Consider the following 57,671-nt stretch of genomic DNA (forward strand, 5'->3'; position numbering starts at 1 on the left):
TTTATATTCACACTGAGGGCATACCTTCGCAGAACCTTCCGATTGCCAACGACCACAGGTAGGACATTGATGAAAATGCTCTTGCTGTAGTACAAATTCTTTCTTCGCTTGCTCCATGCGTGTTTGTAATACTTTTTGTCGAAGTTCCTCATGGCGAATTACACGAACAGAATCTTCTATACTTTGCACAATCTCAGAGGGCAATACAATTTGTTGAAAGTCTATGATTTCCTCATAAACAGGTGTCATATCTAAGGCATCCCCTGATACAAGCTGATCTTGTAAAGCACGTCGTGGGAGCTGTACTTTGATATCTGTAATAATAGATTCTCCATAATACTCACACAATGCTTCTAATAACTGTGGTTTGCGCATAGTCATCTCTTGCATCCATACAGTATGACCAATTTCAACTACGATAACAGGTGGCTTTATGTGCACTAATTTTGCTTGTCCATTCACCATAGGTCCTACGACAGATTCCCAATCATGATAGAGTTTCATAAGTCGATACATTTCATAAATGCCTAGTTCTTGTAACATAGCATCACGAAGATCCATTACTCCTGTAAAAGATTCTAGATTACTCTCCATGTATCATTTCCTCCGTCAAGTCTATATACTGCACCTTGTCTAAGTCCATTGTATCTGTTGTATCAGTAGTAGTAATAATTGTCTGTACACGTTTATGAATGAATTTGATTAAATTAGATCGACGTTCCTGATCTAATTCACTGAGTACATCATCTAATAGTAAAATAGGATATTCTCCTACTTCCGATTTAATATATTCTAATTCACTTAACTTAACTGATAAAATTGCTGTCCGTTGTTGTCCTTGTGATCCAAATCGTTTTAAATCCATAGAACCTGAATAAAAGATAATATCATCACGATGAGGTCCCACTGATGTTTGTAACCGTCGCCGATCCTCTGATAAATTTTCTTGTAAAGCCTGTAATAAAGCATCTTTTGTTACTAATAGTTGTTTCTCACTATAAGGTTGAGTATATTGCAATCGCAAATCTTCTTTACCATTGGTTAGTTTCCGATTCATTAAATCCATTAATTGATTTAATTTTTTTAAACTTTCCAATCGTTTTTGAATAATTTGTGAGCCTAATGTAGCTATTTGTTCATCCCAATCTTGTACTGGTACCTTACTCGTATGACTATATTCTTTAAGTATACGATTTCTCTGTTGTACAGCTCGCTGATACATCGTAAGCTGATGATAATATTGAGGACTAGTCTGACTAATTTCCATATTTAAAAAACGACGACGTAAGGAAGGAGTTCCCTTAATTAAATCTAAATCTTCTGGAGAAAAAATGACTGTATTCAAAGTGCCTACTAATTCTTTTTGCGATAAAGGATTATCATGCAAACGAATGACTTTTTTTCCTTGACGCCCCCATTTAATCTGCAACGTATGAGGTGTATCAGCTTTCATAAAGTGAACGATAATACTAGCCTCATCCTCATTCCAAGAAATGACATCTTTCATATCCGATGTACGATGACTATGTCCCATCGTGGCAATATAAGCAGATTCTAGGATATTTGTTTTCCCTTTTCCATTAGGACCATGGATGACAATGATTTCTGGTGTGAAAGTAATAGTTTTATGACGATGATTGCGAACATGTATGAGTTCCAATTCAGTCACATACACAATTAAGCCTCCTTCACCACAGTAATTCTTATTTCATTAGCAATGGTTACTACATCATTAGGATAGATTTTTTTACGTTTTTCTGTAACTACTACATCATTTAAAGTGATTTTATTTTCTTCTAATAACACTTTAACTTGACCACCTGTTGATAATACATTGGCATATTTTAACAGTTGATCTAATTGAATATACTCTGTATGAATGGATACAGTTTCTTGATTCATAATTACCTCTTTTCTCTTAATTATGTGTATGAACTGGTGTTACCACATATGTGTAATGGTCATTATTATCTTGACGAATTACCATAGCCCCTTGTTCTTGTAAGTACATATGAATTCTTTCACCTGTGCTATGTTTCAATAATTCATCTATATATTTACCATTAAAATTAATCGTGAAAGGATTTCCTTCAAAGGTACATAAAACAATATCTTTTACCATACCAATATCAGCACTTTGAGAACTTAATGTAACTTGATTCTCTTCCCAGTCATAGCGAATGGCAGAATAACTCATATCTTTCGCCATAAAATAGACACGATCTAAGGAACTAGCAAATTCACGACGATTTAAAATAGCACTAGCATCGAATTTAGCAGGAATAACACGTTTATAATCAGGATATGTACCTTCAATTAATCTTGAAATAATATATACAGTATCAAATACAATAGCTACTTGATTTCTATTCCAAATTAATTTAACCATAACAGGTTGATCCGATGGTAATACTCTGGATACTTCTTCTACAGTGCGTTTTGGAATAACAATACGCATTGGGTTTTCAAGAGCTGCATCTAAGGTTACTTTTTTAACAGCCATACGATGTGTATCAGTGCCTACCATAGTAAGCTCATTGCCTTCAATTTCCACTAAGGTACCACAGAAGATAGGCCGATCTGTATCCGTAGAAGTAGCATATACAGTTAAGTCGATTAATTGTTTTAGCTGTTCTCCATCAATCATAATACTATTATCATCTTGGATTTGTTCCACCAAGGAAAAATCTTCTACTTGCATAGTCACAAGTTTAAATTCAGAATGATCAGATTTAATCTGTAATTGATTAGAATTGTCTGGCTTATATAATTCTACTTGTTCACCTGGTAATTTTTTTAGAATTTCTTGAAAGTATTTAGAACCTACTACAATAGTACCAGGTTCAAGAATAGTAGCATCTACTTGGGATCTCATTCCAATTTCAAAATCGTTAGCTTGTAATTCTACGTAGTTATCTTTTGTAGAAATGTAAATAGATCCTGGTAAATTAGAGCTTGTTTTATTACTTGCTACACGTTGGAATAGTGACATGGCTTTCACTAATTCATGTTTGTTAAATTGAAGTTTCATTATTAACTCCTTATGACTAATATAACTATGTTAAAGTTTTTTTTATTTAAAGTAGTAGACGTAGTAGTAGGACGCGTGTATAAGTGGATAGGTCCATAAAACTTATAAATTTCAATGTTTTACACATGTTTACAACATTGGGATTAGAAAATTTTATATATCCACATAGTAACAGGTCTATAAATACCTTGTGTGTAAGTGTATGTTTGTTAACAATATAATCACAAAATGTAAACAAGTTAAACACATACTTATACACAAATTTAATATTACTTTGTTTCTTCTAATTCTTTGCGAATGCGATCGATAGTATGTCGTAAATCTTGGTCTTTTTCTATTTCTCTAGAAATTTTTTCATATGCATGTAATGCGGTAGTATGGTCTTTTTTACCAAAAGCAAAGGAAATTTGAGGGTAACTTTCATTGATTAATTCACGAGCTAAATACATAGCAATTTGGCGTGGATGAGCATATTGCTTATTTCGTTTTTGACTTACTAAATGTTCTAGCTTGATTTTAAAGTAATCTGCTATAAATTCTTGAATATACTTAATGGATAATACAATTTTTTCTGTATGGATGATAAAGTCTTTAATTGCCTTATTTGTAAATTCTACATCAATTGTTTCTAATCGATTTGTAATAGCCGCTTGTGTAATTAATGTTTCAAAGGCGCCTTTTAGTTCACGAATATTTCGCTTATTAAAATACTGTGCAAATAGGTGGATAACCTCTTTTGGAACATATAAGGTTGGGTATTCACTACGACGATGATCGATTTCCTCATGGATGATGGCTTCAATCATCTCAGGATTTGGTGCTTCAATTTCTACAGTAAGACCACTGTTGAATCGTGTGATTAAGCGTTCTTCCATTTCTTTATAATCTTTTGGTGGTTTATCGCTAGACAGGATAACCGCTTTATTGTGACTCAATAAATGATTGAAGGTATTAAAAAACTCTTCTTGCGTCGTTTTCTTATTTTTTTCTTCTAAGAATTGTACATCGTCAATGATGAGTACATCGATATCTCGGAAGTTACGACGGAATTGATCCGGTGTTTTTGTCCGTAATGATTCAATGAAACTATTCATAAAATCTTCACTGGTAATAGACATAATTTTAGCAGATGGATTGAGGGCTAAAATTTCATTGCCAATAGCATGCATTAAATGGGTTTTACCAAGACCAGATTGACCGTGAATATATAGTGGATTGTAACGAAGTCCTGGATTTTCAGCTACTGCTTTCGCAGCACTGAAAGCCATACGGTTAGAATTAGATTCGATGTAATTATCAAAAGTAAAAGCACGATTTAGATGTGATTTTGAAGAACTACTCATGTTTCTTTGTACAGGTGGTGCTGGTGGTATAGGAGAGGTTGTTTTAGAAGCAAATAAATCGGCAGGGACTGGTCTTTGAATGCCTTGTGAAGGAGAAGTATTTCTTTGAATGATGACAGGAGAATCATAACTAGGACGGCTTACTCCTTCTGGTAATACTTCATTATACTCTTCTGCATCCCAAGGAGGAGGGATGATAGGAGATGGAGAGCTTTCCATTGTTGTATCTTCAATAGAAGGCATATCGATAGGCGGCATAGGGGGAATCTCTGTAGGAGGTGTACTTATCTGTTCCGCAGGAGATGCATTTACCGTTGCCGTATCTGTTAAATAGTCGATGGTCTGCAAAGTAGGGAGTAAACTTTTTGCTGCCTCTACGATTTGGTTATGGACTAATGGGGTTTGAATATATTTTAGCTTGCTAGGATCCATAACAAATAAGGTCAAAATAGTAGATGTCATAGAATAGGGCATCAATGAATTAACAACCAAGGAATCCCACATTTGCTGGGGCATTTTCGTTTTTGTTTTTTGCATCACTTGGTCCCATAGGGAGTAAAGATCTAAGTCACTCATAATAAACCTTCCTGCATGTGTATAAGAATTATTTGTCCACATCATCATAATGTGGATAACTAAAAATTAGACAAAGAAAAAGAGTTCATAAACAAGATAATAAGTAGAATTGTTTCTATCCACAATAATGTGAATAAGTCAGTGGATAACATGTGAAAAATAAAAATACTTGTTTATAACCCTTCGTTGGTGTATATCATTATTATACCAAAAACTTTTTTGCTTTACTATGCATTCTCTGGGATTCATTTTTACTTTTCTATAGTTCTTCCCAAAAATCTTTACTTATTACTATAAAAGTTATAATGAAAGTAAAGAATTTAGCATAAGGAAATAAAGAGTATCATAAAAGATATGAGATATTTATAGATGTATATAGATATCTATTACAACAATATTACATATCGTTTATATATATGCTATTAAAAACAAGGTTTATATTGACAGAATTAGGGTTTATACATATAATTACTATGTTATGGTATACGAAAAAATAAACCTATCATGAGGAGGTGTTGTTGTAATGAAACGTACTTACCAACCAAATACACTTTGGAGAAAACGTACTCATGGTTTCCGTGAACGTATGAAAACCATCGGTGGCCGTCTAGTATTAAAACGTCGACGCGCTAAAGGCAGAAAACGCTTATCTGCATAATCAAATATACAGCTAGAGAACTTGGCCGTACAGCCAAGTTTTTCTGTATGTACGGTATTAAAGGATAACTATGAATAGTTTAACAAAAGATAGAAGAATACGGAAAAACAATGAATATCAATTAGTGTATAAGCACGGTCGCTATGAAGTGGGACGTCTTTGTGTGGTCTATCATATGCCAGTGGCAAAGCAAAAAAGTAAAATTGGTTTCGTCACAGGTAAAAAAGTAGGTGGCGCAGTACAGCGCAACAGAGCACGACGTTTGATGAAAGAAGTGTATCGTCTGCATCAACATGAATTGCGCGAAGGTCATCATATTGTAGTTGTAGGTCGAGGTTATTTAGCCAATGCTACGTATGAACAAGCAGAACGTGAAATGATGCGTCTATTCAAAAAATGTAAATTATTAAAGGATAGAAACTAATGGGTATTAGTAAACTTGTAAATTACTTGTTAATTGGATTAGTTCAGTTCTATCGATATGCTCTATCTCCTTTAAAGCCAAGTACTTGTCGTTTTTATCCCACCTGTTCGATGTACATGTTGCAAGCATTGCGACGGTATGGACCTTTAAAAGGTAGCTATTTAGGCATAAAACGGATTTTGAAATGCCATCCCTTTCATAAGGGTGGATATGATCCTTTGCCGTAGCACAGTTTTGGAAATACCTGAGTACCTGTATGGATGAAATATAGACCATACCATAACGTATATGGGTACACAAAGGTGTATACTACAGAGAACAAAAAAAGGAGTAGACATGGAAATCTTTCAATATTTAGTAGATTTTATGAGAAGCCTTGTGGAATATTCGTTTTTGGCAACAAAATCGATGGGCTTCCCAAGCTATGGTATCGCGATTATTTTGCTTACCATTGTTATTAAACTTATATTAGCACCGTTAACACAAAAACAAGTGCAGTCTATGAAAGGTATGGCTGATTTACAACCAAAAATGAAAGCCATCCAAGACAAATATAAGGACAATCCACAAAAAGCACAGCAAGAAATTATGAAAATGTACAAAGATTTGGGTATCAATCCATTAGCTGGTTGTTTACCACTTCTTGTACAAATGCCGTTCTTAATTGCTATTTTCTATGCATTGCAAGGATATCCATATGATCCTCAATATGCGCAATTCTTATGGTTACCAAATTTGAGTGATCCAGATCCAATCTATGTGTTACCAGTATTGTCTGCATTGTCTACTTATATCATGAGTAAACAAACATCTGCTAGCGGTGGTAATAATCAACAAGCAAAGATTATGAATATCTTTATGCCACTATTCATTGGCTATATTAGTTTAAACTTTGCTAGTGGATTGGTAATTTACTGGGTAGTTTCAAATCTATTCCAATTAGCACAACAAACATTAATTTATCGTAATAACAAATAGGAGGCTAGGCATGGATTACATTGAAGTGTCAGCAAAAACGATTGAAGAGGCAACTTCACAAGCAACAGCCCAAATTGAATCTCAAGGTCGTGTTGTTACGTCTGTGAAAGTGTTAGAAGAGCCATCAAAAGGTTTTTTAGGCTTTGGTAAAAAAGATGCTCTTGTTCGAGTATATTTTGAAGCAGCAGCGGTAACTCATACAGCTGTTACGGAAGAGCCAGTAGTACCGGTTGTAGAAATTGTAAGGGAAGTAGCGGTAGACACTGTGGAAACAGTGGAAACTGAAATTCCTGTGGTAGTCGAAGATGGTATTACAAAAGCAGAACAAGATTTCATTGCCGATACAGGTAAAGAATTTTTATTAGGCATGTTTGGAAAGATGGGTTTATCTGTACAGATTGAAAAATTGACTACTAAAGATAAGATCACATTCCAAGTACATGGAGAAGACTTAGGTATTTTGATTGGTAAACATGGTCAAACATTAGATGCCATTCAATATTTAACAAATCTTGTGGCTAATAAAGAAGTTCGCCGTCGTTGCCAAATTGTTGTGGACGTAGAAAATTATCGTTCCCGTCGTGAAGAAACTTTGATTCAATTGGCACATCGCTTAGGTGCTAAAGTACGACGTACACGTCAAAAAATTGCGTTAGAACCAATGAATGCATTTGAACGCAAAATCATTCACTTAGCTTTGCAAAACGAAAAAAATATCAAAACAGATAGCGAAGGACAAGAACCATATCGTCATATTGTAATTTATTACAAACGATAGACTTCTACTATATATCATCAACTTTTATATTGATGTATATGCATATCTGTAGAGATGACAATAGATGATTTGTGGCATATAGTAACAGATTATCTATAACTATGAAGAGGGCCCTTCGGGGTCCTTTTTCTTAGAAATATAGAAAAAAGCTATGAGTTGAATATATAAAATCAACTCATAGCTTTTTTAGTTTAAGGGGCTGTTTTGTTACAGCCCCTTTTTATATGGTGTATATATTAAAAAGAAATAATATAGTTATTAGGTTTTATATAGCTATTTAGTGGTTCAGTTATATCCACGGTTATTAATTTCCCATAGGGTGATACTGATATTGTCAAGATCAGTTCCTACTGTCTACAGACTCTTTACGGCTCGATGGGGAAATAATCCGCAGGGACGGGGGCAAGGATGCCAACAAAGACAAAGTCCTTCGTGCCTGTATTTTTCATCCCGTGGCACATGCCCTTCGCTGAGACGATGACATCGCCCTTCGCGATGGGGTGCTCCTCTCCGGGGGTAGGGTAAAAGACGCCCTCTCCCTCAATGCAAATCCATATATCATCTGCATTGGCGTGACCGTGCGGCTGAATCGTCTGCCCAGGCTTTATGACCCAGACGACACCGCTCGTTGACTCCGTGCTGTAGATTGGCGTGCGCGTTGCGACATTGCCCGCCTTTGCCACATTTGCCACGCGAAAACGTCGCGTTGCAAAATCGTTTGTGATTTCATTTACCATGATGTTTGCTCCTTTCAAAAATTCGTATTTTATATCGTTTTAGGGTGCTCAGTTAAAGTAATCATCGTCATATCCTTCGCTATTCAACTTCATTCTACAACAAACCAATCCTTATGACAACAATGGGATTTGATATTGTCAAGATCAGTTGACAAATTTTCTTTAGAAGAATACAAATGCTGTAACTCTTTATAGTCTAATTCCTTCAATACAGCATCGAGTAACCGCATAGGAGCTGTTTCTTTTATCATCAACATGCCATAATCCAATGGTAAAACTAGTTGGCGAGGCATTACTAGTTTAGTATAATTAAATTCATTGGTATATTATTTCTTCACATAAAAGGTGGCTTTCCCTTTTCCGTGTCGTTCAATGTACTTTTCTTCTACTAATTGTTTCAACATATTTTCTATGGTGGATTTACTTAGGATTGGAACTGCATTCAATACTTTGAATCTTTGCAATTTCCACTAGTGTATCTAGCACAGCAGGCTTTTGTTGTATGAATAGTTCCTGTTTTCCCTTGTGTTCATGGATCTGTGCTAATAAATTAATAATTTCACTATCCCATAGAGTACTTTCATAGAGTGAATAATTAAAAGTTTTCATTCGCCTACTCCTTTCTATATTCGCCTAATTATACCATATTTTTAGGCGATTAAATATTACAATAGGCGAATCAATAGCAAATTCTAGTAACTTTCAATACAACTCATATGGCACAACAGAATCGTTAAGCATACAAAAAAGCACGGCCTGAACCGTGCTCTTTTTTATCAGATTTAATTATACATTCATGTTAGCTGCTTTACGAACGTAGAACCAGTAACATACGAATACTGTTACGATATTGAAAGCTAGTAATACTGCGAATGCTGGGTGGATACTTCCAAATGTTGTGTACACATAACCAAAGATCTTTGGTGTAATGAACGCACCGTACGCAGCAACTGCCGCTACGAAACCAGCAATTAAGGAAGATTGTAATCCATCTGTGAAGATGTGAGGAATCATACGGAATGTAGATCCTGTTACGAAACCGCAGGATACGAACATTAATACAGTCATTCCAAAGAAAAAGTCGAAGTGATGCATATCCACGCCTACAGCGATTAATACAGTAGTGATACATAAACCAATCAAACCGATGAAAGTAATTTTTGTACCGCTATTGATTTTGTCAGCTAACCAACCACCTACTGGACGAAGGCTGGCAGATACTAAAGGTCCCACGAATGCGATGTGAGCAAATGGAATTTCAGGGAACTCTGTTTTAACAAGTAGACCAAGTGCTGCTGCATATCCAGAGAAGGCACCGAAGGAACATGTATATAACAATGTCATAGCCCATGTGTGTTTGTTGCTAAAAATTTGAGCCAGCGCTTTAGGATTAGGTTTTGCTAGTGGCAAGTTATCCATGTAACGAGTCATGCACGCTAAGATAATTACTAAAGGCACAATCCACATAAACGCCGCGTTGGCTAAGTATACTGCATTGCCTTTAACGATAGCTGGTGTGACACCGAAGATATTACCTAATGTAGCAGAACCCATAGCGAATGGAGCTAAGAAATAGATAACGGAGATCCCAAGGTTACCAATACCACCATTAATGCCAAGAGCGGTACCTTTTTCAGATTTAGGGAAGAAGTTACCGATGTAAGCCATGGAGGAGGAGAAGTTACCGCCGGCTAAACCGATCAAAGCTGTTAAGATCATGAATGTTTCATAAGATGTTGTTGTATCTTGTACAGCATAGCCTAACCATACTACAGGTACTAATAAAATAATTGTAGAAATAAAAGTCCAGTTTCTACCACCTATTAAAGCTGGCATGTAAGTATAAATAAAACGGAATGTAGCACCTACTAAACCTGGGAAGGCAGCCAGTGTAAATAACTGTTCTGTTGTGAAATGGAATCCAGCTCCATTTAATTGTGCTGCGATGGTTGACCATAAATACCATACGCAAAATGATAACGTTAATGCAATGGTAGAAACTACCAAGTTTTGTTTAGCAATTTTTTTGCCAAACTTTTCCCAAAATTCGGGATTTTCTGGTTGCCAGTTCGCAATAATTTCTTTGCGGCTCGCACCCACTTGAGGCATTTTCATCTCTGACATGAGAACACTCCTTTAATCCTTTCAACGTACAACTTGTGATACTTTTTGTATCACAGTAAATCGAAGACACAAATTAGTATAAAAAAATATTGACTTATGCCATACTTTCATTATAATATGTGCCTAAAATCACACACTTATTATATAAGATATAATATAATGTGAATGTGATAAAAAGCACAACTTATATAATTATTAATAAGTTATAATGGTAATGTACGCAAAATTTAAAATGTATGTGACGGATTGGTATGATGAAAGCAGTAAAACTTCATAAGTATCAATGTTACTGAAAGATGTATGGTGACAGTATGGAACAGGAGTTAATCAATCAATTGCTAGCATTGCCGGGTGAAGTAATTCATCTGAAAAAGGGAGAATTTTTATTTCACGAAGGCGATAAGGCAGAACACTTTTATATCGTTCAGAGAGGGCGTCTGAGTATTAAGAAATTTGAATCCACTGGACATACCTTTGCACTGCGTTTAGTAGGCAAAAATAATGTGCTTGGAGAAGTTCCTTTGTATGAGACGAATACGAGATCGTATGTATTTAATGCCATAGCAAGAGAAGATTGCTCGGTCTATTGCATACGGTATGATGTATTAGAACCTGCTATAGCTAAGGATCATTCATTAGCGATTACGATGATGAAGATTTATACACTTCATATGCGTCGACAACAAGCTAAGTATAGAGACTTATTATTATACGGTAAGAAAGGTGCATTTTATTCTACATTATTGCGTTTAGCTAATAGCTATGGTATCAAACGTGATGACGGTATTTATATCGATATTGCTTTGAGTAACCAAGAATTAGCTGAATTTACTGCCACATCACGGGAAGGTTTAAACCGCATGCTAAGTGAGTTACGAAAGTTAGGCTATGTAGCCTATGATAAACACCATCTGGTAATCTGTGACTTTGATGCATTAATCGATTTGCTAGATTTAGATATAGAAACTATCGATCCTAATATTAGCAATATCGAATGATTAAGGTTATCCCCCCTTGCTGTGAGCACTACGAAGGCAAGGGTTTTTTTGTATTTTTAAGGAGGACATGAGATGAGTCTTTTATCTCAAAAATTTAAGTTTCTTCGCAAGAAGGACGTATCTCCAACAGGCCATCAAATCACAGAAGAAGGTGGTCGTGAATGGGAAAATTTTTATCGTGACCGTTGGTCCTACGATAAAGTAGTCCGCACCACACATGGCGTAAACTGTACTGGTTCTTGTAGCTGGAATATTTACGTAAAAAATGGTGTTGTAGCGTGGGAAAATCAAGCAACTGATTATCCTAAAACACCAGATGATATGCCAGATTACGAACCACGTGGATGCCCTCGAGGATCTACTTTCTCTTGGTATTTATACAGCCCACTACGCGTAAAATATCCATATGTACGTGGTGAATTGATCGAGCTTTGGAGAGAAGCGAAGAAAACTGCTAAAAATCCTATCGAAGCATGGAAATCTATTGTTGAAGATCCTGAAAAAGCAAAACGTTATAAATCTGCTCGTGGTATGGGTGGCTTTGTACGTTCTACTTGGGATGAATCTACAGAAATCGTAGCAGCTTCCTTATTATATACAGCAAAAACATATGGTCCAGACCGCAACGCAGGATTCTCTGTAATTCCAGCTATGTCCATGTTGTCCTATGCAGGTGGTGCGCGTTTCTTGAACCTTATGGGTGGTACTCCACTTTCCTTCTATGACTGGTATGCTGATTTGCCGCCATCAAGCCCACAAGTTTGGGGTGAACAAACTGATACACCAGAATCTGGTGACTGGTACAATGCAGGTTACATCATTACATGGGGTTCCAATGTACCATTGACTCGTACACCGGATGCTCACTTCTTGGCAGAAGTACGTTATAAAGGTACAAAAGTAGTCTCTGTATCTCCTGACTATGCAGAATCTACTACATTCTCCGACACTTGGTTGAATGTAAAAGCAGGTACAGATGCAGCGATGGCAATGGCAATGGGTCATGTCATTCTGAAAGAATACTATGTAGATAAAGAAACTCCATATTTCAAAGAATATGCGAAAGAGTTTACTGACTTACCATTCTTAGTACGTGTAGAAGAAATCAATGGTGCTTTACAAGCGGGCCGTTTCTTGAACAATCAAGATTTAGGTAGCACAGAAGATGGCGCTGATTTCCACACTGTCGTTATCGATGAAATTACGAATACAGTAGTGGCACCAAATGGTACATTAGGTGATCGTCATACAAATCCTAAAAAATGGAATTTACGTCTTGAAAACCGTGCAACAGGAGAAAAAATATCTCCTCGTTTATCTGTCATCGACCAACGTGATTCCGTAGCATTAGTTAAATTACCATACTTCGGTGACGAAGCTCATGAAGGTATTATTGAACGTGCTATTCCTGTTATGACAGTACAAACTAAAGAAGGTCCTGTACAAGTAACAACAGTTTACGACTTGATTCTTGCTAACTATGGTATCGATCGTGGTTTAGGCGGTGAAGTGGCGACTAGCTATGAAGAAGACACTCCATATACACCAACATGGCAAGAAAAAATTACTGGCGTGAAAGCAGACGTAGTGATTCGTACAGCTCGTGAATTTGCAGACAACGCAGAACAAACAAAAGGTCGCTCCATGATCATCATGGGCGCTGGTATCAACCACTGGTATCATGCTGACATAATTTACCGTACGATCCTTAACTTGATCATGTTCTGTGGTACAGAAGGCGTTAACGGCGGTGGCTGGGCTCACTATGTAGGACAAGAAAAATTACGTCCTGTAGAAGGTTGGGCTGGCATTATGACAGCGAACGACTGGAGTAAAGCACCTCGTTTACAAAATGGTACATCTTGGTTCTACTTTGCTACAGAACAATATCGTTCTGACTGCATTGACCTAGCAGACCGTGTATCTAAATTAGCCACACCTCGTTACAGACACCCTGGTGACTATAATGTATTGGCTGCTCGTTTAGGTTGGTTGCCGTCCTACCCTACTTTCAACCGTAACTATCAAGATTTAATCAATGATGCTCGTGCGACAGGTGCAGGTACTGAAGCTGAAATTAACCAATACATCGTACAAGCATTGAAAAATAAAGAGTTGAAATTCTGCGTAGAAGATCCTTCTGCGAAAGAAAATCATCCACGCAACTTGTTCGTATGGCGTTCGAACTTGATTGGTTCCTCCTCTAAAGGTCATGAGTACTTCTTAAAATATTTATTAGGTACAAAAAATGGCGTATTAGAAGATGAAGATGCACCAGTACGTCCAGAAGAAATCAACTGGCGTGAAGCTCCTGAAACAGGTAAATTAGACTTGTTGATCGACATCGATTTCCGTATGGCTTCTACGGCGTTATATTCCGATATCGTATTCCCTGCAGCAACATGGTACGAAAAACAAGACTTATCTTCCACAGATATGCATCCATACGTGCACGTATTCCAAGCGGCTGTTGATTGCGCATGGGACACTAAATCTGACTGGGATACATTCCGTACTTTGGCAGAAACTGTATCTCGCGTAGCGAAAGAGTCTGGTTTCACTGAATACGAAGATATCGTAGCACAACCATTGGGTCATGACAGCCCAGGCGAAGTGGCTCAACCATTGGGTAAAGTATTAGACTGGAGCAAAGGCGAATGTGAACCAATTCCAGGTAAAACTATGCCAAATCTTGTACACGTAAAACGTGATTACAGTAAAATCTTTGAAAAATTCATCGGCTTAGGTCCTAATATTGAAAATAAAGTAGGCGCTCATGGTTTAGCATGGGATGTAACAGATGAATATCAATCCTTATATGAACAAAATGGAACGATCGACCAACCAGGTTTCGTATCTCATGGTCGTCCTAGCATCTACGAAGCACGTGAAGCTTGTAATGTTGTGTTAACCTTGTCCTCTTGTACGAATGGTAAATTAGCAGTTCGTTCTTGGCAGGCTATGGAAGAAAAAACAGGCTTAACAGATCTTCAAAAGAATGCAAAAGGTCGTGAAGAAGAACGTATTACCTTCGACGATATGGTACGTCAACCACGCTTTATCATTCCATCTGTGACAAGTACAGGTAAAAATAATAAAGACCGTCGTTATTCTCCATTTACAACATCTACTGAGGATAAAGTTCCATTCCGTACGGTTACGGGTCGTCAATCCTTCTATTGTGACCATGAAATGATGCGTGACTATGGTGAGGCTATGGCGCTTTACAAACCAGTCTTGTCCTACGCACCAGTGAAAGGTGATTATGCACAAGAGGGTGTTCCTCAAATCACATTGAAATACTTAACACCACATCATAAATGGTCTACACATAGTATGTACTTCGATAGCCAACAATTGTTAACATTGTTCCGCGGTGGACAAACAATTTGGTTAAACGAAGATGATGCGAAAGAAATCAATGTCCAAGATAATGATTGGGTAGAAGCTTTCAATAAAAATGGTATCGTTGCAGCCCGTGCTGTAGTATCCCCACGTATTCCTCGTGGTATTTCCTACATGCACCATGCCCAAGACCGTCACATCAACGTACCTGCTGCACAAATTAAAAAACAACGCGGTGGTACACACAATGCACCAACTCACATTCATTTGAAACCGACACATATGATTGGTGGTTATGGTCAATTAAGTTATGGATTCAATTATTATGGCCCAACTGGCAACCAACGGGATATGACTATTGTGGCTCGTAAAATGAAGGAGGTAGATTGGCTTGAAGATTAAGGCTCAAGTATCTATGGTCCTAAATTTAGACAAGTGTCTAGGCTGTCACACATGTTCTATCACTTGTAAAAATACATGGACAAACCGCGAAGGTGCGGAATATATGTACTTTAATAATGTGGAAACCCGCCCAGGTGTTGGCTACCCTCGTCATTGGGAAGACCAAGAAAAATGGAAAGGCGGCTGGACTGTTGGTAACGATGGAAAATTAGCATTGGCTACAGGTTCCAAAACAAATCGTCTGATGAAATTGTTCTATCATCCAGAACAACCTGAGTTGAAAGACTACTTTGAACCATGGACATATGACTATGAAACATTGATCCATTCTGGTCGTAAAAATAACCAACCAGTAGCACGTCCACGTTCGTTGGTAACAAAAGAAAAAATGGAAATCAAATGGGGTCCTAACTGGGATGACGATTTGGCTGGTGGTGAACACGCTCGCTCTGATGTTAACTTAGCTAAAATGGGCGAAGATATTGTGTTTGACTATGAAAAAGTATTCATGCGCTACTTACCTCGTCTATGTAATCACTGTTTGAATCCAGCATGTGTGGCAGCGTGCCCATCTGGTGCGATTTACAAACGTGATGAAGACGGTGTGGTTCTGGTATCTCAAGACGTATGTCGTGGCTGGCGCCATTGCGTACCATCTTGCCCATACAAAAAAATCTTCTATAACTGGGAAACAAATAAAGCTGAAAAATGTGTATTCTGTTACCCACGTTTGGAAAATGGTTTGCCTCAAATTTGTGCGGAAACTTGCGTAGGTAGAATGCGTTATGTAGGCGTTGTTTTCTATGATATGGATAAAGTAGAAGCTGCCGCAGCTACTAAAGATGATACAGATATCTACGAAAATACAGTGGATTTAATCTTAGATCCTCATGATCCAGAAGTAGTAAAAGCGGCTCGTGCAGAAGGTATTGGTGAAGCTTGGATTAAAGCAGCACAAAAATCTCCAGTTTACAAATTGATCAAGGAATGGAAAGTGGGCTTGCCACTACATCCAGAATATCGTACATTACCAATGGTTTGGTATGTGCCGCCATTGAGTCCAATCGTACAACGCATTACATCTGAAGTATACTTACCAGATGCAAACGAAATGCGCGTGCCTGTACAATATCTTGCGAATCTATTTACAGCAGGTAATGCAGATGCACTAGCTCGCGTATTACAACGTGTATTAGATATGCGGGAATATATGCGTCGTCGCGATGTAGGTGGAGAGGCTCCTGAGCATCCAATCGATTTAACAGAAGATCAAATGTACGAAATGTACAAATTATTAGCATTATCTAAATACAATGATCGTTTCGTGATTCCTACAGATATCAAAGCGTCCCGTGAAGGTCGTGCAGATATGCAACATAAACGTGGTTTTGCCTGTCCTACAGGGGGATGTCAATAATGAATGATGCTCAGAAAATAGCGCTTATCGCGTCATTTCTGCTTCGCTATCCCGATGCCACTTGGTATGATGAATTACAAGAATGGAAGGGGGACGCAACATCTGTTGCGCACCCTCAACTCCGTCAAGCCTTGGTAGAATTTTTCGACTATGTGGAAGAAACACCTCGTAAAGAGTTTGAAGATCAATATGTGCGTACCTTTGACTTTAGTCAAAATACGAATATGTATTTATCTACTTATGAATTACAAGGTACAGGGGAACAAGCAGAAGAACTTGTTAAATACAAAGCATTTTTCCTTGAAAATGGCTATGACTTACCAAAAGAAATGCCAGACTTTGTCCCAGCTATTCTTGAGTTATGTGCACTTATCGAAGAAGATAAAGCACAAGAAATTTATGAATACTGTAAACCAAAATTAGAATATATTCGGGAACGTTTCATCGAGGCGAAACTGCCGTATGCATTCTTATTTGATATTATTTTATCTGTTGCAAATGGATTGGAGGACGGTGTACGATGAATTTATTCTTATGGGGCGCGCTGCCTTATATCGCTTTCACCTTCTTTGTCGTAGGGACTCTTGTTCGTTTCTTTTACTTTGAAAGAAACTGGACTACTAAATCAAGTCAATTCTTAGAAAAGAAACAATTGCGTATTGCGAACCCATTGTTCCACTTTGGTTTGCTTTGCGTTATCGGCGGCCATGTGGTAGGGGTATTGATTCCTAAAACTTGGACTGCTATGATCGGTATTGATGACCATATGTATCACCAAGGCGCGTTATACATGGGTGCTGTAGCTGGTTTCCTATTTATCTTAGGATTCTTGATGCTCATGAAACGTCGTTTTACAACACCTGAATTACGCGCTAACACATCTAAAATGGATGTATGGTTGTACTTGTTCTTTACACTAGCTATCGTAAGTGGTATGGCTGGTACCTTATTGAATGCGTCTGGATTCTTTGACTATCGTGTATCTATTGGACCTTGGTTCCGTAGTGTATTGATGGCAATGCCAGATCCATCCTTAATGGAAAATGTACCTGGTATCTTTAAGTTCCATATGCTATCCTGGATGATTGTGGCTATTGTATTCCCATTCAGCCGTTTAGTACATTGCTTAAGCGTACCATTTAACTACTTAGCACGACCATTTATCGTGTATAGAAAAAGAGACCGTCGCTAGGTCGTCACTTGTTCCGCTATGTAGCCTGTGGCGTTTGTAACTGAATATGATAAAGGGAAGAGCACGGCATACCCCCTCTCAAACGGTATTTCATAATGTTTGTTCGGGGCACGCCGTGCTCTTCTTGTGTTTGTTCAATTTTGTCAGTAAGATCCGCCACAAAGGCTACTACGCCTAACGGCACTCCTCAGGGGATTCTGTGTTTATGTCATTTAGATAGTAAGGGAACGCCACAAGGATTTCTACGATAAAGGGGCGCTCCTTAGAGTTGTCACTTGTTCCACTATGTGGTCTGTGGCGTTTGTAACTGAATAGTGCAAAGGAAAGAGCACGGCATACCCCCTCTCAAACGGTATTTCATAATGTTTGTTCGGGGCACGCCGTGCTCTTCTTGTGTTTGTTCAATTTTGTCAGTAAGACCCGCCACAAAGGCTACTACGCCTAACGGCACTCCTCAGGGGTACTAATATGTAAATGATATGTCTTATCTAATATGAATGCGTAAAAGGTCTGTATATTATGAGAAATTCATACTCTTAGATTCTTTACAATGATAATTGATATTGTTATACTTTAACAGTATAAATTTTTATTTTGGTATTATTGGATAAGGAGTGTCATGTGACGATGGAAAGTTCAGGACAAAAACAGTTTAAGAGTAAGTGTCATATTTTAGTGTGGATTACTCTGTTAGCATTAGCTTTGATTGGTATGGTTGAATATGGTTATTTCTTGCAAAATAGACCTCCATTCAAATGGCAGATTTATTTAGGATTATTTCCATATGCAGCTTGGATAGTGTTGACCTATCTTGCAACAAAACCAAAATGGTTCACTGCACGTTATAATGTAGGTGAAATGTATAAAGTGCATCGCATTGTAGGTGTTGTGGCTACTGCCTTGGTAGGTGTTCATTGGTATGTATATTTTGGTAAAGCCTTAAAAAGTCCGTTAGGCTGGTGGGGAGGCTATACATCCTTAATTGCAATGTTTATTGCATTTGCGGTAGGTATTTTCTTCTTAACACCATGGTTTAAAAGTTTGGCTACTGCGATGCCTCGTAAAGCAGCTGTATGGATTCATAGATTGAATTTAGTGGCGTTAGTTGCTGTGGATATCCATGTACATGGATTTAAACGACTAGCAGCTATGGTTCCATTTATGCCAGTCTTTGATATCCTTACATATGGATTAGTGATCTATTATATCTATTGGATGTTCAAGAAAAGAAACTAAGTCGTCACTTGTTCCGCTATGCAGTCTGTGGCGTTCTTAACTGGATATAGCAAAAGGAAAGAGCACGGCATACCCCTCACAAACGGTATTTCATAATGTTTGTTCGGGGCACACCGTGCTCTTTTTATGTTTGTGTGATTCGAGTAGTTAAGGAACGCCACAAGGCTACTACTCGTAATGGCGTTCCTCAGGGAGTTTTCTCCTATCTATCATTGATGTTACTTTGGTTGCGTGATATAATTTATATAAGGCCACAAGGCCTTTTCTTTTTATGTGAAATGGTATTACTCGATGTCAGATATGTTTTTTAGGAGTATCATGAAAGTGTCATAATGATATGTTACTGATACTATGTATATATGGTATCCCTATAAAGGATATGTACTAGATATATCTTAAAACAACGGCATTGATGTAGACAGGAGATACTATGTTTTTAGATGACACGATTGCAGCGATTGCGACGGCTCCGGGGATTGGCGGTATTGGTATTATCCGCGTCAGTGGTCCTGAGGCTTGTGATGTTGTGAATCGTATCTTTCACAGTAAACAATCTATCCCACTGGGTGAGCGCCAGACGCGAACGATCCATTATGGACATATTGTTCACCCTAAGACGGGTAAAACCTTGGATGAGGTTATTGTAGTGTTGATGAAAGGCCCTCATTCCTATACGGCAGAGGATGTGGTAGAGATTCAATGTCATGGCGGTTTTGTGTCAGTCCGTGAAATACTGAAAGTCCTTCTTTCAGAGGGGGTACGTCAGGCAGAAGAAGGGGAGTTTACGAAGCGAGCGTTCTTGAATGGTCGCATTGATTTAACCCAAGCGGAAGCCATTATCGACATTATTGATGCGAAGACGGAGCAATCTTTGGAAGTGGCAGTGAATCAATTAGACGGCACCTTATCCAAGTATATTCGCACCTTACGAGATGAGTTAATCGCTATGATTGCCCACCTAGAGGTAACTATCGATTATCCAGAGGAAGATATTGAAGAGGTGTCAGCTCAAGAGGTGCGGACGGGGTTAGCCCCTATCCTTGAGAAGATGGATACTTTATTGGCGACGGCACAGCGTGGTAAATTATTGCGTGATGGTGTGATGGTGTCCATCATTGGTCGTCCTAATGCGGGTAAATCTAGTTTGATGAACGCTTTACTTCGTGAGGACCGTGCCATTGTGACGAACATTCCAGGCACGACCCGTGATAGTATTGAAGAATTTTTAACCATCCAAGGGATTCCCGTACGCTTAATTGATACTGCAGGGATTCGTGAGACCGAAGATATTGTGGAAAGTATGGGCGTTGAAAAAGCACGTCAGTACTTAGATAAAGCAGATGTGGTGGTCCTTGTTATTGATGGGTCTAAACCATTGGAGCCGGAAGAACAAGAGTTGCTACAGCTCATTACGAATCGTCCAAGTATTATCTTCTTGAATAAAGCAGACCAAGCGCAATGTGTTAGCAAAGAAGAGATTGCGGCACTGGGGACTTTCACAGAGATTGTCACCATCAGCGCGGCCCAAGGGGAAGGTATGGATGAGATGGCGAGGGTCATTACATCCTTGGTGCAAGGAGGTTCTGTGCAGGCTAGTCATGAGGCGATGCTCAGCAATGTGCGCCACATCACCTTGATGGAACAGGCGAAAGTTAGCTTGGACCAATCCATTCTTGCCATAGATAGCGGTATGCCTATCGATTTAATCGTCACGGACATTCGCGCTGCTTGGGAGCTACTGGGTGATATTACTGGTGAAAGTTTACGTGAATCCATGGTGGATGAATTATTTAAACGATTCTGTTTAGGAAAATAGGAGAATACATGTATTTAGTAGATACGTATGATGTGATCGTCATTGGCGGTGGTCATGCTGGTTGTGAAGCTGCGTTAGCCACAGCTCGCATGGGGCACCGTACCTTGATGGCTACATTGAATTTAGATAACATTGCTCTTATGCCATGTAACCCAGCCATTGGGGGACCTGGTAAAAGTCATCTAGTGTGCGAACTAGATGCATTGGGCGGTGAAATGGGCATTAATGCAGATGCGACAGCCATTCAAATGCGCATGCTCAATACGGGAAAAGGACCTGCGGTACATTCCTTGCGGGCCCAATCCGATAAAGTAGCCTACCAACGCCGTATGAAAGAAGTTTTAGAAAATACAGAGAACCTCAATGTGAAGCAAATCATGGTCAATGAGTTGCTCATTGAAGAGGGTGTTGTGAAAGGTATTGTGTCTGAATTAGGAGAAGTATACCAAGCAAAGGCAATCATCTTATGTACGGGTACGTACTTAAAAGGCAAGATTATTACTGGTGAATTGGCGTACACAGGTGGTCCTAATGGACAGCGAACAGCGGAATTGTTGTCTCAATCGTTATTGAACCATGGCATTAAGTTAATGCGATTCAAAACAGGTACACCAGCTCGTGTCGATAAACGAACCTTGCACACAGAGAATATGGAAATGCAACCTGGTGACTCTCACCATAGAGCCTTCTCCTTTATGTCTGATTGGATCGACCGCAATGAACAAGTATGTTGGTTGACTTTCACGAATCAAAATACACATGATATCATTCGTGGCAATTTACATCGTGCCCCTATGTACACGGGCGTCATTGAAGGGACAGGCCCAAGATATTGCCCATCCATCGAAGATAAAGTGGTTCGTTTTGAAGATAAACAACGCCATCAATTATTCGTGGAACCAGAAGGCAATCACACCAACGAAATGTACGTCCAAGGTATGAGCACAAGCTTACCAATCGATGTGCAATATGCGTTCCTACGAACTATCCCTGGTTTGGAAGATGTAGAAATCATGCGTCCAGCTTATGCTATCGAGTATGATTGCTTAGATCCATTGCAATTGACACCTGCTTTACAAGTGAAGCATATCCAAGGTTTGTATTCTGCAGGTCAAGCGAACGGTACATCTGGCTATGAAGAAGCGGCAGCACAAGGCTTGATGGCAGGTATCAATGCAGCCTTATGGTTAGAAGGAAAAGAGCCATTTATCTTATCTCGTTCCGAAGGCTACATCGGTGTGCTTATCGACGATTTGGTAACGAAAGGAACGAAAGAACCGTACCGCATGATGACGAGCCGCAGTGAATATCGCTTGTTACTTCGTCAAGACAATGCAGATATGCGCTTAACAGAAAAAGGCTATGAAATCGGACTTGTTAAGGAAGAACGATATAAAGCTTTCAAAGAGAAACAAGGTAAAATTGAAGCAGCCATTCAATTACTAGCGGATACACCTGTAAACCCTAGCGAAGAAACGCAACAAATCTTAGATTGTATTGGTACACCTCGCATAAAAACGGGCATCAAGGCTTACGATTTGGTGAAACGTAACGAACTATCCTATGGAGTAGTGGCAGAGGCATTCGGATTGCCTCGCTACGAAGCGCCAGTAGAAGAAGAAATCGATATTACCATTACTTACGATGGATATATAAAAAAACAAATGGAACAAGTAGAAAAGGTTCGCAAATTAGAGGCTAAGATTATTCCTCAAGATTGGGATTATACAGCGATGAAAGGTATATCTTTAGAAGCCATTCAAAAATTGAACGCTGTACGCCCCCATTCCATTGGTCAAGCAAGCCGTATTTCTGGGGTATCTCCTGCGGACATTTCCGTGCTCTTAGTGCAAATTGAGCAGTACTACCGTGAAAGAGGTTAATATGACATTTTCAAACTATGTGAAAGCCCACACCAATACCTATGGGTTGGACCTCACAGATGCACAAATTGACCAACTACAACGGTTTTACGAACAAGTGGTAACTACTAATGAGCACATGAACTTAACGGGTATTACAGAACCAGAAGAGTTTGCCTTAAAACATGTGGTAGACTCTCTATCTTGTTATGACCCTAAGTATTTTACAAAGGGTGCAAGGGTTATCGATTTAGGGACTGGTGCAGGTTTTCCAGGTGTTCCCTTGGGTATATACGATCCATCCTTGCAAATTACTTTATTTGACTCTTTACAAAAGCGACTCCGCTTTTTAGATGGTGTTATTGAGGACTTAGACTTACAAGGATTACAAACTTTACATGGTCGTGCAGAAGATTTGGCACATCAAGAGTACCGGGAATCTTTCAATCTTCTCACTAGCCGTGCGGTGGCTCGCTTATCCATCTTATTGGAATGGGGACTTCCCTATGTGAAAGTAGGGGGCTACATGGTGGCATTAAAAGGCTCTATTGTACAAGAAGAATTAGAGGAAAGTAAACGTGCTTTATCCATCTTGGGCGGTGAAATTGTAGAGGTCAAAGAAGTGACGTTACCGACTTTAGAGGATAAACGAGCTATTGTGTATATCAAAAAGGTAAAACCTACGGCTAAGAAATACCCTCGAAAACCAAAAGAGATTAAAATAAAACCTTTATAGCTATGCACTATAACTCATAATAAAATATAGAAAAATGCTTATAAGTTATATCTATGATATACTTAATGAGTACTCTTTACATGTGCGGTCACGTTGTGTTCGCACATGTTTTATATTTGCAATACAAGATTGAGGTGAGACAATGGCAATCTATAACGGACGATTACCAAAACTCAATGAAGATGAAATAAAACGATACTCCGGATTAAAACATGCGGAGGGATTTCCAGAGCAGTATGTGAAAGAAGCTGCCCTAGAAGTACAATTAGTGGCAGAACCTCGTGGCGTATACCAATGCTATGATTACGATGCGGAGACACATACAATCCTTAGTAACCCGCCTATGGTGCTGGATGCCACAGGCATCATTCGTCATTTAGGGAATGCTAAAAAAGTATATGTTCTCGCTGTCACAGTAGGAGAAGCTGTAGAAGAACGCAGTTCTGCTTTATTTAAAGAAGGCAAATCTACACTAGGTCTTCTCGTGGATGCAGCGGCTACAACCGCCGTAGAACAAGTGGCAGATCAGGTAAATGAACTCATCGACAGAGAGGCAAAAAAACAAGGCTTTAAAACGACATGGCGCTTTAGCCCAGGCTATGGCAACTGGCCTGTCACAGTACAGCAAGAATTTGCTAAGATCATTAAAACAGAAGAAATTGGGTTGACGGTGACAGACACAAGTATGTTATTTCCACGTAAATCGGTAACGGCTATCGTGGGCTGTCAAACAGTAGATGAAGAAGGACCAAAAACACAACGAGGCTGCACATCTTGTAGCCAAGTAGATTGTGCCTCTCGAAAGTTGCCAGAGAAGGGGACGACGTCGTGCATTTAAACAAATGTACCGTTTGTGATGGATAGTACTGAAAAGGTATCCTATGTGGGATATCCTTATGATAGTTATACTTTTTGCAATATAATTGATATTTGTGTAAGGTATAATAACTATTAGTAATACTATCATTGGTATATAGTGTTAATCAGTATAAGTTTTTATAGTAGTTGTATATGGCTTAGCTGCTGTAGAGGTACTTTATGTCATACTGATAACTGTAAGATGCTAACAAAGAAACTTTGATTAAGAATAATAATTAGATGTATAGATAAGTAATATGGTGTATGAGAACCTACAGGGAAGAGTAGATGCATACCCATGTGAAGTATATTGCCTTGGGCGAGCAATGTGCCTGATACATAAGTGAGGGACATATGGTATATATTATAGATGGTGGCATGGGTACCATGCTGCAGGCGGCAGGTCTTGGTGACGGGGCTTGTCCAGAATTATTTAACGTAGAACATCCGGACGTGGTGGAGCACATCCACGCAGAATATTTGCGTCACGGTAGTGATATTATTACGACTAATACCTTTGGTGGGACAGCTTTAAAACTGGATGAATACCAATTGGGTCATCGCATGGATGAAATCAATCGGGCTGCTGTGAAAGTAGCACAAGCGGCTCGTGATAAGATTAATCCGAATGCAAAAATCGCAGGTGATATGGGTCCTAGTGGTCGTTTTATGGCGCCATTAGGGGTGGCTCAATTTGATGAGATTTATGAGACTTTCAAAGGCCAAGCAAGAGCTCTTATCGATGCAGGGGTAGATTACCTGATTATTGAAACGATCATCGATATCCAAGAAATGCGTGCTGCCTTGTTGGGGGCTAAAGATGCTCGTGATGAGTTAGGAAAAACAAAAGACGATGTAAAAATTATCTGTCAGTTCTCTTTCAGCGAAGATGGACGTACTATTACAGGCACACCACCAGAAGCAGCAGCTATCTTGATGGATGCTATGGAAGCAGATATCGTAGGTATTAACTGTTCCTTAGGACCTGAACAATTATTGCCGCTCGTAGAACGCATGGCAGCAGTAACGAACTTGCCAATTAGTATTCAGCCGAATGCAGGTATGCCACAACTCGTAGGGAAAGAAACTATCTTCCCATTAGGACCAGAAGAGATGGGCGAATATGCACCTCGTTTCCTCGATGCAGGGGCAACGTATTTAGGTGCTTGTTGTGGTAGTACGCCAAAACATATTGAAGCTATTGCCAAAGCGGCACGAGCACATACACCGGCAGAACGACCACATGTAGAACCGTTTACGGCTTTCACAAGTCGTACTAGCGTAGTGAAAGTAGGTTTGCAAGAAAAACCAATCATCATCGGGGAACGCATTAATCCAACAGGCCGTAAAGTGTTGGCAGAAGAAATTCGCAAGGGTAGCTTCTTGATGGTGAAAAAAGATGCTTTAGCCCAAGTAGAAGCTGGGGCAGACGTGTTGGATGTTAACATGGGTGTCACAGGCGTTGATCCAGGGGAAACGATGAAACGAGCTATCGAAGAATTAACGATGCTTGTAGAGGTTCCTTTATCCATCGACACATTGGATCCAGTGGCGATGGAAGCTGGTTTGAAAGCTTACCCAGGTCGTCCATTGTTGAACTCTGTGAACGCAGAGCCAGAGCAATTGGAAGCAGTATTACCATTGGCAAAACGCTATGGTGCAGCGTTATTATGCTTGCCATTAGGTAAAAAAGAATTACCAGAAACGGCAGAAGAGCGTGTGTCTTTAGCAAAAGAAATTGTCTTAGAAGCGTACAACTATGGATTGCGATCAAATGACTTATTGCTTGACCCATTAGTATTGACCTTAGCAAGTAGCCAACATGCAGCAAGAGAAACATTAAAAACATTAAAACTTTATGCAGAAACATTTGGGTTCCCAACAGTGATGGGTTTATCTAATATATCCTTTGGCTTGCCACAGCGGGCGTACTTGAATGCACAATTCTTGACGATGGCATTGAGCAGTGGCTTGACTTGTCCTATTATGAACCCAATGAATGAGATCGTACGAAAAGCTTTCATTACAGGCCGTACCTTCATGGGATTTGACCCAGCAGCGGCGGACTTTATCGCTGAATACGGTGATGACGATGATAATGCAGTGGTGACGAAAAAGGTAAAAGCTACAGCAGAAGCCTTTCATAGTGATGATCCTATTGAATGCATTAAACATGCCGTAGAACAAGGGGAAAAAGAGGCGGTTGTGCCATTGGTAAAAGAAGCCTTAGCACAAGGCTTAGATCCACTAGAGGTGACTCGTAGAGGTTTATCCGATGCTATGGCAGTAGTTGGTGAAAAGTTCGGCTCTGGTAAAGCGTTCTTGCCACAAGTTATGCTAGCGGCAGAAACGATGCAAGCAGCTTTCACAACGATCAAAGAAGTGCTGCCAGAAGGAACAGCAGAGAAGAAAGCGACGATTATCTTAGCTACGGTAAAAGGTGATATCCATGATTTAGGTAAGAATATAGTATCTGCGTTGTTAGAAAACAATGGATACCAAATCGTGGACTTAGGAAAAGACGTATCTCCAGAAGAAATTGTATCAGCGGCAAAAGAGCATAATGCTCCGATTATTGGGATTGCCTCTTTGATGACTACAACGATGCCGATGATCAATGAAACCATCGCAGCCATCCGTGAATCAGGTGTGGATGCGAAGGTACTGGTAGGGGGAGCTGTATTGTCACAAGCCTACGCAGATGAAGCCGGGGCTGACTCCTATGCCAAAGATGGTATCTCTGCGGTGAATATAGTGAAAGGCTTATTAGGTGATGAATAGTTAGCATACTATAACACTTAGTAGGCAGAATTCCCAGAAGAGTTACTCCATGAGATGAGGTATCTAGAAGGATTAGATGGCTTAAAATCCTTTATAAAAAAATATATAAAAAGGAACATGGCAAAATCATGCCATGTTCCTTTTTATTTGTATGTAGATATGCGTTGAATACGGACTCCATCACACGTGTATTGTGATTAACCTGTAGGATGTTTCACGTGAAACATTACTGAGAAATACCGCTGAGTATTTTAATTCTTATGATAGAATTTCCATTTGTAATAAACTCGATTCCTTTTCTATAATCGTAAGTTGGCATATATACGCCATAAAAAAGAACGTGAACGCCTTCTTTATTATATACCATACTAGGTTGACCATATTTTGTATAAATGTCTGCTATACTATCTCCGACAGCGATACCTCTGGCAGTGACAGCATCTCGGTTGTCTATAGTTGTCATTGTTGTTTCCGGAAAGTGTTTGTTACTTACATGGAAGGTGATGCCTCCGTAAATTACTCTATTTGGTTTAAGAGCAGTAGGATCCCCCAAACTTTTATAAATAGCATCGGTAGTAGATCCTGCAGGGATACCTGCTACTACTAAGTCTGTTGCTGGTAGTTCATTTCCTTTTACATGCATCGCTTGCAATTGTGAAGTGGAAAGGAGAGAGAATAAAAAGGCGATAACAAGTATCCAAGGACGTAGTTGTTTCATCATGAGCCTATCCTTTCATAGTTACTATAAATCATATGAAAATCGTACTGTATATAAAACTATTTGTCAATGATTAAAAGTGTCTATATAGTGAGTCCATAGAGGGATTGTTTCACGTGAAACAATTAATTAGATAGAGGTTATAATGTTTCACGTGAAACATAAAAATATATAAAAAGATGAAGAAATACCCATAGCTTTCATATAAAATACGAAAATATATGTTATAATGTGATAAGACTATAAGAAAGAGGTGAAATAATGGCTAGAATTATTGCCGTAGCTAACCAAAAAGGTGGCGTTGGTAAAACGACAACTGCTGTAAATTTAAGCGCATCTTTAGCCGTAGAGGGAAAACGAGTACTCTTATTAGATTTAGATCCTCAAGGAAATGCTACAAGTGGATTAGGAATAGATAAAGAAAACATTGAACAAGGCGTATATGAAATGCTTGTAGATGATGTATCTATCACAGATATCATAGAATCTACAGTAATAGATACCTTGCAAATTGCGCCAACAACGATAGATCTAGCTGGGGCTGAGGTGGATTTGGTAGCTATGGAAGATAAAGGCTATACTTTGAAACAGTGCATAGCACCTATCGTAGAGGACTATGATTATATCCTTATAGACTGCCCACCATCTTTAGGTATGCTAACCATTAATGCCTTAACCGCTTCTAATAGCGTGTTAATTCCTATACAAACAGAGTTTTATGCTCTAGAAGGTGTTAGCCAATTAATCAAAACAATCGAACTTGTACAAGAAGAATTAAATGAAGATTTAGAACTAGAAGGTGTGGTTCTTACTATGTACAATGGACGTACCAAACTAGCTGTACAAGTGGCAGAAGAAGTAACAAATTACTTTGGAGAGTCTGTATACACAACAACAATACCACGAAATGTGAAATTAGGAGAGGCTCCTAGCCATGGTTTACCAGTTGTTATCTATGATAAACGATCCAAAGGAGCTGAAGTATATTGTGCTTTAGCGCGGGAGGTAATAGAACGTGGTGCTTAAAAAAACAAAAGGTGGACTTGGTAAAGGCCTAGGGTCTTTTGGATTGTCTGGTTCTTTTAAAGATGGACATAAAAGTGGCTATGAAATTGATATTACTAAAATAAAACCTAATCCCAATCAGCCTCGTAAACGCTTTTCAGAAGAAGATATGGAGACTTTAGTAGCTTCTATTCAGGCTCATGGATTGATTGCGCCTATTGCGGTTCGCAAGGTAGATGATTATTATGAAATTGTAGCTGGTGAAAGACGGTGGCGTGCCTGCCAGCAGGTGGGACTTACTAAAATTCCTGTGGTGGTGCGAGACTATACCACAGAAGAAGTGAGTGAAATTGCTTTAGTAGAAAATTTACAGAGACAGAACCTAAACCCTATCGAGGAAGCTTTTGGGTATCAATATTTAATGGATACTTTCAAAAAAACACAAGAAGAAATTGCTACTATTGTAGGTCGCAGTCGTTCCTATGTAGCCAATATTGTGCGACTATTACAATTACCGGAGTTTTTACAAGAAGAATTGGAAATAGGGACGCTAACAGTGGGGCAGGCTAGACCTTTATTGGCATTAGCTGAAGAACATTTGCAACTACAAGCGCTGGAACGCATTAAGGAAAAAGGCTTAAATGCTCGTCAAATAGAACAACTTGTGAAAGAACTACAATCTGGGAAGAAACGTTTAACATCTACACAACCAAAAGCAACGGCGGAGTTACGAAAGTTAATGCAGAGGCTCAAACATAGTTTAGGTGCTCCTGTAGATATTCGCTTAAAGAACACTAAAAAAGTGCAAGGTACTATTGAAGTTTCTTTTAAAAGTGAAGAAGAACTAATGCGTTTAATTAGCTATATTGAAGGTGAATAGAAAGGAAGTCTATGGTATTAGAAACAACTAAAGGGAATCGCTTGCACATAGGCTTTTTTGGGCGTTGCAATGCAGGTAAATCTACTCTGATTAACACGCTGACAGAGCAACAGATTTCCTTGGTATCTCCCATTGCGGGGACTACGACAGATCCAGTGTCTAAAGGGATGGAATTGTTGCCCTTGGGCCCAGTGATGATTGTAGATACAGCGGGTATTGATGATACATCGGAACTAGGTTTGTTACGGGTAGACAAAACGAAACAAGTATTATCAACGATGGATCTGGCAGTGTATATGATGCGTACTGATGTTGAACCGATTCCGGAAGATATAGAGTGGTTACAACAATTAGAAAGTAGACATATTCCTACCTTAGTAGTGATTAACGAAGTAAAAGGATGCAAGGGATCTGATTTTATTAAATCCCATGGGGAATTACAACCTTATACATCACAGGTCATAGTAGCAGACGTGAGTGATAGTACAAGTCGAATGGTGTTATTAGAGGCATTAAGTAAATTAAAACCAGTTGATGAAGAGGTACAATCTTTGTTAGGTGGTTACATTGAAGAAAAAGATGTATTTGTTTTAGTATGCCCTATTGATGAATCAGCTCCTAAAGGTCGTATTATTTTGCCACAAGTGCAAATGATTCGTGAAATTTTGGATCATCATGGTATGGCTATGGTGTGCCAAGTAGAGGAGCTGGCCACTACATTGCAGCAATTGCAGAAATCACCTAAATTGGTTATTACTGATTCCCAAGCCTTTGAGGCGGTGAGTCAAATTGTGCCAAAGGATATAGCTTTAACAAGCTTTTCTATTTTGATGGCACGATTTAAAGGAAAATTAAAAGATTTAGTGGCAGGTGTACATGCTATAGAGCAATTGCGAGCGGGTTCACATGTATTAATCAGTGAAGGCTGTACACACCGCCAACAATGTGAAGATATTGGAACAGTAAAAATTCCAAGATGGCTAACAGCAAAAGGCTACACAGACTTACAGTTAGAGTGGACCAGTGGTGGACATTTTCCTCATGATGTATCTAAGTATGATGTTATCATTCATTGTGGGGGTTGTATGTTGACACGTCGAGAGGTGTTACGACGTATTGATGTAGCCACTGTTCAAGGGGTGCCAATTGTTAATTATGGGGTTTTGATAGCCTCCTTACATGGCATCTTACAACGTGCTATACAGCCATTTGAACATGAATTAGAATAGAAAGGATTATTGTGTTAGAACAACTATTACCTTGGTTACCATGGATACTAGGAAGTATTGTTTTACTGTTAGTATTACATGCGTTCAGTTTACATATACGAGTAAGTCGCCTTACCAAACGGTATCGATATTTTATGGATGGAGAAAATGGACAAAGTATTGAGCGACGTCTTGCTATTGAAGTGAAAGAATTACGAGATATGGCAAGTACTTGGGAAACCATTTTATCAGAACAAAAAGTGATTCAATCTACACAAGCACAAACATTTCAGCATATTGGATTTGTGAAATATAATGCTTTTGAAAATATTGGCAATGAATTGTCCTTTTCCCTAACGTTATTAGATGGAAATTTCAATGGTATTGTCATCTCTAGTGTATATGGACGAAATGAATCACGTATTTTTACAAAACCAATTGTAAATGGTAAAAGTTTAGCCAGTCTTTCACAAGAAGAGTTAGCTAGCTTGCAATCTGCTATGGGACAACGAAGCAATGGAGATGTGTTAGCAAGTTCTTCTGTGTCAGCATAGAAAGGATGTTATATGCAAATACCTAAGTGGTTGCAGTCACATCTGAAACAAGATGGTAATGACTGGAATTTGCAGTTTACAAAACAACAAATAAAGACGATAGCCATTATATTAATTGCTATTTTAGTTATCTTTTTGGGGTTTGGTATCTGGGGGATAGCGCGACAAGTAGAAGTGTTGCAATTGCGCCAAGAAAATCAATTACAAAAAGAGCAATTACGATTATTAGACCAAAAAGTAGAAGTCTTGGATAAAAAAATGAAAACTCTTGATGAGCTAGATCAAAATATTAGAAATATGATCAAAGGCACAGAGTCTGGTACACTGCAGAAAGCAGATGGAAACACCCAAAATAAAGAAGAGAAAGAGGACCCTTCTCCCAAAAGCTCAAATAAGACTTTCACAACAACTCAACTATCTGCACGTATATCTAGCTTAGATCGTCAAGCACAACGTCGTATGGTATCTATGTATACCTTATATAATGTGCTAAGAGAAGGTGTAGGCAAAGATATTAGAGAATTACAATCTTTGCTAGCCATGGAAGGAGATGCTAGTGATGCTAATAGCCACATGCCATCAATCTGGCCGGCTAAAGGCGTCATCAGTTCTACCTTTGGGGCGCGACAAGATCCTGTTTATGGTGGTGGTGCCTTCCACGAGGGGTTAGATATTGCTAATGATACAGGAACAACAATAGTAGCTACGGCGGCAGGTACTGTAACTTATGCAGCCTATGCTGGAGGGTATGGCAATTTAATAGAAATTGATCATGGTAATGGATTTATTACAAAATATGGGCATAACTCAGCACTCTTAGTACAAGCGGGAATGACTGTGAAAAAAGGACAATCCATTGCACTTATGGGTAGCACTGGTAAAAGTACGGGTAGTCATGTTCACTACGAAGTGAGGGTGAATGGTGTGGCTACGGATCCATTATTATTTTTGCCCATTCAATAGGAGGCAATTATGAAATCCTATGTACAAGTTTATACAGGTGATGGCAAAGGGAAAACAACAGCAGCCATCGGTCTAGCAGTGCGTGCTGCAGGAGTAGGAAAGAAAGTGCTACTACTTCAATTTATGAAATCTAAGGTGTACTCAGAACATGCTGTATTAGATCAATTAGACCCTATCACAGTAGAAACAGTAGGAAAACCTTTTTTTATTATTCCTGAAGGCATGAAAAGCGATGAAGAGTTGCGTCGATGGGGAGATGATGTAGTCGTGTTTCCTAAGGGGCAGCCGCCACAAGAATATAAGGATTTGATTCACATAGGTCAAGAAAGAGCTCTACAGGCTGTGGCAACAGGCGATTTCGATATTGTTATCTTAGATGAATACAATATGGCTTTGTTTTTTGGATTAATTGAAGAAGAAGAGGGGCGTGAGCTCCTAGCAGCTCGAAATCCAAATGTAGAAGTGGTATTTACAGGCCGTGGTGCCCCACAATGGCTTCTTGACGAAGCGGATTTAGTCACTGTCATGGAGTCATATCGTCATTATTATGATCAAGGCGTAGAAGCACGTCTTGGTATTGAGCATTAAGGGTAAAGAATGTTATATTCTTAGAAATATGTATCATAAATGGCTTAAAAACAATGTTTTATGATATTTTCTATATTAGATTTGACCGATATTTGACCATTCCAGGAAAATAAAGTATCTATAAGTCATTAAGAAATATAAAAGCCTACGAGGGGTATCGTAGGCTTTTATGGTATCTAATTTAAAAGTTTCACAATAAGAAATATAGCTAGTATCGAATTGATTACTGAAGAGATTATGTAGAACCAGAAGAAAAGACGAACTGTTTTAAATGGATGTTTATATTGATTAAACAATGTTTTATAATTTTGATCCATTAATTTAATTAGCAACTGGTAGTTCTTATGGCCAACTTCCATAGTTTCTTTCATAGATTGATGGGCGGCTTTGATGGATGATTCAAGTTCAGATTGTAAGAATGAATTTAGTTCTTCAACAATATCTTGACGTAGTTTTTTTATAAAAGATTCTTTGAATGTCTTTGATAGTCCACTACTATGCTTATTTAAGTTATCAATTGCTTCTTGTAGTTCATTATCTTGTTTTTGTAAAAATGCATTATGCCTATCGAAACAAGTATTGATAGATTCATTTAGTTCTTTTAGTTGGTTTCCTTGTTCATCAAAGATATGTTTAACATAGTTCATCATACCAATGTTAAGTTCTTCATTCATTGGCTGTGGTGATGAAGTTTCTGGAGGTGTTGGTTTAGAAGGGCGAAGGGTCATATCACCGCTAGATTCATCATCAGTGGTTCCAGGTGTTTCATCATCTTTTGGTTGTGTACCTTGATCTAAATCAGTATCAGGTAAGGGTTCTTCTACAACTAATGTCATATATCCTCCTTTTATTTATTAGTCGATTTCTTTTTCTTGCCTTCTGCACTATAGTTAGTATGACATGAAGGGCAGTGGTAATAGTCACCATAAGGACCTTTACAAGCGGTTGTTACCACCTGGCAAGTATCACACAGGTGGATAACTGGACCTTTTGGCGAATCCTTATAGAATACTTTTTTTAAGGTAACTGGATGATGACAGTTTGGATTTGAGCAAATATAGAAAAATCTATTTTCATTTTTAGCTTTTTTCTTTAACAGTTGACCCTCTTTGCAAATAGGACAAGGGGTTAGTTTACCCTCCACATAATCTGTTGGAAATGGAAATGTTTGAGACTCTACCTTTTTAATTATAGAACTAATCATTTCTTTTAAAATATTGATGTATTCATTTAAAGAGTATTCACCAGACTCTACCTTAGCTAAGTACGATTCCATGATAGCAGTTGATAATGGAGTGGTTAGATCTGCATGCATAATCTTAATGTATTGCTCCCCCCAAGCGGTTGGTAATAATTCTTTTCCTTTTTTAGAAACTAAAGGAAGGCAAGGATTGCCATTACTATTAGTGGAAAGTAATTCAGCAATAATTGTATCTCTGGTAGCAGGTGTACCAATACCTTTTAATTCTTTTAATTTTTCACGCAAAGGTTCATCATTAGGGATGAATTGATAGATATTAGCCATGGCTTTGATTAAAGTACCTTCTGTAAACCGTTTAGGCGGTTTAGTTTTGGCTTCATTAACGCTAATTTTAGATACCTTAGGGGTATCACCTTCTTTGAGTGAAGGTAAAATGGAATTAGTTGAATCGGAATCTGTTTCATCTTCGTCTTGCTTTTTAGTTTTGGCCAAAACAACTTTAAACCCAGGAGATACGATTTCTTTACCAGATCCTTTAAATTCCTCATCAGCAATTCCAATAGTATATTCTACTTTATTCCACTTTTCTGGAGGCATAAACTGAATTAAGTATCTCAGAGCAATTAATTCATAGATATTTTTCTCTTCTGTAGATAAGGAATTAGGCAGAACAGATGTAGGAATAATGGCATGATGGGCTGTTACTTTTTTGTCATTAAATGCTTTGGATTGTTGACTACTATCTAATAAGGAATCAATAGAAGGTAATTCTATACTGTTTCTAATTGTACCTAAAATTTTACTAGCATCATCGTGCTGTGATGTAGGGATGTAGTTGCAATCTGAACGAGGATACGATACATAGGCTTTTTCATACAATGACTGTGTTAATTCTAACACTTGTTTTGGGCTATATCCGTATACGCTATTAGCTTCTACTTGCAATGTATCTAAGGAGTGGGGTAATGGTGGTTCAGTAACACCTTCAGAATAATTAACACTTTTTACAATGGCAGGTTGATCTTGTAATTTAAGAAGTAAACCGTCTAATAAAGCTCTATCAGTCAAATAGCCATTAGCATCATAAGATTGTTTTAAAGTTTCAGATAAGACATGTTTGGCATTAAATGATAGATGATTTTGCTCAAATGTTCCTTGTAAGGAGTAGTGTTTAATAGATGTAAAGTTTTTAATTTCATGTTCTCGTTGCACAATAAGTGCTAATGTAGGTGTTTTAACACGACCAACACGAAATGATTCTCGATGGCCAAACGATTTGCTTCGATGCGTATATAACCGAGTTAAGTTCATTCCGATCAACCAGTCGGCTTGAGAACGGCATAACCCAGATTGATATAAATTGTAGTATTTTTTATTGTCTTCCAAGTTATCAAAAGCACGTGCTAGACTATCATTATCTTTGGCGTTAGCAAGCACTCTTTTAATAGGGCCTTTATAATCACAGTAGGTTAGGATTTCATCAATTAGCAATTGTCCTTCACGATCAGGGTCGCCTCCGTGAATAACTTCATCTGCTGATTGTAGTAGCTCCTGGATGACTTTAAATTGTTTAACACAGTTGGCATCTACTTTCATTAGCCATTCACTAGGAAAGATGGGGTAGGCACTCCAGGATTTAAAGGCATCACCATAATCTCCAGGCATTGCATTTTTTAACATGTGGCCAAAGGCCCAGGTAATCGTTGTATCCCCTGAGATTAGGCAACCATTTCCTTTGGTGTAGTTATCTGAAAATAGATAGGATGCAAATGCTCGGGCCATATCAGGTTTTTCCGCAATAATAAGGCGCTTCATTTTAGAGTCTCCTTTTTAATTAATATATCAATAATGATATAAAATAATTGACAAATTTTTATATTTTTAATAAAATTTCAATATAAATAGCTTAGTTATTGGATTTTAAAATATATTATATTGTTATATGGTGAGGGTTAGATAATGGACGTAAAAGATACAATTGGTACACGTATTCGGCAAGTTCGGATTGCATTTAATATGAAGCAAAAAGACTTTGCGAAAGAATTTAATATGTTTCAACCAAATTTATCAGATGTAGAAGGAGGGCGCAGACCTCCTTCACTGGAACTGCTTGTTTCACTAGCTAAACTTGGCGTAGATATGAAGTGGTTATTGCTTGGTAATGCTGATACTTCCAGTATGATGGTGGATCAACGACCTATAAACACAATGTCACTACTAGAATTAAAACGTGTTCAAATTCAACAAATGTTAACAGAGTTTGAAATGGACGAATTGTTAGTATTAGAAAATTTACTCTCTTTAATCAATAAGAAAAAAGAGAGTAAGTAATTCTATAAATCTGGCATCCCAATTGCTTTAGTTTGAACGGGTAAATCTTTCTTGTGCATTTCTGTAAATTCATTAGGATGATATGGATCAGTAGTAATAGTTTGCATATGAACACTAGCTTTTTCATGCTCAAAACGTTCTGTTTGTCGTTCTAACTGATCTTTTTCTAGCTTTTGGATTAATTGAGCGGCTTTATACTGAATATATTCTCCTTTTTGAAAGCCTTGCAAGGCTTCTAATACATGTGCTTTTTGCCCCTCTCCTCGAATCCCAGGTGTATCGTTGGAGAGGGTTTTTGTCATTGCATCCTGTGAATAGGTAATGGATGAGTTAAGTCTTGTGGATAGATTAAATAGATTATTGTTATTTGTTTCTCTTTCACCAATAACAAGCCTTGGAAACATATTGTCATTCAGTACATCTGCACCATATGTATTATTAGCGCCGTATGATGTATATGTACCTGCTTTATCAGGGTTCCCCATGATTCCATCAAGATTAGGTAATTTAAACGTAGATAAAGAGGCAGTAAGATAACTAAGTTTTGCCCCCATATTTTTTAAATTAAGATTTTTGAGCTGTTCAACCATGTTTTTAAAGACTAATCCCTGTTGGATTGTTTCACGAATACTATCAGCGAAACGTTTGGCGTCGAAAACATGATCTCCAGGATGGATAGGCATATAATGACGATGCCATCTGGCATCAATGTTAGTAGGAAAGACGGTTAAGCCTAGTAGAGTAGTAATCATGAAAGCAGATAGATATTTCCTTCCTTTCATAATCAATCCCTCCTTTTATTTCGTATTGCGATTAAATGTGATTAATTCACGAGATACTGTATTCAAATCTTTTTTAAACGTATTTAATTGAGATACTACTTTAAAACAAAATACAGAACATGTGATAGTGCTTAACAATAGAACAATTAAAAAGATTAGGAATAATAAATCAAATAACATTTCAAATTCTCCTTTCATAAAGATATTTCATTTAATTCAAATAAACTCAAAAACCTATTAATATACTTAAAGTCTAAGAGTAAAACAATTTTACCAATTTCATAGTGATTATCAATGGGTCCTAAATAACGGCTATCAAATGAGCCAACAGGTGGATTGATATATAGTTTTGAACCTTCTGGTACAGTATAGGTTCCATTAGGAATATGAGGTAATGTAGGATTAGGGTTAATCACGTAAGAAATATACATCTTATAACTAGAATCCTTTTCTGAATCAAAAGGATGTAGTGAATATTTTTCAAACTGGACTGGATCCTTTTCGTGAATTTTAATTTCTGTAGGCTCAATTGTAAAAGTGTCACCTGGTAAAGCCCGAACCATCTTAATAAGTTGTTTTCCTTCTGGCTCGATACGTCCATTATCTAAATAAATGGAATGTGGTAATCGTACTACAGTATAATCTCCATACATTGCTTGACCAGGAACACGTATATAAACTCCATGAGGTGCGCTATCTGATACGTTAAAAAATAAGACTGGAAAGAAGCTAATCATAATAGCTATGACTAAAATACTTATTAGACCCAAAAAACCACCCATAATAGCCTTTTGATGCTCGTTTTGAGGTCTAGGTATCATAATATACTTAGGTCTAACTAAACGCTCCCAAAAGGTCCTTTTTTTTGATTTTTTGAAGGGTTTTAAAGTGGGGATAGTTTTATTTTTAAAATCAGGAAACTTACGGTAGTTCAATTTGACCTCCTAAGTGTTTCATTAGTTTTTCTGGAATTTTTAAAATCAATAATGCTAATGCAATTAAAATCGTACAGAAGGTTAAGAAGGTAACTAGCTGTTCTGTAGTAATTTTGTGAGGATTTTTATGGCCAGTACTACTGTATAATTTAGAGAAGTCACGTCCAGTGATTGCTGCATAGTTAGCAAGGACTTCAGAAGTATAAGATTCTGTTAAACTGCCATAATAATAGCCAATAGCTTTTATAGTATCTCCATCCGCAAAGTCTAGTTTTGATTTAAAAATAGCAATACCTGCCCGTATATTTTGGCGTGGATCTGATTGATAGCCAGGATAGGCTTCATCAATGTGAACTTGGTTGCCATTTTCATCAATTCCATCTTGTCCAGGCATTGTTTGCATAATACCTTGTGCACCAGATCCTTGCCAATTGGGAGTCATGTGGATACCATCAATGGTATCACCGCCAGACTCATGCATGGCAATGGCTAAAATAACCGCTGGATCTACACCAAATCTTGCAGCTTCTTCATAAATCATTCCCACATAACCACCACTTGACGTGTCTGTAGGAACCCCAGTAGTTGTTTCTGTAGCGCTAACTGTAGCGGAAAACATTTCAGTTACCGTTACATCTTTTACCGCAATAGTAGTTAAACCTACTAGTACTGAAATTAGCATCAGTTTGATAGTGCTAGAAGTTAAATGGCCAACGAATCCTTCTGGAATAAATTTAGACCAGTGTAGTATTCCAAATGGAACGGTAATGATACTAAGGGCACCACTAATATAGAACTCTAAGTAACAAATCATAATATATAATGCTACCAGGATGAATATCCCTATAACTAAGAAGGTTAGGATATAAATGGGTAAAATCGTACCGATATTACTAATAAAATCTCTAGCTCCAAAGGAGGCAATCTTATTGAGTGCGGGATTAAGTAGATTTACTGCTTTTTGTAATAACAATTGTGGTTGACTGACATCGTTTAAAAAGTTAGCATTAGTACCTGCATAAGATGTACCAACTAAGGTGATAAACCCTTTAAATATAGTGTTGACTATATCTTTCCAGTGATTAACTAAGAATATAAATATTCCTAGTTTGACTAATTTAGAAAGCATCGTCATCAGATCTAGCTCAAATCCAGATAAGATGATTAGAAATACTATATCTGTTGCGAATAGAATGATTAAAAGTGCAAGAGCATAGGTGTGGATATTATCATAGGCTTTAGAGGCAAAGCCCTGGAATTTTACCATAGTATCATTGATCGAATTGCCAATACCCATTAGGGCTTGCACGTTCCAAGGTATTCCTGTGTCATGTTCGCCTGAACCGTTGTAGTCCTTAGAATATACATTCCCAGAAAGATCCATTCCTAATGATTTTAAAAATTCACCAACGTACTCAGAACCGCCACCATATGTTTCACCATTAGGATGGTATTCAATATGAGCATGTGGGCCATCAGCAACTTTAGGATCAAATCCATGAACGACCCCAATAATATCGCCTTCTTTTACAGGGACCCGTTCACCAGTAAGACCACCATTCATATAGTTGGAATCATCGCCTAAATCACCGAATAGTAAGGATTGATTTTTGTAAGGTGTATTTTCACCAAACCAGAATATGATGTGGGCTTCACCAAATCCACCCCCTACGTCATGAAGGACATATCCATCAGCAGGTGCATGAATATATGTATCATCAATGCCAATATCTAAGCCATAGTGAAAATCACTTGCACCAACATCAATACTTCTGGGACCATATCCAGATGTGATTGGACCACCTTTAAAAGGAGGTGTGATAGCAAAAACAGATATGGACGAACATAAGAGAAGTAGACTTATGCACAACAATTTTAATAATTGTTTCATGCTAAGCACCCCCTTTCATAATTAATTAGATTTTGGCTTATCTGTTTCATTTGTTGTAGGTTTAGGCGGATTAGTTGGTGTAGATGAATATGTGCTAGTAGAAGAACTATACGGAGTAGAGGTTGGCATTTCATACTGTTTATCTTTTAAATTATCAAGTCTGGTGTTAACAGAAGTTTCTACATCATTGTATCGTTCCTGTGCTTTTTGTGATAACGGAACGTTTTGCGTATTAGTCATACCCATACCCATACCAGTGTTACGTTGTTCATCAGTTTGTCGTTTCCAAGTACCATTTTCGATGGCATTTCCAGCTCGTAATAACTCATTTGTTTTATCGGCTCCTCGTAGTACAGAGGCGCCAGCTTTTGCTTTGGCCATACCAAGCATATTCTTTCCAAACTGAGCTGAAGAAGACCTAAAGGTATCCCATTTATTAACGCCTTGTACTCGTGAAGCAGCAGCTATAGCAGCTACGCCACCAATTGCTGCACCAGTACTAGAAAGTGCTTTTCCTGGTGCTGATGCTACGGAACTAGCAACACCATTGCCACTCATAGAAGGTTGGCCATTTAGCATGCCAGAGATAATGGTAGGAACTTTATATACGATATATCCAAGTGCCAAATATACCATTGATTGAACTAACATGCCCGATAAATTAGCAGTAGATATTTTTGAATAGGTGACACTAGTAGTTGTTATTAAGCCAATTAAGAAATAGATAATCATCATTTTTACACCATAATTGATTACCGTAGATACACAACGTTGAAACAAAAATGATGTTTGCTTCATTGCTGCAAATGGAATGAGTATCACTAATAATGAAGCGAAGATGTTAAACTCAATAATGACCATCATAACTTCCATAGCCATTAAAAAGAAAGAGAATAGAACTGCAATAGTAGCCATTATACATCCAAATAAGGTTGATAAACCTCCAGCTGTGAATATAGATATTTTTTCCATTGCTGTCCAAACATCAGTGAGAACTGTTAGAGAATATCCCATTATATTTGCTGGTGTTGTGATTTTATCAATCTCAATAGCAGTACCAGCAGCTATAAATCCCCATTGCTGAAATGAACGTATAATGATGCTATTGATTTCAGGCATATGCTGTATAATAAATAAAAGAATACCTACTTTAATAAGCTTAGAAATTAACTCCTGCATTCTCATAGAACCATTATAGATAGACCAAGAGAATACAATATCTAAGCCTACGAAAACAAGTAAAAGTGTGATAGAATAAGGGAGAAGATTAAGATAACCGATGACTGAGCTTTCTCGAAAAAAATCTATCATTTGATCGAGAGCTTTAAAGGCGGTTAAATCTGTTAAAAAATTTGGACTTGGAGCAGGGGTCATATATACCTCCAGAAAGGATTAACTATGAAACGGATGAAAATTTTACTGTTATTAGTTACTGCAATGTGTATTATGTTGTTAGCTGGTTGTGGAGAACAAGAGAAATATAATACGACTAAAAATGAAGTTCTTACACTTATGCAACAAGCTGAATCTATTGAGGTTCCTGATTTACAACCGTTAACAATGGAGCAAGCAAATCAAGCCTACGAAGATACAGTAAAAAAACATGAATCTGTGGATAAGCAAATCCAAGATAAATTAAAATTAATGGAAGAGTATGCTGTAAAAGAAACCACACTAAATAACGATTTAATAGCATTAAAACGCAATATACAAGAGAAAAATGATACGTGGAATAGAATAACTAAACAACAAATATATATAAAGAAAATGGCGGATGAAAGTGCTAAATCAACATTAGCGCCAGATCCATGGCAAACACTAGTTAAGAAACGAGCAGAACAACAAAAATAAATAATTACTATTAGAGGTCTAACCATAAGGTTGGACCTCTTTTATGTTTAATAAATACTGGTAAAATAAATGAATAATTATAGTCCAATCCAAGAAGAATGGCCTCTTTGTTTAATCAGTTTTACCCAAGGGTCTTCCCCTAAAGTGCTACTTGCAGCACTCTTAGATTCAGAATTTATTGCATTAATGTTAGCTTCAATTCTAGACTTTGTAGCAATCTCCTCGTTTTTCTTTTCTTGCAACTCTTGTGCCTCTTTCAATGCAGCTTGTTGACCAGTTAATGCAGATAGAATACTGTTGATGCCGTCAATTCTACCTTTTACGGCGCTAATTCTATTGCCAATTTGAGCAGATTGTTTGGCGCCAATGGCTTTGTCAGACATCTTAACTAGGTCGCCTAACTCTTTCGTTGCATCGGCCACCATTTGTGTATATTGATGATATTTTTGTAGGGTATCTATATTACTTTTAGAAAGTATGCTCCAGCCATTACGCTTGGATGCCTGGAGGGCATCTTGGTTGGCAGCAAGGTTTGTGGTGGTGCCAATTTCTGGGAAAGACTTGGAAAGAAGGTCTTTGATTTCATTAGTACTAAGACCGCCTTTTTCAGACCATCCTTCTTTACCAATTCCTTTATTTAAATCACCCAGGATACTTGTTTTACTATTAATCGTATCTGTAATTTTTTGTATACCACCATCAAATTTAGCAGTTAATTTATTCAATTGTTCTTCAGGCCAGGATTTTAATTCCTGTAATTGTAATTGAATTTGTTGTGCAGTATTCGTTACCACTTTCACAGTTTCAGCCAAAGTTTTTGCTTGTTGCATAATGTTAGATGTATCTATTACAGGGATTTGTGCATGACTAGGAAGTGTAGACATACCTAACATAATGGATGTAGTGATGATTGATAATTTTATACTTTTAGGGATATACATACATTCTCCTTTCTGGCTCCTACACGGTAGATAGTGTAAGAGCCATTTTATGTTAAGGTTGTATTTCTGTAAGTTAAGATAGAGTGCTGTATTGATGGTAAACGATTCTACCTTATTGAAAGACAAACGATTATCTGGATATACTCCGTTCACGACCTTTATTTTTAGTAATATCTTTAGGTGTGGACTTAGCATATACGATTGGTTTCATAGGAATAGTTTGTCTTGTGGATAACTGTTCCTTTGCTTTAGGAGAGAGACCTCCTTGAATAGTTTTATCTGTAGTCTTTTTAGGTTCAAATGGAGAGTTTTCTTCATTATATAAAGCATTTGGTGACCGTTTTTTGATGACCACAGGGGGATTATAGTGTGGTATAGTTGTTCCTTTAGGTAAGGTTTGTTCAGTGGTTGCATGGTCCTTAGTTTCTGGTACTATACTTTGATCCTTAGTGTTAGAAGTAGATTTATCAGGTAATGAGTCTAATACATCTTTACTTTCTGAGTATGCCATATAAGAGCCATAGGGGTGGGCCTCATTAGTCGTATGACGTTGGTAGGCTAACCACTTTTTGTGATAGGTTTCCGCCATTTTATCTGCTTGTTCTAAGTTTGCCTGCATATCTTCAGATAACATATTTTTGTCTAGGTATTCTTTATCTGCTAATCCTTTTACAACACTTAGTCGAATAGAAGTCTCTAGGCTATCCATAAGGTTACTTTCAGAATAGCCCATAGTTTTGACAGATGTTTTTAATAACTCTTTATCCAGGTAAGGTTCTTTGTCCACGATGCTGGAGATGTTATATTCTTTTAAAACTTCTAATGGTGTTTTATCGGATTGCAAAGATTCTAAGAAGTTATGTCCAGGTAAATCGAAGGAAGACACCATAGCTTTAATGGAGTTATCATAGTCTGGGTCAGACTGTAACATAGCCGTAGTTAATGCTTTATGAAATATCTCTGGTTGATGTTCAAAAGTTGGCTTTGTAAGTTCACCTTCTTTTTCTAAGCTATTAGCAATGGCCAAGTAAATTTCAGCAGATGTATTACCTTGCTCTGCCAGGTTTTTGAGGTATTCTTTTATGTGATTTTTGACTAATTCACCATCACCAATATCATAGCGACCTTCATCAATTTTATATTCACTAAGATTTTTTTCATCAAGCGCAGCGGAAATTGGTTTCATGTAGTAGGTTAAGTGTGTTTTATAATAACCACGTTTATCAATGGCCCCTAATACATCATCTTTACTAAGGTCATTGGCCAATTCATTAAGCTGTTTACCAGTATATATTTTTCCTTTTTTACCTGATCCATAAGTATACTCATTAGCATTAGATAATTCAGCAATAGTCGTACCAAAGACATTAGCAGCGCCGCCTAAGTAGATAGTTCCAGGTTTATCATAATGGGCATCAGGATACTCTGTATCTTCGATGGCAATACCAAATCCATTTTCTAAGATTTTTTTACGATCTTCTAAGGATAAGGAGAGAACATCTTTAGGAGATTTAGGTAGTTCAATTTCGTCTTTAGAAGGAGCATGTTCTGCTTGATATTGTTGATAGAGTTCTTCTTTTAGTTGCTTATCTAACATGTTTTCTTCGATGTATTGCACTGCTTTTTCAGCATCTCGAATTGCGTAGACAAATGCATTAGGATCACTAAGTAGTTGTTGTGACCAACCCTTTATGTAGGCTGCATTGTTCTCTTGTTCAGCTCGTTCCAGGTTATAGGTTCCATGGAGTAAAGCGCTAGTAAATTCTGCCACTAATTCTTCACGAGCATAGTCATCACTACCTTTTCCACCTTTTAGATTTCGGTGCAATCGGGAAGGATGTCCAGTACTATGGCCAATCTCATGTAGGGCGGTGGAGTATAGGAGTTCTGGTGCCTTCCAATTCTCTCTAGCCACAAGATGAATTTCATCCTTACTAGGGATGTAATAGTTTCGATCTACTTGGTCAAAGTGAATAGGAGCTTGGGAGTTTTCCATGATATTTTCGATGAACTTATTACGTTGTTCTACTCGAACAATATCTTCTATCTCTCGCTCTAGTGGTGGAAACTTTTCAAATTGTTCTGCATTAAATACTTTATAGTATTGATGCACCCAAAATGTGTTCCTGGATTCTTCTGAAAGGTCATTGGAATTAGTATTATCTGAAGAACGATTAGTAGGTATGGTTTTACCAGTTTCAGGATCTTTATAACATTCCTGGTGGAACTCAATGAGAGACCCTTTGGAGCCTTTTTTAAGTACATAAATTGGAGCTAAGCCTGCATCAATATATTTCTGGTTTTCTGCCTTCATTTGTGGAAATGTAACCCATCTAGGATCTGTCCAACCGTTTTCTAGTGATGCTGCCATCAAATGAATCATATTGGCTTTTGAGTATCTCGTTTCAGAAATAGGATTATATTGTTTGCGAAACACATATCCTCTTTGCCATTCTGGTAAATTGGTGTTTTGAATTGCATTAACAAGGATTTCTGCTGTTCGTTTACGTTGTTCCAGGATAATGTCTTCTGCTGTCTTTTTTTCAGCTGGAGCTTCTGAAGTTTGACTTGTCTTGCTATAGGTTCTAGTAATAGCCATGATAGACCTCCTAATTATTCAGAATCAGGTTGGTAATCTTCATTTAATAACTCAGGCATGTAATCTAAAATTGCATTGTCTGCTTCTTCAATGGTGAATGGAAAATCCTGGTCATGGAGCAATTCGCTGTTGCTATAGTTATTACTCACATCTTTTTTTTCTTTCATAGAAACCTCCTTATATTATTTAAAAATTAATTGGTTAGATTTACCCTTATCCTTATCTTCAGAAATGGATTTTTGGTCTTTCATTTCTTTTGGAGCGCTGTTTTTATGGTGATTATCTCTTAAATTTGACATTAATATATCTTTAAAAGTTTGATACTCTTGTTTACTTAAAAGTTGTTGAGCAAGGTAAAGATTATCTGTGTAGTTTGATAGATAGTAGGGTTTCAGTTCCTTGTAAGTATCTTGCGATGCAGGATACTCCAAGTCCTGATAATTAGCTACGCTAGTTAAATTTACTCTATCGTTTAATTGGTTAGTTTTTAAATTAATATAAATATCTTCTTCGCCATACTCCATATCTTTAAAGATAGCTTTAATATGTGGATAACATTTATCTTGTTTTTCATCAGGTATAGACAGTGAGAAGTTATAAGTATCTGCTATATCTTCAATATCTCCATACGTCATTACACCAATAGGTGCCTTTTCTGGATTAAAGTTAGTAGGTAGGTGAGATGTGTTGACATCTTCGCCAAATTCTTGAAGATAATATTTCTGATACTGAATTAATGGATCAATATCCATATTATTAGAAGCTGCTAACTTTTTTAGCTCATCATAATGATCTAGGTAATCATAGACACCTTGTTCTACATTGGCATTGAATGGAAGATATACATCGGTTTCATCGCTGAGTACTTTAAAATCAGAAATAGAAGGTTCAAATGACATCTTTTCATCTATATGGTCCATTGTGGCAGTTTCAATACTTTCTTGTGAAACGCCAGTATTTTGGAGTGTAGCAATAGCATCAATTAAATCATAGGTAAATGCTTGGTCCTCGATTGTAATCTGCTTTTTGTTTTCAATATTTTCAATGAAATATTCTGCCATACTATAAGTAGATTCATGTTTAATGCCATTACCATTGATTTCACCCCAAAACTCCTGGTTAATAGAATGCGTTGTTTTAGCATTTACATCAAGTTCATTATCATAGGTGCCACTTGCCAGTTTTTGATTGGTGGTAATATACTTTCCATCATCATCCTCAAAGGCCAATAGCTTAACATCTTTTAGTGTTTTATCACTAGAAGCCTGTTCTATTGAGCCTTTAGTGGCTTCTATAACTGATGAAACATCATAATCATATTTATAAATTAGCTTATGTACATCTTCATATAAATCTTTGGTTAATTCAGTATTCTTCCCAAGGCCAATCTGTTTCTTGTCTTCCAGGGCGGATAGAATAGAGAGCGTAGCCAGGTAACTAGTTTCGTTAGTAAAAGATTGGTTATTTATAGTTCCTACAAAGGATTGATGGATGTTTTTTTCCATAGTCAACCTCCAATGTGAGAGAGTGTAATATTCAAGTGCTGTAGAAATAGAATATGACTATTTAAGGCCTTTAAAAAGCATCTGAGCGTACTCATATCGAGTAAGCTGCTTGTCGCCTTTAAATTCGCCATCTGGGTATCCATCTAATACATCGTTGCCATGTAGTGTTTCTACTGCTTCTTTAGCCCAATGGTCATTAGGTACGTCAGGGAAGGAAGCTCGTTTAGGTGAAAGTCTAGTCGATAACTTAGACAATTGTTCTTTTAATTGGTTCAACTCATTTTCTAGTTTGTCATTTTTTTTGCGAAGTGTTTCAAAGTCATTTTGACTAATTTTTTTATGACTAGATCCAGAACCAATTTTAAAAGATAAACCAGCGTTCCAAGCACGATCATTAGAGCTGATAGTGCTAGCTAAGGAAAGCATAATATTTTCATTAGGTCTAATAAACCCACCGAATGCGGTAGCCTTTGAACCATTATATTGGCCATGAGATACAGCAAAAGATACTTTATTGGCTTCATCATAGTCTAATGGATGTAACGCAGCTAATGCGGATGCAGTAGCTGTCCCCACATTAACAGCTTTGGTCAATTTTTGATTCAATCCTTGAGTCTGTGATTGTAGGGTATCCATATTCACAACCGAATTAGGATCATTAGGATTTGTAATAACGCCAGTGATTTCTCGTAGAATGCTATTTCCATTCTTATCTGTACCGCTGAAATCAATCTGATTAGCAGTACCAGATTTATCCACGGTAACTACTTTTCCATCTGTTTGTACTAACCCTTTTGGTGTGTATTTATGAATAGCTTCATATACGGACTTACCAGTGACTAATCCATTTGAGGATTCACTTTGGCCAACAGTACCAATGCCTAATTTAGCTGTCCATTCTTTAACGTTTTCATCTGTTAAGTTAGATGCATTAGTATTAGCCTTAGTTGTTAATGTATTAGGATCAATTTTAACGGTGGAAAGAGCTGTATGTAAGGTATCACCTGTAATTAATCCTTTATCACCAGCTTTTGCAGTGCCAGTGCCTAACTTTTCACTCCATTTAGAAGCATCCTCGGAAGTGATGTTGGAAGCATCTTTATTGGCTTTAGTAGCTAACTTGGTATCTACAGAATTAGATAATTCCGTTAATTTAGGGGCAATAGCACCAGTGATGGCATCGTTAGATACATTTACCTTATACACAGTGGAATTGCCGTCTACACGACTTTCTACGGAAGTATTAGAGCCGTTTTCTAGCTTAACAGCTTCTTTAGATAAGTTACGGATAACAGTTTTACCGTCATCTGTAATGTTATCTAAAGTGGTATTAGCTTTAGAATTGAATTTAGCATCTAACCCATTATTGATGCTAGAAGTAGCATTATCTACTGCATTTTTAATAGCAGTATTGACAGTGCCACCAGTAACAAGACCAGTGTTACCAACTGTAACAGTACCAGTACCTAATTTTTCACTCCATTTAGAAGCATCTTCGGAAGTGATGTTGGAAGCATCTTTATTGGCTTTAGTAGCTAACTTGGTATCTACAGAATTAGATAATTCCGTTAATTTAGGGGCAATAGCACCAGTGATGGCATCGTTAGATACATTTACCTTATACACAGCGGAATTGCCGTCTACACGACTTTCTACGGAAGTATTAGAGCCATTTTCTAGCTTAACAGCTTCTTTAGATAAGTTACGGATAACAGTTTTACCGTCATCTGTAATGTTATCTAAAGTGGTATTGGCTTTAGCATTTAATGTATTAGGATCAATTTTAACGATGGAAAGAGCTGCATGTAAGGTATCTCCAGTAATAAGTCCAGTGTTACCAGCTGCATTCGTGCCAGTACCTAACGCAGCTTGCCAAGCTGTTTTATTAATTGCTTTTGCTTCAGATACTTTCCACAATTGATTACCGTTAATGGCTTCTTTAGAATTTTCAGTGATAGTTCCATCCGCTACATTAATTAGTTTTCTAGTAGCAGTAGCAGAGCCAATAGATACTACATTATCTTCTGTAGCCGTACTATCTTTGCCAAGAATAACAGAGTTATTAGCTTTAGTAGTTACGCTAGACCCCAATACAAAGGTATTTGTTCCAATTGTATGTGTGGTATTGGCATCACCAATGGTATTGTTATTACCGAATGCGTAGGAGTTATCTCCATAAATCGTATTCGGGTCGCCAAAAGTCCCAGAATTATTACCGATTACAATATGGCCAACACCAATAGCAATAGATTTAGTGCCAGTTACGGCAGAACCTTTACCAATAGAAATAGAATTTTCACCAGTTACAATAGTACCTGTGCCAATGGCAATGGAATTAGACCCTGTTGATAAAGCATTTGTACCAATAGCCATAGCATTTTCACCTACATTACTTAGATTATGTAGGGTTAATGCATTTTTAAGAGCGGTCAAACGTTCTTGATTCTGTTGCAACTCTTGAGATTTAGCCGTCAATTGTTTCATTAATGTTTCATATTGCTCCATATACAACAAATCTGAAGCGTTGGGATTGATAGATTCCCAATTTGTTTTGGCTTGATCAGCAGAGGATTTTAAAGCTACAATTTGTTTTTCTTTTTCAGCAACCGCATTTTTATTAATTTGAAGAGCAGTTTCAAGGTCTGAGGTTAGTTTATTTGTAGTGACTTTATTTTTTTCTGCAATATCTGTGATATTTTCTTTTTCCCAATTTTTATATAGTTTATTCATCTCATTAAGAGCTGTCCATGATTGATCTGAATCTTCTATATTTTTAAATTCTTTTATTGCTGTATTTTTTTTATCTAACCAGACTGTATTATGGGTAATCTCATACTGTTTTTGATAATATGTAATTTCTACTGATTTGACATAATAGTCAACTTTTTTATTAAATTCAATAGATAGTTTTTCTTTTATATCAGAAGTTAAAAATGGGTAGTTATTTTCTGAAATATATTCTTTAAAAGATTGTTTAAATTTAGGGGCTTGTTCTTTCGCCTCATTCCATTCTTGCTCTGTACTTACATCAGTATTATAGTTTTTTAAACGGATACTTTTTGTAGGTCTATTTGTTATTTCATTTGATGCATCAAAGGAATCTTTATTTAAGATATCCCTATCGGTTGCGTTCATATAAAAACGGCTATAGTCATAAGAATAAGCTTTTTCGAGTCCTTTTTTAATACTAAAATAATAGAGATTTACAGGGTTCTTAGCCATAGACCATCCATTTGGTTCTGCATAATCTGACCTTACTGCATCATAATATCTACTATAAGTACCATTCTTTATGGTATTCAACCGTAAATCCCCCATAGCTTTATAATGTGCTTTGATATATTCTTTATAAAAACTATCTAATGGCAAATTTAATGTTGTATTATTTTCAACTAACTGTTTTAATTTAGTAGCAGCTCCTGTTAATCCATCTTCGGAGTTAATATCTACACTTCCTAGATTATTAATAGCACCTAATCGGCTATTAAAGTCATCTATTTTTGCTTGAGCGTTTCTAAAAAATTCAGCAGAATTAGCTACTTCGGTATCGTAAGCGTTTTTCTTTTCCAAATAGCTTTGATGAGCTTTTTCTTTAGCAAGTCTAACTTGCTTAACACGTTCACCAGCTTCAATTGTTTTAGCTTGTTCAGCCCTAATTTTTTGGATTTCCTTGGCCAAATTAGTCACGTTATTTTGGGCTACATCAATTTCATGTAATTTCTGTTTATTTTCATTCAATTTGCTTGTGATAGTATCTTTGGTTTCATTATCACCAGTAGCCACTGCATTATTACCTACAGCCAATGATCCAGTACCAGTCGCAATAGAACCATTACCTCTAGCTCTTGCATTAGTACCTAACTCAAGTCCAGAATCTTCTTTAATGTTGTTAATTGTAATATCATAGAAGTTATTAGTTACACCATTTTCTGTAGTAGTTGTAGTAGCAGGATCTGCGGCATAACCAATATGACCTGCACAAGCAAGTGCTACCAATGTGGAAAGTGCTAATTGTTTTTTCATATAGTACCTTTCAAAAATTAGTAAAAGTTATCTTTTAAAAACTAAGATGTTATCGCCAATTTCAATATATTCTATATTAGGGTCATCCTTTAAGAGTAGAATTAATTCCCTTAATCCTTCAGAAGGTTCATACATATTTTCAATTTCTTGAAGGGTAACCCCATTTTCTTCAGTCAAGATTTCAAAGATGTTTTTCTTTTCATTCCATACTAAACAACAGTTCATAGGCCCTCCTTTTATAGGTAGTGAGCCTTGATAAACTCGGCTTCCTTGTATAGCCCTTTATAAATCAACCATTCTAAGGTGAAGTTATCCATTTTCTTTTCTTCAATCAGTTTGTTGAGGTAAATTTGGTCGCTTTTATCTGTGGATAAAACAAAGGCAGCTTCTATAGGCTGTAAAGCAAGGTCGAACACACGATTTCCTTTTTCAAAAGAGCTATAGTAGTATTCATGACGTTCCTGGTTATCTAGCTTTGAAATGATGTCAATTTGACGTTCATTACAACCGAATTGGTGGTAATAATTACGTATTTGTTCATTGACAGCATTTTGGTTACGTAAATAAATTCTATTAGGGCAGTTTTCCAGGATTGTAGATAGTAAATCTGGCTTAGAAATAATATCTGCTAAGTTCTGAGTGGCCACAATAATAGAGGCATTCTTTTTACGTAAGTCTTTGAAGTATTCTCGGATTTTATCTCTGAACACAGGGTTATCAAAGAATAGCCAACATTCATCCAGGATAATCATAGTAGGGGAGTGGCTATCTTCTTTTAAAGCGTTGTCAATCTGATGGAATAGATAGTCAATGGTTGAAGGAACGATCGCTGGAGTACGCATTACTTCTTCCATTTCATACACCTGCCAACGTCCTGAACCTTTAATACTGGAGTGGTTATCAAAGAGGGGTCCATAAGGACCTTCCATTGTTAATGCACGAAGACCGATACGAATGTCGCTATCTTGCACCAAATCACAGAAGTTAGAGATGGTACGTTTATCTTTTGGAAACTCTGCAAGAGATAATAGGGCTTTTTTAATCGTATCTTTGGTAGATTCAGTAACTTCAAACTTACCTCTATCTAAGAAGCCTGCTAGCCAATCAATGGCCCACACACGTTCTGTAGGAATGTCTATATTTTCTAGCGGTTGAAAAGATAAATCAGATTTGCCGCTTGCTGAAATATTGTAGAAGTTGCCACCAGCTGCATAGGTGGTAACACGGCTCGATGCCGCCTTATCAAAGACGAAAATACGGCTATTTGGATACTTCATAAAGTGAACTTCTAATGTATTCAGTAATACAGATTTACCAGAACCAGAAGGACCACATACAAGGGTATGAGCTAAGGCTCCGTTATGTAGTGAAAGTCTAAACTGGCTATTATAGGAATCTGTATATAAAAGAACTGGCCCCTTTAAATGATCATTCCATTTGTCACCTGACCACTGTGCTGTGGTCGGGGCTAAATGACAAAAATTTAGGGAATTGACCATATTTCTACGAATGTTGCATCTTGGACATCCTGGTAAGGAACCACGCCATGCTTCCATAGAATTATCTGTTTCAATATATCCAGTAAATTCTAGCTGGTTAACGATAGATAAGACATGACTAGCTATTTTTTCTACGCTAGAAACATCGTTAGCGAATACACAAAGGGTCATTGTGTAATAGCCTTGCGCAATCATACCTGTGCCTAACTCTTCGATGGCAGCAGTCACATCATTGGCTTTTGAAAGCTCTGTATCGTCAATCTCTGCATCGTTGACTTGTCGTTTAGTAGCAATGGCCCCTAACCGAGAACCAACGCCAATAGCCTGGAATTTTAAGTCTTTTCTTCGTTGAATTAAAAACTTTTTGGCATCATCAGTGCCAATGCAATGCCAACGACTTGTCCAACGATATTGAATGTTTAAAGCATTTAAAGTGTCTAATAATCCAGGAATCGTACTAATAGGGAAACCTAATAATGTGATTACCCGCATAGGTTTAGTACCTAATTGAGGCTTTAGGCCCCCAGTAATAGAGGCGTCACTTAGGTATTCGTTTAGGTATTGTAATGGATTATATTTGACCTTGTGCATCCGATCGGAGATTAGACTGTGTAGGAATGTAGCAATTTCATCAGGGTCAAGCAAAGCAGAAAGCTCTTTGAAGATACTTTTAAGCATTAAGGCAAACTGATTTACTCTGTGGATAAACTCATCAGTTACTTCTTTGTAAATAGCTAAATCATCTTCGATGGATTCCCCTTTATTTTTACCGTTTGTAACAAAAGCAGAGGTTAATCTATGCTTTGTTTTGCTTGGGGGTTCCATATAAATAGTGAAGTAGTAATCACTTTCGTAAAAGTGACCACTTTCAAAGTAAGTTGCTTTAGCATCTTCAATGGCTTGAAGTGTGGGGTTAGGCATAGTAGAGCGTTCATAGTTATGGCTCGGATGCCGTTGGGCTTCTATGTATAAAATGTATCCTGAAGGAAGCCTGCGCATCGCATTGTTAATGGCTGCGTTATAGGCAATCAGTTCTTCTGGTGTAGCAGAAGCTGTATCTAAACCACGAAACTTGAAGATGGCCATCATAGAATGGTCATGGTTATGCACGATACCATTTGTTTCATCAATGTAAGCCCAGGGAATCATATAGGATAGACGAGGTTGTTCTTGCCAAATCCCATTCTTTTGGGAATAAATTCTTGGGTCTACCTCTTTTTTCTTATGTTTAGAATTGAATAAAGAGAACAAGGGAAACCTCCTTTGTTTAATAGTAGTGTTTTTTGTAAACACTATTTTTTAGAATGACTTTGTAAAATTCAGGATCCCGATTGGTAAGCTGTAAGCAGGCAATATAGGCACAAATACCAAGAATGATGGCAATTAGTGACATGTAAGAGATCTGAAAGATAACTACTAGCATGATGGTCGTTAAGCTAATAGCGAATAAGATTGGTCGAGGCAAGCCCATCCATAAGACAGGCTCAGCTACAGATTTATGAAGGGGCACTTCAAATCCTTCTGGAATCGTATCTTTCATAGGTTTTACCTATAGACCAATCATCATGCCAGAGCTTTTACCAGCAGTCCATAAATAGCCAAGAATAGGACCTAAGAACATAATGATGCCTACACCAAAACAAGCATATAGAATTTTTTCTAACGAACCGCCAGCATTACCTTTCATCATGAGAAATGCTGCGGCACCAATGAATAAACCACCCACTACTAAAGCAAACGGGCCAGTCATGAAATCAATAATACTAAGGAAAAAGCCGATAATAGGAATATCAAACTTCAAATTAGTACCAGTTGTTACATTCCCTCCTGCATTTGCGATAGCACCATTAACAGTCGTTGCGAAGCTTTGGATATATGTGTTAGTAAGAAAGAAAGTAGTGAGTCCAGCTACTTTCATTAAATAAGCATTTTGCATTTTTTCTTTCACAAGTTGTAATTTATCTTTCATTACTATGTTCCTTTCGTGGAATAATATTTGTAATATACGTGTTTTTTTCTTCAGAGAAAGATTCGACTTCTATAATTTCATTGACGATACGACCACGTTTACCATTACCTAAATCGGTATGTACGATGGAAATAATCACATCAATGGCATCACCAATCAGGCCTTTAATATCACCAGAAGATTCTGAATCTTCTTGGGCAAGGGATTTAATGCGGCTAAGACCACTCATGGCGCTATTTGCATGGACGGTGCATGCACCGCCAGGATGACCTGTATTCCAGGCTTTAAGCATAGTATAGGCGCATCCATCTCGAACCTCACCAATCACGATGCGATCAGGAGAACGGCGCATGCACTCAGCCAATAAGCGGGTCATATTGTATTTAACAGATTTATCAGAGTTTGTTTCTTGTTTTGTGAACATAGGGGAGTAGTCACTTGCAGGGCATTGTAACTCTGGTAAGTCTTCTAACGATATGATTCTGTGAAATGGACTTAGTCTTGCCATAGCCTCTAGGATGGCATTTAAGAAGGTAGTTTTACCAGTTGCAGTACCACCAACAACTAAGATATTTTTACGAAGGCTAACAGCATTTTCAATGTAATCTTTGTAATTTTCGGTGATCGTTCCATTTGCTACATAATCGTCTAATGTAAACACAATAGTGGCTCGTTTACGTATATTAAATTCAGGAGTTTTAACAATAGGTGGCAATTCACCTTGGAAACGGTAGCCGTAGCCTCGTATTTCAGTGGAGATAGAGGGAATATCTTCATTGACGATTTTATTAGCTTGCCCTGCGATTAATTCGATAATGGCAGCTCGTTGTTTATCCGTAAGATAAATATCAGTAATAACTTTACCTTCAGTACCAGATAGATAGCGAATATACCCATCTGAATTAACATAAATCTCCGTGATGTCACCACGTTTAAATAAGTTAACGAGTTCAGTACCTAGAACAACATCTAAGACTTCATTCCTAGATGTTGCTTGTGTCGCCATCATCTACCTCCTCATCATCGTCTATATCTTCAACATCTGTATTTAATGCATACATGAAGTCTTCTCGAAGTGTTTCAGAAATTGTATTGTCTTCTAAAAAATTTTGGTATCTTTGTAAATAATCATCAACCGTCTGAGATCTATTGGTTTCTAACTGTTCTTTAGCAGATAAAATAGCACCCACTAAAATTGACAGGTTGTTAATAGGGAAACCTAATTGTTGAATGATGTATCCAATGTGGCTTAACTCCTGGTTATGTTTTCGTTTAGATTCCTGACGTTTTTCTTTACGTAAGATTTCTAACTTTCTTAATAAAGCAGCCTCATCTTCCATCAACTTAGATAGTTTTTTAGAACTTTTTTGGATACTTTTCTGTGAACGTTGAATAGATTGCATCGGTAGGATAGTAATCACCTCACTTTTTTATATTGTTGTCATAAATAAATGTAGTGGAAGATGTCTGAGTAGTTTGTTTGCTCAATAATTCTTCTCGTTTTGCATTTGCATTTCGTACAGGATCTGTACGGATCACATCACTAACTATAGGGGCGTTGATGAGTTTTTCCAGGTAATAATTGTTTTCGTAGTATTTAATCTTATCTGTCAGAACTGGAGGAGAGCCAGAAGCTATAATTACTTCCTGGTCTTCCATTCGTTTTAACTCATCACCAGTCATTAACGATCTAGCCATTTGACTGGTAGAAGCGCTAGTATAACCGATTAAGCGACCTGCATTCCTGGATTTTGATTTAGTTTCGATCGTTGTTTTACCTAGTTCTGTTTCAGCATATTGAGCCGTATCATTATCATTTGGTGCGTAAAATATCTTTAAATGACAGTTCATTAGAATTTGATTGTCTTTGCCATAAATACCATTAATTTGTGGTAAACCCTGGTTGATTAAAAATACTTTCATCCCATAACCTGCAATATATGATAGTGTAGCTGCAAACGATTGTAGGTTGCCTAGAGAAGAGAACTCATCCATCAAAAATAGGCATTTATGTTTATAATTGGATTTTGCTTGGCCATTTACATAGGTACCAATTGATCTAGCGTGATGCTTTACCATCATTTCAAAAAATAGCCTAAAAATAGGGGCTAGACGTAATAAGTCAGATGGTGGAGTGACTAGATAAAGTGATACAGGCTTTTTGTAATTCATTAAATCATCAATACAAAAATCAGATACTGATGTGTTAGAAGCAAGCAATGGATCTAGATATTCCTTCAAAGCAGTATTGGCTGTCGATACAATCGAACCCAGCTCATTATCTGGCTTAGATGTGATTTCTACGAAAGCTTGATAAATAATGGGATGTGTGCCAGGCATCGAGTTAAGAGAAGTGGAATTAGGGTAGATAGCCCTTAAATCCTCTTGGGTAAAATGCCTTTTTTCATAAGCACAAGTTTTTGTATTCCATTCCACGATATCAATACCTTCTTGAGGCACATGTTCATACATTACTAAATTTTTAGCTGCTTCTACGAATCCTTTAGCGGATTGTCTATACACGCCATCCTTATCTTGTTCTATGACAATACTAGATTTTAGAAAGGCCGCAACGCTGTATAGAGTAGGTGGAGTAGGGTAGTTCTCTGGATCTGTATAATGTGCGTATTTTAAATGCAATAAAACAGTCATAATGACGTTCGTTGCATTTGCTGTCCAGTGATCTGGTTTCCCTTTTCCTTCATAATCCGCAATGATAGAGGCTAAGTTTTGGGCCATTGAAACTTCCATTGGTGTACCAATAGGAATTTCATCAAGTGGGTTCCATCGAGCCGATGAACCATCATCACTAGTGGGTTCAAACTTAATGGTTACATGCCCCATTTTCTTACGATACCCAGCGGTTACACCCCAGTTTTCTGATTTTATATCGTTGACGATAACGCTACTTTTCCAACTACCTAGTAGTGTTGGAA

52 protein-coding genes (2 of these 52 cut by a window edge) are annotated in these 57,671 nt (G+C 37.5%); 24 read left to right on the forward strand and 28 right to left on the reverse strand.

From position 1 onward, the window contains the following. The 5 genes from EO112_RS07055 to dnaA form a co-directional block, all read right to left on the reverse strand. Nucleotides 1-594, reverse strand: the 5' portion of a protein-coding gene (locus tag EO112_RS07055) for a DUF721 domain-containing protein (protein WP_009353971.1). 300 nt of this gene lie to the left of the window's left edge; the window shows 594 of its 894 coding nt (coding positions 1-594); the start codon lies at nt 592-594; the stop codon falls past the left edge of the window. Continuing rightward, nucleotides 584-1,675, reverse strand: a complete 1,092-nt coding sequence (gene recF, locus EO112_RS07060; protein WP_009353960.1) for a DNA replication/repair protein RecF — start codon at nt 1,673-1,675, stop codon at nt 584-586. Before recF ends, EO112_RS07055 begins: the two co-directional genes overlap by 11 nt. Before the next feature lie 2 nt (nt 1,676-1,677). Further along, the gene (locus EO112_RS07065) at nt 1,678-1,902 is read right to left on the reverse strand and encodes an RNA-binding S4 domain-containing protein (RefSeq protein WP_126941295.1); all 225 of its coding nucleotides are present in this window, start codon (nt 1,900-1,902) and stop codon (nt 1,678-1,680) included. A 16-nt stretch (nt 1,903-1,918) separates the two neighbouring features. Beyond that, the gene (dnaN, locus tag EO112_RS07070) at nt 1,919-3,031 is read right to left on the reverse strand and encodes a DNA polymerase III subunit beta (RefSeq protein WP_062402241.1); all 1,113 of its coding nucleotides are present in this window, start codon (nt 3,029-3,031) and stop codon (nt 1,919-1,921) included. Nucleotides 3,032-3,300: 269 nt separating this feature from the next. Further along, the gene (gene dnaA, locus EO112_RS07075) at nt 3,301-4,950 is read right to left on the reverse strand and encodes a chromosomal replication initiator protein DnaA (RefSeq protein WP_164723967.1); all 1,650 of its coding nucleotides are present in this window, start codon (nt 4,948-4,950) and stop codon (nt 3,301-3,303) included. 523 nt (nt 4,951-5,473) lie between these two features. Between dnaA and rpmH the strand changes: the two genes are divergently transcribed. The 5 genes from rpmH to jag all read left to right on the forward strand — a co-directional run bounded on the left by rpmH (nt 5,474) and on the right by jag (nt 7,788). Then, the gene (gene rpmH / locus EO112_RS07080; RefSeq protein ID WP_004692946.1) at nt 5,474-5,608 is read left to right on the forward strand and encodes a 50S ribosomal protein L34; all 135 of its coding nucleotides are present in this window, start codon (nt 5,474-5,476) and stop codon (nt 5,606-5,608) included. Nucleotides 5,609-5,678: 70 nt separating this feature from the next. Beyond that, nucleotides 5,679-6,032: a ribonuclease P protein component gene (rnpA, locus tag EO112_RS07085; RefSeq protein ID WP_009353996.1), complete on the forward strand. Its 354-nt coding sequence runs from the start codon at nt 5,679-5,681 to the stop codon at nt 6,030-6,032. Next, nucleotides 6,032-6,259, forward strand: a complete 228-nt coding sequence (yidD, locus tag EO112_RS07090; RefSeq protein ID WP_009353977.1) for a membrane protein insertion efficiency factor YidD — start codon at nt 6,032-6,034, stop codon at nt 6,257-6,259. Before rnpA ends, yidD begins: the two co-directional genes overlap by 1 nt. Before the next feature lie 109 nt (nt 6,260-6,368). Next, the gene (locus EO112_RS07095; protein WP_127011143.1) at nt 6,369-7,010 is read left to right on the forward strand and encodes a membrane protein insertase YidC; all 642 of its coding nucleotides are present in this window, start codon (nt 6,369-6,371) and stop codon (nt 7,008-7,010) included. A gap of 10 nt (nt 7,011-7,020) precedes the next feature. Further along, nucleotides 7,021-7,788: an RNA-binding cell elongation regulator Jag/EloR gene (gene jag, locus EO112_RS07100; protein ID WP_127163646.1), complete on the forward strand. Its 768-nt coding sequence runs from the start codon at nt 7,021-7,023 to the stop codon at nt 7,786-7,788. Nucleotides 7,789-8,153: 365 nt separating this feature from the next. On the opposite strand, the gene EO112_RS07105 is transcribed toward jag, so the two are convergent. From EO112_RS07105 to EO112_RS07120, 3 genes are all read right to left on the reverse strand, one after another. Further along, the gene (locus EO112_RS07105; protein WP_038145013.1) at nt 8,154-8,525 is read right to left on the reverse strand and encodes a cupin domain-containing protein; all 372 of its coding nucleotides are present in this window, start codon (nt 8,523-8,525) and stop codon (nt 8,154-8,156) included. A 420-nt stretch (nt 8,526-8,945) separates the two neighbouring features. Next, nucleotides 8,946-9,134, reverse strand: coding sequence for a hypothetical protein (locus EO112_RS07115; protein WP_062402225.1), 189 nt, complete (start codon nt 9,132-9,134; stop codon nt 8,946-8,948). Nucleotides 9,135-9,311: 177 nt separating this feature from the next. After that, on the reverse strand, nt 9,312-10,649 hold the full coding sequence (locus tag EO112_RS07120; protein WP_009353948.1) for an MFS transporter: 1,338 nt from the start codon (nt 10,647-10,649) through the stop codon (nt 9,312-9,314). Between the two features lie 311 nt (nt 10,650-10,960). Between EO112_RS07120 and EO112_RS07125 the strand changes: the two genes are divergently transcribed. The 11 genes from EO112_RS07125 (at nt 10,961) to EO112_RS07175 (ending at nt 27,292) form a co-directional block, all read left to right on the forward strand. Further along, on the forward strand, nt 10,961-11,647 hold the full coding sequence (locus EO112_RS07125; protein WP_072270761.1) for a Crp/Fnr family transcriptional regulator: 687 nt from the start codon (nt 10,961-10,963) through the stop codon (nt 11,645-11,647). A gap of 72 nt (nt 11,648-11,719) precedes the next feature. Beyond that, entirely contained in the window at nt 11,720-15,394 is a 3,675-nt protein-coding gene (locus tag EO112_RS07130) for a nitrate reductase subunit alpha (RefSeq protein ID WP_062402219.1), read from the forward strand. Continuing rightward, entirely contained in the window at nt 15,384-16,811 is a 1,428-nt protein-coding gene (gene narH, locus EO112_RS07135) for a nitrate reductase subunit beta (RefSeq protein ID WP_062402215.1), read from the forward strand. Before EO112_RS07130 ends, narH begins: the two co-directional genes overlap by 11 nt. Further along, nucleotides 16,811-17,335, forward strand: coding sequence for a nitrate reductase molybdenum cofactor assembly chaperone (narJ, locus tag EO112_RS07140; RefSeq protein ID WP_127011149.1), 525 nt, complete (start codon nt 16,811-16,813; stop codon nt 17,333-17,335). The genes narH and narJ overlap by 1 nt, the downstream gene beginning before the upstream one ends. Continuing rightward, on the forward strand, nt 17,332-18,003 hold the full coding sequence (gene narI, locus EO112_RS07145) for a respiratory nitrate reductase subunit gamma (RefSeq protein ID WP_127163650.1): 672 nt from the start codon (nt 17,332-17,334) through the stop codon (nt 18,001-18,003). The genes narJ and narI overlap by 4 nt, the downstream gene beginning before the upstream one ends. 627 nt (nt 18,004-18,630) lie before the next feature. Then, complete coding sequence (locus EO112_RS07150) at nt 18,631-19,239, forward strand: hypothetical protein (RefSeq protein WP_127011183.1); 609 nt, start codon at nt 18,631-18,633, stop codon at nt 19,237-19,239. Between the two features lie 430 nt (nt 19,240-19,669). Continuing rightward, a complete protein-coding gene (gene mnmE, locus EO112_RS07155; protein WP_127163652.1) occupies nt 19,670-21,055 on the forward strand; it encodes a tRNA uridine-5-carboxymethylaminomethyl(34) synthesis GTPase MnmE in 1,386 nt (461 codons plus the stop codon). An 8-nt stretch (nt 21,056-21,063) separates the two neighbouring features. After that, nucleotides 21,064-22,938 (forward strand): tRNA uridine-5-carboxymethylaminomethyl(34) synthesis enzyme MnmG, encoded by a 1,875-nt coding sequence (gene mnmG / locus EO112_RS07160; RefSeq protein WP_127011152.1) that lies wholly within the window; start codon nt 21,064-21,066, stop codon nt 22,936-22,938. A 1-nt stretch (nt 22,939) separates the two neighbouring features. After that, nucleotides 22,940-23,653 carry a 16S rRNA (guanine(527)-N(7))-methyltransferase RsmG gene (gene rsmG / locus EO112_RS07165; RefSeq protein WP_127163654.1) on the forward strand — a complete coding sequence of 238 codons (714 nt, stop codon included), beginning with the start codon at nt 22,940-22,942 and terminating at the stop codon, nt 23,651-23,653. 142 nt (nt 23,654-23,795) lie between these two features. Beyond that, complete coding sequence (locus EO112_RS07170) at nt 23,796-24,491, forward strand: vitamin B12 dependent-methionine synthase activation domain-containing protein (protein WP_127163656.1); 696 nt, start codon at nt 23,796-23,798, stop codon at nt 24,489-24,491. A gap of 374 nt (nt 24,492-24,865) precedes the next feature. After that, a complete protein-coding gene (locus EO112_RS07175) occupies nt 24,866-27,292 on the forward strand; it encodes a homocysteine S-methyltransferase family protein (protein WP_127163658.1) in 2,427 nt (808 codons plus the stop codon). Between the two features lie 226 nt (nt 27,293-27,518). Here the strand turns inward: EO112_RS07175 and EO112_RS07180 are convergent, their stop codons facing one another. Next, nucleotides 27,519-28,013, reverse strand: coding sequence for a TonB-dependent receptor (locus EO112_RS07180; protein ID WP_164723968.1), 495 nt, complete (start codon nt 28,011-28,013; stop codon nt 27,519-27,521). A 258-nt stretch (nt 28,014-28,271) separates the two neighbouring features. Between EO112_RS07180 and EO112_RS07185 the strand changes: the two genes are divergently transcribed. From EO112_RS07185 to EO112_RS07210, 6 genes are read left to right on the forward strand one after another with little or no spacing between them, the layout of a single operon-like run. Beyond that, the gene (locus tag EO112_RS07185; RefSeq protein ID WP_127011156.1) at nt 28,272-29,036 is read left to right on the forward strand and encodes a ParA family protein; all 765 of its coding nucleotides are present in this window, start codon (nt 28,272-28,274) and stop codon (nt 29,034-29,036) included. Then, nucleotides 29,026-29,895 carry a ParB/RepB/Spo0J family partition protein gene (locus EO112_RS07190; RefSeq protein ID WP_164723969.1) on the forward strand — a complete coding sequence of 290 codons (870 nt, stop codon included), beginning with the start codon at nt 29,026-29,028 and terminating at the stop codon, nt 29,893-29,895. The genes EO112_RS07185 and EO112_RS07190 overlap by 11 nt, the downstream gene beginning before the upstream one ends. A gap of 11 nt (nt 29,896-29,906) precedes the next feature. Further along, the gene (gene hydF / locus EO112_RS07195) at nt 29,907-31,124 is read left to right on the forward strand and encodes a [FeFe] hydrogenase H-cluster maturation GTPase HydF (protein ID WP_062402170.1); all 1,218 of its coding nucleotides are present in this window, start codon (nt 29,907-29,909) and stop codon (nt 31,122-31,124) included. An 11-nt stretch (nt 31,125-31,135) separates the two neighbouring features. After that, entirely contained in the window at nt 31,136-31,657 is a 522-nt protein-coding gene (locus tag EO112_RS07200) for a DUF4446 family protein (RefSeq protein ID WP_009353585.1), read from the forward strand. Nucleotides 31,658-31,669: 12 nt separating this feature from the next. Then, nucleotides 31,670-32,620, forward strand: coding sequence for a M23 family metallopeptidase (locus tag EO112_RS07205; RefSeq protein ID WP_009353584.1), 951 nt, complete (start codon nt 31,670-31,672; stop codon nt 32,618-32,620). A 9-nt stretch (nt 32,621-32,629) separates the two neighbouring features. Next, nucleotides 32,630-33,208 carry a cob(I)yrinic acid a,c-diamide adenosyltransferase gene (locus EO112_RS07210; protein ID WP_126940986.1) on the forward strand — a complete coding sequence of 193 codons (579 nt, stop codon included), beginning with the start codon at nt 32,630-32,632 and terminating at the stop codon, nt 33,206-33,208. A 176-nt stretch (nt 33,209-33,384) separates the two neighbouring features. On the opposite strand, the gene EO112_RS07215 is transcribed toward EO112_RS07210, so the two are convergent. Both EO112_RS07215 and EO112_RS07220 read right to left on the reverse strand, forming a co-directional pair. Further along, nucleotides 33,385-34,044 carry a hypothetical protein gene (locus EO112_RS07215; protein WP_127163662.1) on the reverse strand — a complete coding sequence of 220 codons (660 nt, stop codon included), beginning with the start codon at nt 34,042-34,044 and terminating at the stop codon, nt 33,385-33,387. Nucleotides 34,045-34,055: 11 nt separating this feature from the next. Further along, nucleotides 34,056-36,224, reverse strand: coding sequence for a DNA topoisomerase 3 (locus EO112_RS07220; RefSeq protein ID WP_127163664.1), 2,169 nt, complete (start codon nt 36,222-36,224; stop codon nt 34,056-34,058). A gap of 144 nt (nt 36,225-36,368) precedes the next feature. Between EO112_RS07220 and EO112_RS07225 the strand changes: the two genes are divergently transcribed. Continuing rightward, complete coding sequence (locus tag EO112_RS07225; RefSeq protein ID WP_009353725.1) at nt 36,369-36,740, forward strand: helix-turn-helix domain-containing protein; 372 nt, start codon at nt 36,369-36,371, stop codon at nt 36,738-36,740. 2 nt (nt 36,741-36,742) lie between these two features. Here EO112_RS07225 and EO112_RS07230 read toward each other — a convergent pair whose 3' ends face one another. From EO112_RS07230 to EO112_RS07245, 5 genes are read right to left on the reverse strand one after another with little or no spacing between them, the layout of a single operon-like run. Further along, complete coding sequence (locus EO112_RS07230; RefSeq protein WP_127163666.1) at nt 36,743-37,522, reverse strand: hypothetical protein; 780 nt, start codon at nt 37,520-37,522, stop codon at nt 36,743-36,745. Nucleotides 37,523-37,537: 15 nt separating this feature from the next. Continuing rightward, nucleotides 37,538-37,702, reverse strand: a complete 165-nt coding sequence (locus EO112_RS08300; protein ID WP_164723970.1) for a hypothetical protein — start codon at nt 37,700-37,702, stop codon at nt 37,538-37,540. Nucleotides 37,703-37,716: 14 nt separating this feature from the next. Then, a complete protein-coding gene (locus tag EO112_RS07235) occupies nt 37,717-38,457 on the reverse strand; it encodes a S26 family signal peptidase (RefSeq protein ID WP_127163668.1) in 741 nt (246 codons plus the stop codon). Next, nucleotides 38,444-40,348 (reverse strand): type IV secretion system protein, encoded by a 1,905-nt coding sequence (locus EO112_RS07240; protein WP_127163670.1) that lies wholly within the window; start codon nt 40,346-40,348, stop codon nt 38,444-38,446. Before EO112_RS07240 ends, EO112_RS07235 begins: the two co-directional genes overlap by 14 nt. A 21-nt stretch (nt 40,349-40,369) precedes the next feature. Further along, complete coding sequence (locus tag EO112_RS07245) at nt 40,370-41,722, reverse strand: type IV secretion system protein (RefSeq protein WP_127163672.1); 1,353 nt, start codon at nt 41,720-41,722, stop codon at nt 40,370-40,372. Between the two features lie 24 nt (nt 41,723-41,746). On the opposite strand from EO112_RS07245, the gene EO112_RS07250 reads away from it, so the two are divergent. Next, a complete protein-coding gene (locus EO112_RS07250) occupies nt 41,747-42,199 on the forward strand; it encodes a hypothetical protein (protein WP_038144813.1) in 453 nt (150 codons plus the stop codon). A 77-nt stretch (nt 42,200-42,276) separates the two neighbouring features. On the opposite strand, the gene EO112_RS07255 is transcribed toward EO112_RS07250, so the two are convergent. The 12 genes from EO112_RS07255 to EO112_RS07310 form a co-directional block, all read right to left on the reverse strand. Then, nucleotides 42,277-43,083: a hypothetical protein gene (locus tag EO112_RS07255; protein WP_164723971.1), complete on the reverse strand. Its 807-nt coding sequence runs from the start codon at nt 43,081-43,083 to the stop codon at nt 42,277-42,279. Between the two features lie 187 nt (nt 43,084-43,270). Beyond that, nucleotides 43,271-45,739, reverse strand: a complete 2,469-nt coding sequence (locus EO112_RS07260) for a zincin-like metallopeptidase domain-containing protein (RefSeq protein WP_127163677.1) — start codon at nt 45,737-45,739, stop codon at nt 43,271-43,273. A gap of 14 nt (nt 45,740-45,753) precedes the next feature. Then, a complete protein-coding gene (locus EO112_RS08305) occupies nt 45,754-45,906 on the reverse strand; it encodes a hypothetical protein (protein ID WP_164723972.1) in 153 nt (50 codons plus the stop codon). 15 nt (nt 45,907-45,921) lie between these two features. Continuing rightward, nucleotides 45,922-47,244, reverse strand: coding sequence for a hypothetical protein (locus EO112_RS07265; RefSeq protein ID WP_127163679.1), 1,323 nt, complete (start codon nt 47,242-47,244; stop codon nt 45,922-45,924). 57 nt (nt 47,245-47,301) lie between these two features. Continuing rightward, nucleotides 47,302-51,267 (reverse strand): S-layer homology domain-containing protein, encoded by a 3,966-nt coding sequence (locus EO112_RS07270; RefSeq protein ID WP_164723973.1) that lies wholly within the window; start codon nt 51,265-51,267, stop codon nt 47,302-47,304. 27 nt (nt 51,268-51,294) lie between these two features. Then, nucleotides 51,295-51,492 (reverse strand): hypothetical protein, encoded by a 198-nt coding sequence (locus EO112_RS07280; RefSeq protein ID WP_127163685.1) that lies wholly within the window; start codon nt 51,490-51,492, stop codon nt 51,295-51,297. A gap of 11 nt (nt 51,493-51,503) precedes the next feature. Beyond that, on the reverse strand, nt 51,504-54,017 hold the full coding sequence (locus tag EO112_RS07285) for an FtsK/SpoIIIE domain-containing protein (RefSeq protein WP_127163687.1): 2,514 nt from the start codon (nt 54,015-54,017) through the stop codon (nt 51,504-51,506). A gap of 16 nt (nt 54,018-54,033) precedes the next feature. Further along, nucleotides 54,034-54,306, reverse strand: a complete 273-nt coding sequence (locus tag EO112_RS07290) for a VirB3 family type IV secretion system protein (protein WP_127163690.1) — start codon at nt 54,304-54,306, stop codon at nt 54,034-54,036. Nucleotides 54,307-54,315: 9 nt separating this feature from the next. After that, nucleotides 54,316-54,735 carry a hypothetical protein gene (locus EO112_RS07295; RefSeq protein ID WP_127163692.1) on the reverse strand — a complete coding sequence of 140 codons (420 nt, stop codon included), beginning with the start codon at nt 54,733-54,735 and terminating at the stop codon, nt 54,316-54,318. Continuing rightward, the gene (locus EO112_RS07300; protein WP_127163694.1) at nt 54,725-55,741 is read right to left on the reverse strand and encodes an ATPase, T2SS/T4P/T4SS family; all 1,017 of its coding nucleotides are present in this window, start codon (nt 55,739-55,741) and stop codon (nt 54,725-54,727) included. Before EO112_RS07300 ends, EO112_RS07295 begins: the two co-directional genes overlap by 11 nt. Next, nucleotides 55,719-56,156, reverse strand: coding sequence for a hypothetical protein (locus tag EO112_RS07305; RefSeq protein WP_127163696.1), 438 nt, complete (start codon nt 56,154-56,156; stop codon nt 55,719-55,721). Before EO112_RS07305 ends, EO112_RS07300 begins: the two co-directional genes overlap by 23 nt. Before the next feature lies 1 nt (nt 56,157). Then, nucleotides 56,158-57,671, reverse strand: partial view of a type IV secretory system conjugative DNA transfer family protein gene (locus EO112_RS07310; RefSeq protein WP_240629362.1) — the 3' portion only. The gene runs 733 nt beyond the window's last position; 1,514 of the gene's 2,247 nt are visible here — the last part of the coding sequence; its start codon lies beyond the right edge, outside the window; the stop codon is at nt 56,158-56,160.

The organism is Veillonella sp. VA141, from assembly GCF_003992175.1.
In the GTDB taxonomy this organism is placed as follows: Bacteria; Bacillota; Negativicutes; order Veillonellales; family Veillonellaceae; genus F0422.

Excerpts from the sequence above, each read along its gene's own strand:
- dnaA (WP_164723967.1), bottom strand. The coding sequence starts at position 4,950 with ATGAGTGACTTAGATCTTTACTCCCTATGGGACCAAGTGATGCAAAAA.
- EO112_RS07225 (WP_009353725.1), top strand. The coding sequence starts at position 36,369 with ATGGACGTAAAAGATACAATTGGTACACGTATTCGGCAAGTTCGGATT.
- EO112_RS07210 (WP_126940986.1), top strand. The coding sequence starts at position 32,630 with ATGAAATCCTATGTACAAGTTTATACAGGTGATGGCAAAGGGAAAACA.
- hydF (WP_062402170.1), top strand. The coding sequence starts at position 29,907 with ATGGTATTAGAAACAACTAAAGGGAATCGCTTGCACATAGGCTTTTTT.
- EO112_RS07245 (WP_127163672.1), bottom strand. The coding sequence starts at position 41,722 with ATGACCCCTGCTCCAAGTCCAAATTTTTTAACAGATTTAACCGCCTTT.
- EO112_RS07120 (WP_009353948.1), bottom strand. The coding sequence starts at position 10,649 with ATGTCAGAGATGAAAATGCCTCAAGTGGGTGCGAGCCGCAAAGAAATT.
- EO112_RS07215 (WP_127163662.1), bottom strand. The coding sequence starts at position 34,044 with ATGACATTAGTTGTAGAAGAACCCTTACCTGATACTGATTTAGATCAA.
- EO112_RS07270 (WP_164723973.1), bottom strand. The coding sequence starts at position 51,267 with ATGAAAAAACAATTAGCACTTTCCACATTGGTAGCACTTGCTTGTGCA.
- EO112_RS07185 (WP_127011156.1), top strand. The coding sequence starts at position 28,272 with ATGGCTAGAATTATTGCCGTAGCTAACCAAAAAGGTGGCGTTGGTAAA.
- EO112_RS08300 (WP_164723970.1), bottom strand. The coding sequence starts at position 37,702 with ATGTTATTTGATTTATTATTCCTAATCTTTTTAATTGTTCTATTGTTA.
- jag (WP_127163646.1), top strand. The coding sequence starts at position 7,021 with ATGGATTACATTGAAGTGTCAGCAAAAACGATTGAAGAGGCAACTTCA.
- EO112_RS07180 (WP_164723968.1), bottom strand. The coding sequence starts at position 28,013 with ATGATGAAACAACTACGTCCTTGGATACTTGTTATCGCCTTTTTATTC.
- EO112_RS08305 (WP_164723972.1), bottom strand. The coding sequence starts at position 45,906 with ATGAAAGAAAAAAAAGATGTGAGTAATAACTATAGCAACAGCGAATTG.
- rnpA (WP_009353996.1), top strand. The coding sequence starts at position 5,679 with ATGAATAGTTTAACAAAAGATAGAAGAATACGGAAAAACAATGAATAT.
- EO112_RS07130 (WP_062402219.1), top strand. The coding sequence starts at position 11,720 with ATGAGTCTTTTATCTCAAAAATTTAAGTTTCTTCGCAAGAAGGACGTA.
- rsmG (WP_127163654.1), top strand. The coding sequence starts at position 22,940 with ATGACATTTTCAAACTATGTGAAAGCCCACACCAATACCTATGGGTTG.
- EO112_RS07290 (WP_127163690.1), bottom strand. The coding sequence starts at position 54,306 with ATGAAAGATACGATTCCAGAAGGATTTGAAGTGCCCCTTCATAAATCT.
- narJ (WP_127011149.1), top strand. The coding sequence starts at position 16,811 with ATGAATGATGCTCAGAAAATAGCGCTTATCGCGTCATTTCTGCTTCGC.
- EO112_RS07280 (WP_127163685.1), bottom strand. The coding sequence starts at position 51,492 with ATGAACTGTTGTTTAGTATGGAATGAAAAGAAAAACATCTTTGAAATC.
- EO112_RS07105 (WP_038145013.1), bottom strand. The coding sequence starts at position 8,525 with ATGGTAAATGAAATCACAAACGATTTTGCAACGCGACGTTTTCGCGTG.
- EO112_RS07300 (WP_127163694.1), bottom strand. The coding sequence starts at position 55,741 with ATGGCGACACAAGCAACATCTAGGAATGAAGTCTTAGATGTTGTTCTA.
- EO112_RS07170 (WP_127163656.1), top strand. The coding sequence starts at position 23,796 with ATGGCAATCTATAACGGACGATTACCAAAACTCAATGAAGATGAAATA.
- EO112_RS07115 (WP_062402225.1), bottom strand. The coding sequence starts at position 9,134 with ATGAAAACTTTTAATTATTCACTCTATGAAAGTACTCTATGGGATAGT.
- EO112_RS07250 (WP_038144813.1), top strand. The coding sequence starts at position 41,747 with ATGAAACGGATGAAAATTTTACTGTTATTAGTTACTGCAATGTGTATT.
- EO112_RS07260 (WP_127163677.1), bottom strand. The coding sequence starts at position 45,739 with ATGGCTATTACTAGAACCTATAGCAAGACAAGTCAAACTTCAGAAGCT.
- EO112_RS07205 (WP_009353584.1), top strand. The coding sequence starts at position 31,670 with ATGCAAATACCTAAGTGGTTGCAGTCACATCTGAAACAAGATGGTAAT.
- EO112_RS07230 (WP_127163666.1), bottom strand. The coding sequence starts at position 37,522 with ATGAAAGGAAGGAAATATCTATCTGCTTTCATGATTACTACTCTACTA.
- narI (WP_127163650.1), top strand. The coding sequence starts at position 17,332 with ATGAATTTATTCTTATGGGGCGCGCTGCCTTATATCGCTTTCACCTTC.
- EO112_RS07255 (WP_164723971.1), bottom strand. The coding sequence starts at position 43,083 with ATGTCTACACTTCCTAGTCATGCACAAATCCCTGTAATAGATACATCT.
- yidD (WP_009353977.1), top strand. The coding sequence starts at position 6,032 with ATGGGTATTAGTAAACTTGTAAATTACTTGTTAATTGGATTAGTTCAG.
- EO112_RS07265 (WP_127163679.1), bottom strand. The coding sequence starts at position 47,244 with ATGGAAAAAAACATCCATCAATCCTTTGTAGGAACTATAAATAACCAA.
- EO112_RS07240 (WP_127163670.1), bottom strand. The coding sequence starts at position 40,348 with ATGAAACAATTATTAAAATTGTTGTGCATAAGTCTACTTCTCTTATGT.
- EO112_RS07065 (WP_126941295.1), bottom strand. The coding sequence starts at position 1,902 with ATGAATCAAGAAACTGTATCCATTCATACAGAGTATATTCAATTAGAT.
- dnaN (WP_062402241.1), bottom strand. The coding sequence starts at position 3,031 with ATGAAACTTCAATTTAACAAACATGAATTAGTGAAAGCCATGTCACTA.
- EO112_RS07125 (WP_072270761.1), top strand. The coding sequence starts at position 10,961 with ATGGAACAGGAGTTAATCAATCAATTGCTAGCATTGCCGGGTGAAGTA.
- EO112_RS07220 (WP_127163664.1), bottom strand. The coding sequence starts at position 36,224 with ATGAAGCGCCTTATTATTGCGGAAAAACCTGATATGGCCCGAGCATTT.
- rpmH (WP_004692946.1), top strand. The coding sequence starts at position 5,474 with ATGAAACGTACTTACCAACCAAATACACTTTGGAGAAAACGTACTCAT.
- mnmG (WP_127011152.1), top strand. The coding sequence starts at position 21,064 with ATGTATTTAGTAGATACGTATGATGTGATCGTCATTGGCGGTGGTCAT.
- EO112_RS07295 (WP_127163692.1), bottom strand. The coding sequence starts at position 54,735 with ATGAAAGATAAATTACAACTTGTGAAAGAAAAAATGCAAAATGCTTAT.
- EO112_RS07095 (WP_127011143.1), top strand. The coding sequence starts at position 6,369 with ATGGAAATCTTTCAATATTTAGTAGATTTTATGAGAAGCCTTGTGGAA.
- mnmE (WP_127163652.1), top strand. The coding sequence starts at position 19,670 with ATGTTTTTAGATGACACGATTGCAGCGATTGCGACGGCTCCGGGGATT.
- EO112_RS07150 (WP_127011183.1), top strand. The coding sequence starts at position 18,631 with ATGGAAAGTTCAGGACAAAAACAGTTTAAGAGTAAGTGTCATATTTTA.
- EO112_RS07175 (WP_127163658.1), top strand. The coding sequence starts at position 24,866 with ATGGTATATATTATAGATGGTGGCATGGGTACCATGCTGCAGGCGGCA.